The 57671-nt window shown below is 58.5% G+C and carries 50 protein-coding genes and 2 tRNA genes (1 of these 52 running past the window's edge); 33 read left to right on the top strand and 19 right to left on the bottom strand.

Annotation, left to right across the window (positions count from 1 at the left end; all coding sequences use genetic code 11):
- The 3 genes in view from carB to ACLBW8_RS19155 are tightly spaced (at most 28 nt apart) and all read left to right on the top strand, a layout consistent with a single transcriptional unit that may run on beyond the window.
- A protein-coding gene (gene carB / locus ACLBW8_RS19165) for a carbamoyl-phosphate synthase large subunit (protein WP_064454179.1) crosses the window boundary here: on the top strand, window positions 1-1823 show its 3' portion. The gene continues 1399 nt to the left of window position 1, outside the view; only the last 1823 of its 3222 coding nucleotides appear in the window; the start codon falls outside the window, past its left edge; the stop codon is at window positions 1821-1823.
- Window positions 1820-2296, top strand: coding sequence for a transcription elongation factor GreA (gene greA / locus ACLBW8_RS19160; RefSeq protein WP_064454178.1), 477 nt, complete (start codon window positions 1820-1822; stop codon window positions 2294-2296). Before carB ends, greA begins: the two co-directional genes overlap by 4 nt.
- 28 nt (window positions 2297-2324) lie before the next feature.
- Window positions 2325-2729: a hypothetical protein gene (locus ACLBW8_RS19155; RefSeq protein ID WP_064454177.1), complete on the top strand. Its 405-nt coding sequence runs from the start codon at window positions 2325-2327 to the stop codon at window positions 2727-2729.
- A gap of 20 nt (window positions 2730-2749) precedes the next feature.
- Here the strand turns inward: ACLBW8_RS19155 and ACLBW8_RS19150 are convergent, their stop codons facing one another.
- On the bottom strand, window positions 2750-3058 hold the full coding sequence (locus ACLBW8_RS19150) for a YhbY family RNA-binding protein (RefSeq protein WP_017139256.1): 309 nt from the start codon (window positions 3056-3058) through the stop codon (window positions 2750-2752).
- 105 nt (window positions 3059-3163) lie between these two features.
- Here ACLBW8_RS19150 and rlmE point away from each other — a divergent pair, with 105 nt between their 5' ends.
- The 16 genes from rlmE (at window position 3164) to ACLBW8_RS19070 (ending at window position 19366) form a co-directional block, all read left to right on the top strand.
- Window positions 3164-3814 carry a 23S rRNA (uridine(2552)-2'-O)-methyltransferase RlmE gene (gene rlmE, locus ACLBW8_RS19145; protein WP_015885924.1) on the top strand — a complete coding sequence of 217 codons (651 nt, stop codon included), beginning with the start codon at window positions 3164-3166 and terminating at the stop codon, window positions 3812-3814.
- A 200-nt stretch (window positions 3815-4014) separates the two neighbouring features.
- Window positions 4015-5925 carry an ATP-dependent zinc metalloprotease FtsH gene (ftsH, locus tag ACLBW8_RS19140; protein WP_017478564.1) on the top strand — a complete coding sequence of 637 codons (1911 nt, stop codon included), beginning with the start codon at window positions 4015-4017 and terminating at the stop codon, window positions 5923-5925.
- An 8-nt stretch (window positions 5926-5933) separates the two neighbouring features.
- Window positions 5934-6785 (top strand): dihydropteroate synthase, encoded by an 852-nt coding sequence (gene folP, locus ACLBW8_RS19135; protein WP_447806081.1) that lies wholly within the window; start codon window positions 5934-5936, stop codon window positions 6783-6785.
- Between the two features lie 16 nt (window positions 6786-6801).
- Window positions 6802-8139, top strand: a complete 1338-nt coding sequence (gene glmM / locus ACLBW8_RS19130) for a phosphoglucosamine mutase (protein WP_064454175.1) — start codon at window positions 6802-6804, stop codon at window positions 8137-8139.
- 66 nt (window positions 8140-8205) lie between these two features.
- Entirely contained in the window at window positions 8206-8961 is a 756-nt protein-coding gene (gene tpiA / locus ACLBW8_RS19125) for a triose-phosphate isomerase (protein WP_064454174.1), read from the top strand.
- A gap of 4 nt (window positions 8962-8965) precedes the next feature.
- The gene (gene secG, locus ACLBW8_RS19120; RefSeq protein ID WP_010206600.1) at window positions 8966-9349 is read left to right on the top strand and encodes a preprotein translocase subunit SecG; all 384 of its coding nucleotides are present in this window, start codon (window positions 8966-8968) and stop codon (window positions 9347-9349) included.
- Window positions 9350-9371: 22 nt separating this feature from the next.
- A tRNA-Leu gene (locus ACLBW8_RS19115) sits at window positions 9372-9457 on the top strand.
- A gap of 96 nt (window positions 9458-9553) precedes the next feature.
- A tRNA-Met gene (locus ACLBW8_RS19110) sits at window positions 9554-9630 on the top strand.
- Between the two features lie 140 nt (window positions 9631-9770).
- Window positions 9771-10229, top strand: coding sequence for a ribosome maturation factor RimP (gene rimP / locus ACLBW8_RS19105; RefSeq protein ID WP_034117933.1), 459 nt, complete (start codon window positions 9771-9773; stop codon window positions 10227-10229).
- Window positions 10230-10276: 47 nt separating this feature from the next.
- Window positions 10277-11758: a transcription termination factor NusA gene (gene nusA, locus ACLBW8_RS19100; RefSeq protein ID WP_003212187.1), complete on the top strand. Its 1482-nt coding sequence runs from the start codon at window positions 10277-10279 to the stop codon at window positions 11756-11758.
- A gap of 27 nt (window positions 11759-11785) precedes the next feature.
- Window positions 11786-14311, top strand: coding sequence for a translation initiation factor IF-2 (infB, locus tag ACLBW8_RS19095; RefSeq protein WP_064454173.1), 2526 nt, complete (start codon window positions 11786-11788; stop codon window positions 14309-14311).
- Window positions 14312-14470: 159 nt separating this feature from the next.
- Window positions 14471-14866, top strand: coding sequence for a 30S ribosome-binding factor RbfA (gene rbfA, locus ACLBW8_RS19090; protein ID WP_016973761.1), 396 nt, complete (start codon window positions 14471-14473; stop codon window positions 14864-14866).
- A 3-nt stretch (window positions 14867-14869) separates the two neighbouring features.
- Window positions 14870-15787 carry a tRNA pseudouridine(55) synthase TruB gene (truB, locus tag ACLBW8_RS19085; RefSeq protein ID WP_025857114.1) on the top strand — a complete coding sequence of 306 codons (918 nt, stop codon included), beginning with the start codon at window positions 14870-14872 and terminating at the stop codon, window positions 15785-15787.
- 115 nt (window positions 15788-15902) lie between these two features.
- On the top strand, window positions 15903-16172 hold the full coding sequence (gene rpsO, locus ACLBW8_RS19080; RefSeq protein ID WP_003176135.1) for a 30S ribosomal protein S15: 270 nt from the start codon (window positions 15903-15905) through the stop codon (window positions 16170-16172).
- A 194-nt stretch (window positions 16173-16366) separates the two neighbouring features.
- Window positions 16367-18472, top strand: coding sequence for a polyribonucleotide nucleotidyltransferase (gene pnp / locus ACLBW8_RS19075; RefSeq protein ID WP_053258071.1), 2106 nt, complete (start codon window positions 16367-16369; stop codon window positions 18470-18472).
- A 294-nt stretch (window positions 18473-18766) separates the two neighbouring features.
- The gene (locus ACLBW8_RS19070) at window positions 18767-19366 is read left to right on the top strand and encodes a BON domain-containing protein (protein ID WP_128587646.1); all 600 of its coding nucleotides are present in this window, start codon (window positions 18767-18769) and stop codon (window positions 19364-19366) included.
- Window positions 19367-19693: 327 nt separating this feature from the next.
- On the opposite strand, the gene ACLBW8_RS19065 is transcribed toward ACLBW8_RS19070, so the two are convergent.
- The 14 genes from ACLBW8_RS19065 to dksA all read right to left on the bottom strand — a co-directional run bounded on the left by ACLBW8_RS19065 (window position 19694) and on the right by dksA (window position 39277).
- Window positions 19694-22627 (bottom strand): DUF748 domain-containing protein, encoded by a 2934-nt coding sequence (locus ACLBW8_RS19065; protein ID WP_447806080.1) that lies wholly within the window; start codon window positions 22625-22627, stop codon window positions 19694-19696.
- 87 nt (window positions 22628-22714) lie between these two features.
- Entirely contained in the window at window positions 22715-23731 is a 1017-nt protein-coding gene (locus ACLBW8_RS19060) for a class I SAM-dependent rRNA methyltransferase (RefSeq protein WP_447806079.1), read from the bottom strand.
- 55 nt (window positions 23732-23786) lie between these two features.
- Window positions 23787-24656, bottom strand: a complete 870-nt coding sequence (locus ACLBW8_RS19055; protein WP_447806078.1) for an oxygenase MpaB family protein — start codon at window positions 24654-24656, stop codon at window positions 23787-23789.
- A 16-nt stretch (window positions 24657-24672) separates the two neighbouring features.
- The gene (gene acs / locus ACLBW8_RS19050) at window positions 24673-26610 is read right to left on the bottom strand and encodes an acetate--CoA ligase (protein WP_447806077.1); all 1938 of its coding nucleotides are present in this window, start codon (window positions 26608-26610) and stop codon (window positions 24673-24675) included.
- Window positions 26611-26715: 105 nt separating this feature from the next.
- Window positions 26716-28380 carry a glucose-6-phosphate isomerase gene (gene pgi / locus ACLBW8_RS19045; RefSeq protein WP_064454167.1) on the bottom strand — a complete coding sequence of 555 codons (1665 nt, stop codon included), beginning with the start codon at window positions 28378-28380 and terminating at the stop codon, window positions 26716-26718.
- Window positions 28381-28621: 241 nt separating this feature from the next.
- Complete coding sequence (gene panC / locus ACLBW8_RS19040; RefSeq protein WP_447806076.1) at window positions 28622-29473, bottom strand: pantoate--beta-alanine ligase; 852 nt, start codon at window positions 29471-29473, stop codon at window positions 28622-28624.
- A complete protein-coding gene (gene panB, locus ACLBW8_RS19035) occupies window positions 29470-30270 on the bottom strand; it encodes a 3-methyl-2-oxobutanoate hydroxymethyltransferase (protein ID WP_447806075.1) in 801 nt (266 codons plus the stop codon). The genes panC and panB overlap by 4 nt, the downstream gene beginning before the upstream one ends.
- 365 nt (window positions 30271-30635) lie before the next feature.
- Entirely contained in the window at window positions 30636-31121 is a 486-nt protein-coding gene (gene folK / locus ACLBW8_RS19030; protein WP_447806074.1) for a 2-amino-4-hydroxy-6-hydroxymethyldihydropteridine diphosphokinase, read from the bottom strand.
- Window positions 31122-31123: 2 nt separating this feature from the next.
- Window positions 31124-32527 (bottom strand): polynucleotide adenylyltransferase PcnB, encoded by a 1404-nt coding sequence (locus ACLBW8_RS19025; protein WP_407017106.1) that lies wholly within the window; start codon window positions 32525-32527, stop codon window positions 31124-31126.
- 696 nt (window positions 32528-33223) lie between these two features.
- Window positions 33224-34663, bottom strand: a complete 1440-nt coding sequence (locus ACLBW8_RS19020; protein ID WP_447806073.1) for a sigma-54-dependent transcriptional regulator — start codon at window positions 34661-34663, stop codon at window positions 33224-33226.
- Window positions 34664-34685: 22 nt separating this feature from the next.
- The gene (locus tag ACLBW8_RS19015) at window positions 34686-37640 is read right to left on the bottom strand and encodes a sensor histidine kinase (protein WP_167353711.1); all 2955 of its coding nucleotides are present in this window, start codon (window positions 37638-37640) and stop codon (window positions 34686-34688) included.
- Entirely contained in the window at window positions 37624-37800 is a 177-nt protein-coding gene (locus ACLBW8_RS19010) for a hypothetical protein (protein ID WP_003176118.1), read from the bottom strand. Before ACLBW8_RS19010 ends, ACLBW8_RS19015 begins: the two co-directional genes overlap by 17 nt.
- A gap of 62 nt (window positions 37801-37862) precedes the next feature.
- Window positions 37863-38750: a tRNA glutamyl-Q(34) synthetase GluQRS gene (gene gluQRS / locus ACLBW8_RS19005; protein WP_447806072.1), complete on the bottom strand. Its 888-nt coding sequence runs from the start codon at window positions 38748-38750 to the stop codon at window positions 37863-37865.
- Between the two features lie 83 nt (window positions 38751-38833).
- Window positions 38834-39277 carry an RNA polymerase-binding protein DksA gene (gene dksA / locus ACLBW8_RS19000; protein WP_025857127.1) on the bottom strand — a complete coding sequence of 148 codons (444 nt, stop codon included), beginning with the start codon at window positions 39275-39277 and terminating at the stop codon, window positions 38834-38836.
- 319 nt (window positions 39278-39596) lie between these two features.
- Here dksA and ACLBW8_RS18995 point away from each other — a divergent pair, with 319 nt between their 5' ends.
- Window positions 39597-40769 (top strand): pyridoxal phosphate-dependent aminotransferase, encoded by a 1173-nt coding sequence (locus ACLBW8_RS18995; protein WP_262666279.1) that lies wholly within the window; start codon window positions 39597-39599, stop codon window positions 40767-40769.
- On the top strand, window positions 40769-41482 hold the full coding sequence (sfsA, locus tag ACLBW8_RS18990) for a DNA/RNA nuclease SfsA (RefSeq protein WP_447806071.1): 714 nt from the start codon (window positions 40769-40771) through the stop codon (window positions 41480-41482). The genes ACLBW8_RS18995 and sfsA overlap by 1 nt, the downstream gene beginning before the upstream one ends.
- Here sfsA and ACLBW8_RS18985 read toward each other — a convergent pair.
- Window positions 41479-41796, bottom strand: a complete 318-nt coding sequence (locus ACLBW8_RS18985; protein ID WP_064454159.1) for a Rieske (2Fe-2S) protein — start codon at window positions 41794-41796, stop codon at window positions 41479-41481. The genes sfsA and ACLBW8_RS18985 overlap by 4 nt on opposite strands.
- A 156-nt stretch (window positions 41797-41952) precedes the next feature.
- Between ACLBW8_RS18985 and ACLBW8_RS18980 the strand changes: the two genes are divergently transcribed.
- From ACLBW8_RS18980 to ACLBW8_RS18970, 3 genes are read left to right on the top strand one after another with little or no spacing between them, the layout of a single operon-like run.
- Window positions 41953-42831 (top strand): heme/hemin ABC transporter substrate-binding protein, encoded by an 879-nt coding sequence (locus ACLBW8_RS18980; protein ID WP_447806070.1) that lies wholly within the window; start codon window positions 41953-41955, stop codon window positions 42829-42831.
- Window positions 42828-43865: a FecCD family ABC transporter permease gene (locus tag ACLBW8_RS18975; protein ID WP_259763430.1), complete on the top strand. Its 1038-nt coding sequence runs from the start codon at window positions 42828-42830 to the stop codon at window positions 43863-43865. Before ACLBW8_RS18980 ends, ACLBW8_RS18975 begins: the two co-directional genes overlap by 4 nt.
- A 23-nt stretch (window positions 43866-43888) precedes the next feature.
- Window positions 43889-44632: a heme ABC transporter ATP-binding protein gene (locus ACLBW8_RS18970; protein ID WP_410524806.1), complete on the top strand. Its 744-nt coding sequence runs from the start codon at window positions 43889-43891 to the stop codon at window positions 44630-44632.
- Window positions 44633-44875: 243 nt separating this feature from the next.
- Here the strand turns inward: ACLBW8_RS18970 and ACLBW8_RS18965 are convergent, their stop codons facing one another.
- The 3 genes from ACLBW8_RS18965 to ACLBW8_RS18955 form a co-directional block, all read right to left on the bottom strand.
- Window positions 44876-45148, bottom strand: coding sequence for a TfoX/Sxy family protein (locus tag ACLBW8_RS18965; RefSeq protein ID WP_010562703.1), 273 nt, complete (start codon window positions 45146-45148; stop codon window positions 44876-44878).
- Window positions 45149-45351: 203 nt separating this feature from the next.
- The gene (locus tag ACLBW8_RS18960; protein ID WP_262666277.1) at window positions 45352-45696 is read right to left on the bottom strand and encodes a pentapeptide repeat-containing protein; all 345 of its coding nucleotides are present in this window, start codon (window positions 45694-45696) and stop codon (window positions 45352-45354) included.
- 93 nt (window positions 45697-45789) lie between these two features.
- A complete protein-coding gene (locus ACLBW8_RS18955; RefSeq protein WP_447806069.1) occupies window positions 45790-47346 on the bottom strand; it encodes a bifunctional aminoglycoside phosphotransferase/ATP-binding protein in 1557 nt (518 codons plus the stop codon).
- Window positions 47347-47464: 118 nt separating this feature from the next.
- Here ACLBW8_RS18955 and mrcB point away from each other — a divergent pair, with 118 nt between their 5' ends.
- The 9 genes from mrcB to msrQ all read left to right on the top strand — a co-directional run bounded on the left by mrcB (window position 47465) and on the right by msrQ (window position 57283).
- Window positions 47465-49789 (top strand): penicillin-binding protein 1B, encoded by a 2325-nt coding sequence (gene mrcB / locus ACLBW8_RS18950; RefSeq protein WP_447806068.1) that lies wholly within the window; start codon window positions 47465-47467, stop codon window positions 49787-49789.
- Window positions 49790-49806: 17 nt separating this feature from the next.
- Entirely contained in the window at window positions 49807-50541 is a 735-nt protein-coding gene (locus tag ACLBW8_RS18945; RefSeq protein ID WP_221295651.1) for a hypothetical protein, read from the top strand.
- Window positions 50541-50870, top strand: a complete 330-nt coding sequence (locus ACLBW8_RS18940; protein ID WP_064454151.1) for a YqcC family protein — start codon at window positions 50541-50543, stop codon at window positions 50868-50870. Before ACLBW8_RS18945 ends, ACLBW8_RS18940 begins: the two co-directional genes overlap by 1 nt.
- A 431-nt stretch (window positions 50871-51301) precedes the next feature.
- A complete protein-coding gene (locus ACLBW8_RS18935; protein WP_053258279.1) occupies window positions 51302-53026 on the top strand; it encodes an acetolactate synthase 3 large subunit in 1725 nt (574 codons plus the stop codon).
- A 2-nt stretch (window positions 53027-53028) separates the two neighbouring features.
- Window positions 53029-53520 (top strand): acetolactate synthase small subunit, encoded by a 492-nt coding sequence (gene ilvN / locus ACLBW8_RS18930; RefSeq protein ID WP_003176102.1) that lies wholly within the window; start codon window positions 53029-53031, stop codon window positions 53518-53520.
- Window positions 53521-53566: 46 nt separating this feature from the next.
- Window positions 53567-54583, top strand: coding sequence for a ketol-acid reductoisomerase (gene ilvC, locus ACLBW8_RS18925; RefSeq protein ID WP_007948647.1), 1017 nt, complete (start codon window positions 53567-53569; stop codon window positions 54581-54583).
- 145 nt (window positions 54584-54728) lie between these two features.
- The gene (pssA, locus tag ACLBW8_RS18920; RefSeq protein ID WP_064454149.1) at window positions 54729-55586 is read left to right on the top strand and encodes a CDP-diacylglycerol--serine O-phosphatidyltransferase; all 858 of its coding nucleotides are present in this window, start codon (window positions 54729-54731) and stop codon (window positions 55584-55586) included.
- Between the two features lie 63 nt (window positions 55587-55649).
- Complete coding sequence (gene msrP, locus ACLBW8_RS18915) at window positions 55650-56663, top strand: protein-methionine-sulfoxide reductase catalytic subunit MsrP (RefSeq protein WP_064454148.1); 1014 nt, start codon at window positions 55650-55652, stop codon at window positions 56661-56663.
- Window positions 56663-57283 carry a protein-methionine-sulfoxide reductase heme-binding subunit MsrQ gene (gene msrQ / locus ACLBW8_RS18910; protein ID WP_447806067.1) on the top strand — a complete coding sequence of 207 codons (621 nt, stop codon included), beginning with the start codon at window positions 56663-56665 and terminating at the stop codon, window positions 57281-57283. The genes msrP and msrQ overlap by 1 nt, the downstream gene beginning before the upstream one ends.
- Window positions 57284-57671 lie beyond the last annotated feature (388 nt).

Below are 57671 nucleotides of genomic sequence, written 5' to 3'. Positions count from 1 at the left end.
AAGATCTGATCAAGGAAGAAGAGAAGGTCAAGACCCTCGGTCTGTCCTCTATCGACCGCGACCTGATGTTCCGCCTCAAGCGCAAAGGTTTCTCCGACCAGCGTTTGGCCAAGCTGCTGGGTGTGACCGAGAAGAACCTGCGCACGCATCGCCACAAGCTGGACATCTTCCCGGTCTACAAGCGCGTTGACACCTGCGCGGCCGAGTTCGCAACCGACACCGCCTACCTGTACTCCACCTATGAGGAAGAGTGCGAGGCTGCGCCGTCGGGGCGTGACAAGATCATTATCCTGGGTGGCGGTCCAAACCGTATCGGTCAGGGCATCGAGTTCGACTATTGCTGCGTACACGCCGCCCTCGCCCTGCGCGAAGACGGGTACGAGACCATCATGGTCAACTGCAATCCGGAAACTGTTTCCACTGACTACGACACCTCCGACCGTCTGTACTTCGAGCCGGTAACGCTGGAAGACGTGCTGGAAATCTGCCGCGTCGAGAAGCCAAAAGGCGTGATCGTCCAGTACGGCGGCCAAACCCCGCTGAAACTGGCTCGCGCTCTGGAAGCTGCCGGTGTGCCGATCATCGGCACCAGCCCTGACGCCATCGACCGTGCCGAAGACCGTGAGCGCTTCCAGCAAATGGTTGAGCGCCTGAACCTGCGTCAGCCGCCTAACGCTACCGTGCGCAGCGAAGACGAAGCCATCCGTGCAGCCAGCAAGATCGGTTACCCGCTGGTGGTGCGTCCGTCCTACGTATTGGGCGGCCGTGCGATGGAAATCGTTTACGAAGAAGAAGAACTCAAGCGTTACCTGCGTGATGCGGTGAAAGTGTCCAACGACAGCCCGGTGCTGCTGGACCACTTCCTCAACTGCGCCATCGAAATGGACGTGGATGCGGTTTGCGATGGCACCGACGTAGTGATCGGCGCAATCATGCAGCACATCGAGCAGGCGGGCGTTCACTCCGGTGACTCCGCATGCTCGCTGCCGCCGTACTCGCTGCCGGCGCACATCCAGGACGAGATGCGTGAACAGGTCAAGAAAATGGCCCTGGAACTGGGCGTTGTCGGCCTGATGAACGTTCAGTTGGCGCTGCAAGGCGAAGACATCTACGTCATCGAAGTTAACCCGCGTGCTTCGCGTACCGTGCCATTTGTATCCAAGTGCATCGGTGTGTCCCTCGCCATGATCGCTGCCCGCGTGATGGCGGGTAAGACCCTGAAGGAAATCGGCTTCACCAAGGAAATCATTCCTAACTTCTACAGCGTGAAAGAGGCGGTGTTCCCATTCGCCAAATTCCCTGGTGTGGACCCGATCCTGGGCCCAGAGATGAAGTCCACCGGTGAAGTGATGGGTGTGGGTGACACTTTCGGTGAAGCATTCGCCAAGGCCCAGATGGGTGCCAGTGAAGTGCTGCCGACCGGTGGTACTGCATTCATCAGTGTGCGTGACGACGACAAGCCGCTGGTTGCAGGCGTGGCCCGTGATCTGATCAACTTGGGCTTTGAAGTCGTGGCCACCGCCGGGACCGCCAAGCTGATCGAAGCTGCCGGCCTGAAAGTGCGTCGCGTGAACAAGGTGACGGAAGGCCGTCCGCATGTGGTCGACATGATCAAGAATGACGAAGTCACGCTGATCATCAACACCACCGAAGGTCGCCAGTCGATCGCGGATTCCTACTCCATTCGTCGTAATGCCTTGCAGCACAAGATCTACTGCACCACCACCATTGCTGCAGGCGAAGCTATCTGCGAAGCGCTCAAGTTCGGTCCTGAAAAGACCGTGCGTCGCTTGCAGGATCTACACGCAGGATTGAAGGCATGATCAAATACCCTATGACCGTCCAGGGCGCCAAGGCCCTGGAAGAGGAACACGCCCACCTGACCAAGGTCGTACGTCCAAAGCTGAGCCAGGACATCGGTACGGCCCGCGAGCTGGGCGACTTGAAGGAAAACGCTGAATACCATGCCGCTCGTGAGCAGCAAGGTATGGTCGAGGCGCGGATCCGTGACATCGAAGGTCGTATGCAGAATGCGGTGATCATCGACGTCACGACCATTCCGCACACCGGCAAAGTGATTTTCGGCACCACCGTCGAAATCGCCAACGTCGAGACGGATGAGCGCGTCGTTTACCACATCGTGGGTGAGGACGAGGCTGACTTTAAACTCGGCAAGATTTCCGTCGGGTCACCACTCGCGCGTGCCTTGATTGCCAAGGAAGAGGGTGACGTGGTGTCCGTCAAGACGCCTGGTGGCGTGATCGAGTACGAGATTGTCGAAGTTCGTCACGTCTGAAAGGCGGCGCCCGCTTCGTGCGGGCGCCATGCTTTGGCAGCTCGCCCAGATGCTTTGGGTGGGTGGCCTGTGGCTATTGCACATTGGTGTACTGCCGGTGTTGGGCCTGATTGGCCTGGCGCCGTTGCTGATCGATGAGCTCGATGGATTGCTCAGTGCGTTGCTGGTAGGTTTTGCGGCGGCGTGCGTGACGCTCCAGGTGCTGGTGCTGATCAAGGCCGAAGGCTTGGGGAGTTTGTGGCGGGATATTCGCGGCCAACTGCTGTTGATGGCGCTGTATGCATGTGCAATGTTTTGCGTGGTGCATGTGTGGCTGCCGGAAGCGTTGCGCTGGCAGCTATTCAGCTATCTTGTGCTAGGGTTCTCCGGCCTGGTGCTGGTTATACAGCCTGCGCCGGGATGGAGTGGCAGGGCGCGCGAAGCACGCCCGTGACCCTTGTTGTCATTTGAAAGCTATTTGAAGCGGTGTACGTTTGACAGTTGCTTGTTGACGCTGAAGTTCTTGCGATACAGCAGCGCCATCTTGCCGATGACCTGAACCAGATCCGCTTTGCCGACCTTGCATAGTTCTGCAATGGCGGCCAAACGCGCTTCGCGGTCAAGGATGTTGACCTTGATCTTGATCAGTTCGTGATCGCCCAATGCGCGTTCAAGTTCGGCTAACACACCTTCAGTCAAACCGTTGTCTGCCACAATCAGAACTGGTTTCAGATGGTGGCCAATGGATTTGTACTGTTTCTTCTGCTCTTGAGTGAGCGGCATAATCTGACCCCTGCGTCTGATCTTGTAAAAAGCGGCGGCCAGTTTACCCGAGCGAGTCCGGGACCGCCCAGTTAATCACGACCCGTTTTATTTTCGAGGTGGCCCGTGGCCCGTTCCAAAACTAGTCTTAAGTGGCTGCAAGAGCATTTCAACGACCCTTACGTCAAAAAGGCGCAAAAGGACGGCTACCGTTCCCGGGCCAGCTACAAGCTGCTGGAGATCCAGGACAAGGACAAATTGATTCGTCCAGGCATGAGCGTTATTGATCTTGGCGCAGCCCCTGGTGGCTGGTCCCAGGTGACCAGTCGTCTGATTGGTGGGCAAGGCCGCTTGATCGCTTCCGATATCCTGGAAATGGACAGCATCCCGGATGTGACCTTTGTTCATGGTGATTTCACCCAGGACACGGTGCTCGCACAGATCCTTGAAGCTGTGGGAAATTCGCAGGTAGACCTTGTGATTTCCGACATGGCCCCCAATATGAGTGGATTACCGGCTGTTGATATGCCGCGCGCGATGTTCCTTTGTGAGCTGGCGCTGGATTTGGCAGGTCGGGTTTTGCGTCCTGGTGGTGATTTTCTGGTGAAGGTCTTCCAGGGCGAAGGTTTTGACGAGTACCACAAGAACATCCGCAAATTGTTCGACAAGGTGCAAACGCGCAAGCCTGACTCTTCCCGGGACAGGTCTCGTGAGCAATACCTGCTGTGTCGCGGCTTCCGCGGTGTTGAAGGTGCGGCGAGTGAAGAGCGTTTTTGAGGAATTCGAGGAAGGCGATAGGTTTTTTTATATCGCTTTCGTCATGAAGCTTTACGAATATTGTGTAGTCAAAGTTTCACAAAGGGTTACAGACGGCGCCTGCCAGAGTTGTAGGTAATGTAGTAAGTTAGGCCGGTGAATATCATGCGAAGCGCGCGCCAGTAGCGGAGCTTGCTTCAGAGGGTAGTTAATTGAACGATATGGCAAAGAATCTGATCCTGTGGTTGATCATCGCGGCTGTCCTGGTGACGGTGATGAACAACTTCTCCAGCCCTAACGAGCCGCAGACCCTCAACTATTCCGACTTCATCCAGCAAGTTAAGGATGGCAAGGTCGAGCGCGTAGCGGTTGATGGCTACGTGATTACCGGCAAACGCAACGATGGCGACAGCTTCAAGACCATTCGTCCGGCAATTCAGGACAACGGTCTGATCGGCGACCTGGTGGATAACCATGTAGTCGTTGAAGGCAAGCAGCCTGAGCAGCAGAGCATCTGGACCCAGCTCCTGGTGGCCAGCTTCCCGATCCTGGTGATTATCGCCGTGTTCATGTTCTTCATGCGCCAGATGCAGGGTGGTGCGGGAGGCAAGGGCGGGCCGATGAGCTTCGGCAAGAGCAAGGCACGCCTGCTCTCCGAGGATCAGGTGAAGACCACCCTCGCGGATGTCGCGGGTTGTGATGAAGCGAAGGAAGAAGTTGGCGAGCTGGTCGAGTTCCTGCGTGACCCGGGCAAGTTCCAGCGTCTGGGCGGCCGCATTCCTCGCGGCGTGCTGATGGTGGGTCCTCCGGGTACCGGTAAAACCTTGCTGGCCAAGGCGATTGCCGGCGAAGCCAAGGTGCCGTTCTTCACTATTTCTGGTTCTGACTTCGTCGAGATGTTTGTCGGTGTCGGTGCCAGCCGTGTTCGCGATATGTTCGAACAGGCCAAGAAACACGCCCCATGCATCATTTTCATCGACGAAATCGACGCTGTTGGTCGCCATCGTGGTGCAGGCATGGGCGGTGGTCACGATGAGCGTGAGCAGACTCTCAACCAATTGCTGGTGGAGATGGACGGCTTTGAAATGAATGACGGCATTATCGTCATCGCCGCAACCAACCGTCCGGACGTACTGGACCCTGCGCTGCTGCGTCCAGGCCGTTTCGACCGCCAGGTGGTAGTGGGTCTGCCGGACATCCGTGGTCGCGAACAGATTTTGAAAGTGCACATGCGCAAAGTGCCGATGGGCGACGACGTGGCTCCGGCCGTCATTGCCCGTGGTACTCCAGGCTTCTCCGGTGCTGACTTGGCCAACCTGGTGAACGAGGCTTCGCTGTTCGCTGCCCGTACCGGCAAGCGCATCGTAGAAATGAAAGAGTTCGAACTGGCAAAAGACAAGATTATGATGGGCGCTGAGCGCAAATCCATGGTCATGTCCGAGAAAGAGAAGCAGAACACCGCTTATCACGAAGCCGGTCACGCCATTGTTGGTCGTGTCGTGCCTGAGCATGACCCGGTTTACAAGGTGTCGATCATTCCTCGTGGTCGGGCGTTGGGTGTCACCATGTTCCTGCCTGAAGAGGATCGTTACAGCCTCTCCAAGCGTGCGCTGATCAGTCAGATCTGCTCACTGTATGGTGGCCGAATTGCTGAAGAGATGACCCTTGGCTTCGATGGCGTAACCACCGGTGCCTCCAACGACATCATGCGTGCCAGCCAGATTGCACGGAACATGGTGACCAAGTGGGGCTTGTCTGAAAAACTCGGGCCTTTGATGTATGCCGAAGAAGAAGGCGAAGTGTTCCTGGGTCGTGGCGGTGGCGGTCAAGCTGCCAGCTTCTCGGGTGAAACGGCCAAGCTGATCGACTCCGAAGTGCGCAGCATCATTGACCAGTGCTACGGCACGGCCAAACAGATCCTGACCGACAATCGCGACAAGCTGGATGCAATGGCTGATGCGTTGATGAAGTACGAGACCATTGATGCCGACCAGATCGACGACATCATGGCGGGTCGCACGCCTCGTGAGCCTCGCGATTGGGAAGGTGGTTCGGGCACTTCTGGCACTCCGCCAGTAGTTCAGAACGAGCGCCCTGAAGCCCCAATCGGCGGTCCGGCAGCTGACCACTAAGGTTTGAAATGACTTCTGCGTTGTCCTCAACCCGGTTGCCTTGCGGCAACCGGGTTCTTGATTTGGCCCGTACACATGTCATGGGCATTCTTAATGTAACCCCCGACTCCTTTTCCGACGGCGGCCGCTTCAGTCAACTCGATGCCGCATTGCGTCACGCCGAGGCGATGGTGGCGGCGGGCGCGACCTTGATTGATGTCGGTGGTGAGTCGACTCGCCCTGGCGCTCGCGTTGTTTCTCCTCTCGAGGAGTTGGAGCGAGTGGCGCCGATCGTCGAGCGCATTGCTCGTGAGTTGGACGTGATCATCTCGGTGGATACATCGACTCCGGCCGTGATGCGCGAGACGGCGCGCCTGGGTGCGGGGCTCATCAACGATGTGCGCTCCCTCCAGCGAGACGGTGCCCTGGATGCGGCAGCGGCAACCGGTCTGCCCGTATGCCTGATGCATATGCTGGGAGAGCCCGGCAATATGCAAGACAGTCCACACTACGACGATCTCGTTGGTGAAGTGAGTGGGTTTCTTGCTGAAAGGATCGCTCAGTGCGCCAAGGTTGGGATTGCTGCCGAAAAAATCATCCTTGATCCTGGGTTTGGCTTTGCCAAAACCCTTCAGCACAATTTAAGTCTGTTCAAACATATGCAGGCCTTGCATGCGCTTGGTCGGCCCCTGTTGGTCGGTGTTTCGCGCAAGAGCATGATAGGGCTCGCATTGAGTCGACCGGTGGGTGAGCGGTTGTACGGTGGCCTTGCTCTGGCAGCGCTCGCGGTTACCAAGGGCGCGCGTATCTTGCGTGTGCATGACGTCGCCGAGACGGTCGATGTGGTGCGTATGCTTGCCGCTGTAGAATCAGCCGAATAAGAACGATGGAGCACTTATGACTAAAAAATATTTTGGCACCGACGGTATCCGTGGTCGGGTCGGCGAATTTCCGATTACGCCTGATTTCATGCTCAAGCTGGGTTGGGCGGCAGGTATGGCGTTCCGCAGCATGGGTGCTTGCCGCATTCTGGTGGGCAAGGACACCCGTATTTCCGGTTACATGTTTGAGTCCGCGCTGGAGGCTGGCTTGTCCGCCGCCGGTGCTGACGTAATGCTGCTGGGGCCAATGCCGACGCCGGCGATCGCTTACCTGACGCGTACCTTCCACGCTGAAGCCGGTATCGTGATCAGTGCCTCGCACAACCCTCATGATGACAATGGCATCAAGTTTTTCTCTGGCCAGGGCACCAAGTTGCCGGACGCGATCGAGCTGATGATCGAAGAGCTGCTGGATGCACCGATGACGGTGGTCGAGTCCAGCAAGCTGGGCAAGGTCTCACGCATCAACGACGCGTCTGGCCGCTACATCGAATTCTGCAAGAGCAGCGTGCCGACCAGTACCAATTTTGCCGGGCTGAAGATTGTTGTCGATTGCGCTCATGGTGCGACCTACAAAGTGGCTCCGAGTGTATTCAAGGAGCTGGGCGCCGATGTGACAGTGCTGTCGGCTCAACCGAATGGTTTGAATATCAACGAAAACTGCGGCTCCACCCATATGGAGCAACTGCAGGCGGCCGTCCTGGCTGAGCATGCTGATCTCGGTATTGCTTTTGACGGGGATGGTGATCGTGTCCTGATGGTGGATCACACTGGGGCTGTCGTGGATGGTGATGATTTGTTGTTCATCATTGCTCGCGACCTGCATGAGCGTGACAAGTTGCAGGGCGGCGTCGTTGGCACTCTGATGAGTAACCTGGGCCTGGAACTGGCCTTGGCAGATCTTGGAATTCCCTTCGTTCGGGCCAATGTCGGTGACCGCTATGTAATCGCCGAACTGCTGGAGCGTAACTGGCAGGTGGGCGGCGAGAACTCGGGGCATGTGGTTTGCTTCCAGCACACGACGACTGGCGATGCAATTATTGCCGCGTTGCAGGTGTTGCTGTCCTTGCGTCGTCGTGAGGAGAGCCTCGCTCAGGCGCGACAGGCTCTGCGTAAGTGCCCGCAGGTTTTGCTCAATGTGCGTTTCGCCGGTGGCGAAAACCCGATCGAACACCCTGCGGTCAAAGACGCCTGCGAGCGCGTGACCCTGGCAATGGCGGGGCGTGGGCGGGTGTTGCTGCGCAAGTCCGGCACGGAGCCTCTGGTGCGCGTCATGGTCGAAGGTGAGGACGAAACACAGGTTCGCGGCCATGCCGAAGACCTGGCAAAACTGGTAACTGAAATTTGCGCCTGAATTCGGCTTGCCAGTGATGATGTGGTTGGGTAACATCTGCGCCCACTTTGACCGACGGGGTACAGCATGCGTCGCACTATGGTAGCTGGTAACTGGAAGATGCACGGTACCCGCGCCAGTGTCGCTGAGCTGATCAATGGCCTTCGTCACTTGGCCTTGCCTAGCGGTGTTGATATTGCGGTTTTCCCGCCTTGCTTGCATATCAACCAGGTGGTTGATGGCTTGAAAGGTAAGTCGATCCAGGTCGGCGCGCAGAATTCTGCGGTGGAGCCCATGCAAGGTGCTTTGACCGGTGAGATTTCGCCGAGTCAGTTGGTAGATGCGGGTTGTTCCTATGTGCTTGTCGGGCACTCCGAGCGCCGTCAGATGATGGGCGAGCGTGATGGGACACTCAATCGCAAGTTTGCAGCGGCACAGGCTTGTGGCTTGATTCCGGTGTTGTGCATAGGGGAGACCCTTGAGCAACGCGAATCGGGCAAGACTCTTGAAGTTGTCTCGCGTCAGCTGGGCAGCATCATCGAGGAGCTGGGTGTTGGTGCGTTTGCAAAGGCGGTAATTGCTTACGAGCCGGTCTGGGCCATTGGCACCGGGCTGACTGCTACACCGCAACAGGCGCAGGATGTGCACGCAGCCATTCGCGCACAGTTGGCGGCAGAGAATTCTGAGGTCGCACAAGGTGTGCGGCTTCTATACGGCGGCAGCGTGAAGGCGGCCAATGCGGTCGAACTGTTCGGCATGCCGGATATCGATGGGGGGCTCATTGGTGGAGCTTCCCTGAATGCAGATGAGTTCGGTGCGATTTGTCGCGCCGCGGGAAACTGAAAAAATGCTGGAAACAGTCGTAGTCGTTTTTCATCTGTTGGCTGCCCTGGGCGTAGTTGCCCTGGTTTTGTTGCAACAGGGTAAAGGTGCGGATGCTGGTGCGTCTTTCGGTGCAGGTGCTTCAAATACTGTGTTCGGAAGCCAAGGTTCCTCTACCTTTCTTAGTAAGTTTACTGCTATACTTGCCGCCGGTTTCTTCATAACCAGCTTAGGGTTAGGTTACTTTGCTAAAGAGAAAGCTCATGTGCTGACTCAAGTAGGTTTGCCAAACCCAGCAGTGTTGGAGGTACCAAAAGCAAAACCGGCTTCTGATGATGTCCCGGTGCTTCAAGAGCAAAAGTCGGCTACTCCAGCGACTGACGTACCTCCAGCTCAAGAGCAAAAGTAAGAAGGGTTGTAAACGCTGTATTGCCGAGGTGGTGGAATTGGTAGACACGCAACCTTGAGGTGGTTGTGCCCATAGGGTGTAGGGGTTCGAGTCCCCTTCTCGGTACCAATTATCAGGAGAGCCCGCTGTTGCGGGCTTTCTTGTAGGTGGAAGGTTACATTGACCCTGTAAGGGATCGGTCGTATACTTCCGCCCCAGCTTTGTCGCGGGGTGGAGCAGTCTGGTAGCTCGTCGGGCTCATAACCCGAAGGTCGTCGGTTCAAATCCGGCCCCCGCAACCAGTTTTAGCGGAGCCCCTTTTAAGGGGCTTTTTGTTAGCTGGACACTTTCAACGCCGCTATTCGACGGCGTTTCAAGGATGGGCGTTTCGCCCATTTTTTTATTTTGCACAGCATGCACATACATGCACGAGGGGGTTCAGGTGTCGAGCAAGCTAGAAGAGTTGCAGGCCTTGTTGGCCCCGGTGATCGTGGCCCTAGGCTATGAATGCTGGGGTATTGAGTTTTCGGCTCAAGGTCGCCACTCAATGTTGCGCGTTTATATCGATAAAGAGGGCGGTGTGCTGGTGGACGATTGTGCCATTGTCAGCCGTCAGATCAGCGGTGTCCTGGATGTTGAAGATCCAATCGCCGTTGAATATACCCTCGAAGTTTCCTCGCCAGGCATGGAACGCCCACTGTTCACTATTGATCAGTTTGCAAAATTTGCCGGTGAACAAGTGAAGATCAAGCTGCGCTCCCCGTTCGAAGGGCGACGCAACTTTCAGGGCCTTCTGCGCGGTGTAGAAGAACAGGATGTCGTGGTGCAGGTAGAAGACCATGAATTCCTGTTGCCGATCGATATGATCGACAAGGCCAACATTATTCCCAGTTTTGACTGAGACGCGGATCCCGCGGATCCAATGGCTTGCGAAAGGCGAGGCGTACGATGAGCAAAGAAGTACTGCTGGTTGTTGAGTCGGTATCCAATGAAAAGGGCGTACCGGCAAACGTGATTTTTGAAGCGCTGGAGCTGGCCCTGGCCACTGCTACCAAAAAGCGTTTTGAAGACGAAGTGGATCTGCGTGTGGAAATCAACCGCCACACCGGTGCCTATGAGACTTTCCGTCGCTGGACGGTCGTCGAAGAAGCCGACCTTGATGATCCGGCCATCGAAACCTGGCCAAGCAAGGTTGCCGAAACGCACCCTGGCGCTCAGGTCGGTGATGTCGTCGAAGAAAAGATCGAATCGATCGAATTCGGCCGTATTGCTGCACAGACCGCCAAGCAGGTCATCGTGCAGAAGGTTCGCGAAGCCGAGCGCGCTCAAGTCGTTGACGCTTATCGCGAGCGCCTGGGTGAAATCATCTCCGGCACCGTGAAAAAAGTCACCCGCGACAACGTGATCGTCGACCTGGGCAACAACGCAGAAGCGTTGCTGGCCCGCGAAGACATCATCTCTCGCGAAACCTTCCGTGTTGGCGTGCGTTTGCGTGCGCTGCTCAAGGAAATCCGCACCGAGAACCGCGGCCCTCAGCTGATCCTGTCGCGTACCGCGCCGGAAATGCTGATCGAGCTGTTCCGTATCGAAGTGCCGGAGATCGCCGAAGGCCTGATCGAAGTCATGGCTGCGTCCCGCGACCCGGGTTCGCGCGCCAAGATCGCGGTCCGTTCCAAGGACAAACGCATCGACCCGCAGGGCGCTTGCATTGGTATGCGTGGTTCACGCGTCCAGGCAGTGTCGGGCGAATTGGGTGGTGAGCGTGTGGATATTGTGCTGTGGGACGATAACCCGGCGCAGTTTGTGATCAACGCCATGTCGCCAGCTGAAGTGGCGGCAATTATCGTTGACGAAGATGCCCATGCAATGGACATCGCCGTTGGCGCAGACAATCTGGCTCAGGCCATTGGTCGTGGTGGTCAGAACGTGCGTCTGGCCAGCCAACTGACCGGTTGGACCCTGAACGTGATGACCGAATCGGACATCCAGGCTAAGCAGCAAGCTGAAACCGGCGACATCCTGCGCAACTTCATCGACGAGCTGGAAGTCGACGAAGACCTGGCACAGGTGCTGGTAGATGAAGGCTTCACCAGCCTGGAAGAGATTGCCTACGTACCGTTGGAAGAAATGCTCAACATCGACGGCTTTGACGAAGACACCGTCAACGAGCTTCGCGCTCGGGCCAAGGATCGTTTGTTGACTAAAGCCATCGCTACTGAGGAAAAGCTGGCAGACGCCCATCCGGCCGAAGACCTGCTCTCGCTTGAGGGTATGGACAAGGATTTGGCGATGGAACTGGCGGTGCGCGGCGTAATTACCCGCGAAGACCTGGCCGAGCAGTCTATTGACGATCTGCTCGACATCGACGGCATTGACGATGATCGTGCCGGCAAGTTGATCATGGCCGCCCGAGCCCATTGGTTCGAGTAACTAGGCGCGGCCTGAGGAGAGAAGTGCATGACGCAAGTCACGGTGAAACAACTGGCCGATGAGGTCAAAACACCGGTAGAGCGCCTGTTGCAGCAGATGCGTGAGGCAGGTCTGCCGCACACCGCCGCCGATGAAGGTGTGAGCGACAGTGAGAAGCAGTCTTTGCTGACTCACTTGAAGAGCAGCCACAAGGCGAAAGTGGAAGAACCGCGCAAGATTACATTGCAGCGCAAAACCACCAGCACACTGCGTGTTGCTGGTAGCAAGAGCATCAGCGTTGAAGTACGCAAGAAGAAAGTCTTCGTACAGCGCAGCCCGGAAGAAATCGAAGCCGAGCGCAAACGCGAACTGGAAGAACGTCGCGCAGTAGAAAATGCTGCTCGTCAGAAGGCTGAAGAAGAGTCCAAGCGTCGCGCCGAAGAAGAAGCGCGTCGCCAGCCTGCTGCTGCGCAACCTGCTGGTACTGAAGCGGTCGCCGCGCCTAGCGCACCTGTTGAAGCTGTGCGTGAGGCCGCTCCGGTTGCCGCCGCACCTGCTCCAGCAGCAGACGCTCGCAAGCGCGACGAACCTCGTCGTCCGGACAAGCCACGTGCCGACGATAACAATCGTCGCGGTGGTGGTGGCGATGGCGAGCGTAAAAACGCTCCACATCGTGCCTCGGTCAAAGAGAAAGCGCCCGCTCCACGCGTTGCCCCACGTACTACCGACGAAGAAAGCGATAGCTTCCGTCGCGGTGGTCGCGGCAAGGCCAAGCTGAAAAAACGCAACGCCCACGGTTTCCAGAGCCCAACAGGCCCTGTCGTGCGTGATGTGCAGATCGGCGAGACCATTTCTGTTGGCGATCTCGCCAATCAGATGTCGGTCAAGGCTGCTGAAATCATCAAGTTCATGTTCAAACTGGGTACCCCAGCGACCATCAACCAGGTGCTTGATCAGGAAACTGCTCAACTGGTAGCCGAAGAACTGGGCCACAAAGTGACCCTGGTCAGCGATACCGCTCTGGAAGACTCCCTGGCCGAGTCCTTGAAGTTTGAAGGTGAGACGTTCTCCCGTGCGCCAGTCGTGACCGTAATGGGCCACGTTGACCATGGTAAGACTTCGCTGCTCGACTACATTCGTCGTGCCAAGGTAGCTGCTGGCGAAGCCGGCGGTATCACCCAGCACATCGGCGCGTACCACGTTGAAACCGAACGCGGCATGGTCACTTTCCTCGACACCCCAGGTCACGCCGCGTTTACCGCAATGCGTGCCCGTGGTGCCAAGGCAACTGACATCGTGATCCTGGTCGTTGCAGCAGACGATGGCGTGATGCCGCAGACCATTGAAGCTGTCCAGCACGCCAAGGCTGCTGGTGTTCCACTGGTTGTTGCAGTGAACAAAATCGACAAGCCGGGCGCCGATCTTGATCGCATCCGTAGCGAACTGTCGGTTCACGGCGTGACTTCCGAAGAGTGGGGCGGTGATACGCCATTCGTCTCGGTCTCGGCGAAAGTCGGTACCGGTGTAGACGAACTGCTCGAAGCGGTCCTGCTGCAAGCTGAAGTACTCGAACTGAAAGCAACGCCATCGGCCCCGGGTCGCGGTGTTGTGGTTGAATCGCGTCTCGACAAAGGTCGTGGCCCGGTTGCAACCGTACTGGTTCAAGACGGTACCCTGCGCCAAGGCGACATGGTGCTGGTCGGTTCGAACTATGGCCGTGTACGTGCCATGCTCGACGAGAACGGCAAGCCAATCAAAGAAGCCGGTCCTTCCATCCCTGTCGAGATCCTCGGCCTGGACGGTACTCCGGACGCTGGCGACGAGATGAGCGTAGTTGCCGACGAGAAGAAAGCCCGTGAAGTGGCTCTGTTCCGTCAAGGCAAGTTCCGCGAAGTCAAACTGGCCCGTGCTCACGCCGGTAAGCTGGAGAACATCTTCGAGAACATGGGCCAGGCAGAGAAGAAGACGCTTAACATCGTCCTCAAATCTGACGTCCGTGGTTCCCTCGAGGCGTTGAACGGCGCCTTGAACGGCCTGGGTAACGACGAAGTGCAAGTGCGTGTTGTCGGTGGCGGTGTCGGTGGTATCACCGAGTCCGACGCCAACCTGGCACTGGCTTCCAACGCTGTACTGTTCGGCTTCAACGTGCGTGCCGATGCTGGCGCTCGCAAGATCGTCGAGCAGGAAGGCCTGGACATGCGTTACTACAACGTCATCTACGACATCATCGAAGACGTCAAGAAAGCCCTTACCGGCATGCTTGGCAGTGACGTCCGGGAGAACATCCTGGGTGTTGCCGAGGTGCGTGACGTGTTCCGTTCGCCGAAATTCGGTGCGATTGCCGGCTGTATGGTTATCGAAGGCACTGTGCACCGTAACCGTCCAATCCGTGTACTGCGTGAAGACATCGTTATCTTCGAAGGCGAGCTGGAATCCCTGCGCCGCTTCAAGGATGACGCTTCTGAAGTACGTGCCGGCATGGAATGCGGTATCGGCGTCAAGAGCTACAACGACGTCAAAGCTGGTGACAAGATCGAAGTCTACGAGAAGGTTCAGGTTGCTCGCAGCCTCTAACTCGCGCACTTCAGGAGCCACACAGCGTGTGGGCATGCAAATGCCCCGCGCCGTGTCCGGACTCTAAACGCAACGCCCGGTCTGGCTTTTGTCAGGCCGGGCGTTTGCCGCTTTCAGACCCCACGGGTTTCACCGTGTGGCAGTAACAGGTAACAAGACATGGCAAAAGAATACAGCCGTACCCAGCGAATCGGCGATCAGATGCAGCGCGAGCTGGCCCAACTGATCCGTCGCGAAGTCAAAGACCCACGCGTTGGCCTGGTCACCATCACCGCCGTTGAAGTGAGCCGTGACGTAGGTCACGCCAAGATTTTCATCACCGTGATGGGCCAGGACAGCAGCGAAGAAATCGCGCAAAGCATCAAGGTGCTCAACTCCGCCGCAGGCTTCCTGCGCATGCAGTTGGCCCGTGAAATGAAGCTGCGCAGCGTGCCCCAGTTGCACTTCCACTACGACGAAAGCGTCGTGCGTGGTGCGCACCTGTCGGCACTGATCGAGCGCGCCGTGGCGGAAGACAGCCAGCACCCGTCCACACCTGAAGACGCCAAGGAGTAAGCGGTGGCTCAGGTCAAACGTATCCGTCGCAACGTCAGCGGCATCATTCTGCTCGACAAGCCCATTGGTTTTACCTCCAATGCCGCATTGCAGAAGGTTCGCTGGTTGCTGAACGCCGAGAAGGCCGGGCATACCGGCAGCCTCGATCCCTTGGCCACCGGCGTATTGCCGTTGTGCTTTGGTGAGGCCACCAAGTTCTCGCAATACCTGCTCGATTCCGACAAGGGTTACGAAACCCTGATGCAACTGGGCAAGACCACCACCACGGCCGATGCCGAGGGTGATGTTTTGCAGGTTCGCGACGTGACCGTTGGTCGTGCTGATATTGAAGCTGCTTTACCCGGTTTTCGTGGGGAAATCAGTCAGATACCACCGATGTACTCGGCGCTCAAGCGTGATGGGCAGCCTCTTTACAAGCTGGCACGTGCGGGCGAAGTAGTGGAGCGCGAACCGCGTTCTGTTACTATTGCGCGCTTGGAATTGCTCGCCTGTGAGGGCGACACTGCCCGCTTGGCCGTGGACTGCAGCAAAGGCACCTATATCCGTACCCTGGTGGAAGATATTGGTGAAAAGCTCGGTTGCGGTGCTTACGTTGCAGAGCTGCGACGCACGCAGGCAGGGCCTTTCAGCCTTGCCCAGACGGTCACGCTGGAAGAGTTGGAAGCAGTACATGCCGAAGGCGGCAATGAAGCAGTTGATCGCTTCCTGATGCCATCGGACAGCGGTTTGCTGGACTGGCCATTGCTGCACTTCTCGGAGCACAGCGCGTTCTATTGGCTAAACGGCCAGCCGGTACGCGCTCCGGACGCTCCGAAGTTCGGTATGGTGCGGGTACAGGATCATAACGGTCGCTTTATCGGTATCGGTGAAGTGAGCGAAGACGGGCGCATCGCGCCGCGTCGACTGATTCGGTCAGAATGACCGGACGAGTGTGGCTGTTAACAGGCACGGTCAACACTCATTTTTAGATACAGGGATTTGTCCCTGGCCTGTTGAAATTGCCCTTTGGGTGGTTTCCTGAAAAAAGGATTGCCTCATGGCTCTCGACGTTCAAGAAAAAGCACAAATCGTTGCTGACTATCAGCAAGCTGTTGGTGACACTGGTTCGCCAGAAGTGCAAGTTGCACTGCTGACCCACAACATCAACAAGCTGCAAGGTCACTTCAAGGCCAACGGTAAAGATCACCACTCCCGTCGTGGTCTGATCCGCATGGTAAACCAGCGCCGTAAGCTGCTGGACTACCTGAAAGGCAAGGATCTGGGTCGTTATCAGGCTCTGATCGGTCGCCTGGGTCTGCGTCGCTAATAAGCGATTGCGCTAGAGGTTGGTTGTCTGCCGTGTGTCAGTGGGATTCCCTCTGGCCCATGGCAGGCTCCCAGCCTCAAGTTTTATCTGGATACACGTTTTACCCTGGACCAGGCTCGGGCCGATTCCCGACATTGCCCAAGAATTTCGCAAGAAGACAAGTTCCCCAAGAGCCACAAAGAAGGTAGGACACCGTGAACCCGGTTATCAAAAAATTCCAGTTCGGTCAGTCGACCGTTACCCTCGAGACAGGCCGTATCGCCCGTCAAGCTTCCGGCGCAGTGCTGGTCACCGTTGACGACGACGTCACCGTATTGGTGACTGTTGTTGGCGCCAAGCACGCGGACCCAAGCAAGGGCTTCTTCCCTCTGTCCGTTCACTACCAGGAAAAGACTTACGCTGCCGGTAAGATCCCTGGCGGTTTCTTCAAGCGCGAAGGCCGTCCTTCCGAGAAAGAAACCCTGACTTCCCGACTGATCGACCGTCCGATCCGTCCGCTGTTCCCAGAAGGCTTCATGAACGAAGTGCAGGTTGTCTGCACCGTCGTTTCCACCAGCAAGAAGACCGATCCGGACATCGCTGCGATGATCGGTACCTCGGCTGCCCTGGCCATCTCCGGTATTCCTTTCGATGGTCCAATCGGCGCTGCCCGTGTTGCGTTCCACGAAAGCACCGGCTACCTGCTGAACCCGACTTACGAACAACAGAAAGCTTCGAGCCTGGACATGGTCGTTGCCGGTACTTCGGAAGCCGTGTTGATGGTTGAATCGGAAGCCAAAGAGCTGACCGAAGACCAGATGCTGGGCGCGGTACTGTTTGCTCACGACGAGTTCCAGGTTGTGATCAACGCTGTTAAAGAACTGGCTGCCGAAGCTGCCAAGCCAACGTGGACCTGGGCTCCACAAGCTGAAGCGACAGAACTGCTGGGCGCTATCCGCTCCGAGTTCGGCGCAGCGATCTCCGATGCCTACACCATCACCGTCAAGGCCGACCGTTACGCTCGCCTGGGCGAGTTGAAGGATCAGGTTGTGGCCAAGCTGTCCGGTGAAGAAGGCCAGCCTTCTTCCAGCGACGTCAAAGCTGCATTCGGTGAAATCGAATACCGCACCGTTCGCGAAAACATCGTTAACGGCAAGCCACGTATCGACGGCCGCGACACTCGCACCGTACGTCCGCTGAACATCGAAGTGGGTGTTCTGCCGAAGACTCACGGTTCGGCGCTCTTCACCCGCGGTGAAACTCAGGCTCTGGTAGTTGCGACCCTGGGTACTGCGCGTGACGCACAGTTGCTGGACACCCTGGAAGGCGAGAAAAAAGACCCGTTCATGCTGCACTACAACTTCCCTCCGTTCTCGGTAGGTGAGTGTGGTCGCATGGGTGGCGCTGGCCGTCGCGAAATCGGTCACGGCCGTCTGGCTCGTCGTTCGATTGCAGCCATGCTGCCGGCTGCTGACGTGTTCCCGTACACCATCCGTGTTGTGTCGGAAATCACCGAGTCCAACGGTTCCAGCTCCATGGCTTCGGTCTGCGGTGCTTCCCTGGCGCTGATGGATGCTGGTGTACCGATGAAGGCACCGGTTGCCGGTATCGCCATGGGCCTGGTTAAAGAAGGCGAGAAGTTCGCCATCCTGACCGACATCCTGGGCGACGAAGACCACCTGGGCGACATGGACTTCAAAGTAGCCGGTACCGCTAAAGGTGTTACCGCGCTGCAGATGGACATCAAGATCAAGGGCATCACCGAAGAGATCATGGAAATCGCTCTGGGCCAAGCCCTGGAAGCGCGCCTGAACATCCTCGGTCAGATGAACCAGATCATTGGTCAGTCCCGTACCGAACTGTCGGAAAATGCTCCGACCATGATTGCGATGAAAATCGACACCGACAAAATCCGTGATGTTATCGGTAAAGGCGGCGCGACCATTCGCGCAATCTGTGAAGAGACCAAGGCTTCGATCGACATCGAAGACGACGGCTCGATCAAGATCTTCGGCGAAACCAAGGAAGCTGCAGAAGCTGCACGTCAGCGCGTTCTGGGTATCACCGCTGAGGCCGAGATCGGCAAGATCTACGTCGGTAAAGTTGAGCGCATCGTCGACTTCGGCGCGTTCGTCAACATCCTGCCAGGCAAAGACGGTCTGGTTCACATCTCTATGCTGAGCGACGCTCGTGTTGAGAAAGTGACCGACATTCTGAAAGAAGGCCAGGAAGTGGAAGTGCTGGTACTGGACGTGGATAACCGCGGCCGTATCAAGCTGTCCATCAAGGACGTAGCAGCAGCCAAGGCTTCGGGCGTTTAATTACCCCTTCGCTTTAAGCTGAAAAAGGACTCTTCGGAGTCCTTTTTTTATGCGCGGAGGAAAATGTCGGGAAATCAGTCGCTTAGTTAATTCAAAAAGCCGCAACTTGCACGCAGGCACGATCAGTTTCATGCAACTTGCACGATTCCGAGATTTGGATGTTTTTGTAAGTTGCTGTTTTATAAGGGGAATATTCGAATTCAGAACTTGGCACAGTGCCTGCAATAACCCTGTTAACGCTGCAGCATCAAGGTTCACACACTGCAGACTTTCAATAAAACAGGAGTTACTCGTATGAAGAAGTTCGCTCTCGCTACTGCTACCGCTCTGACCCTGGCCATGGGTGCTAACGTGGCCTTTGCTCAGACTTCCCAAGCGCCAATGACCCTGGCCGCTGGCGAAATGACCAAAGCCAAAGAGTCCACTTCCGACACTTGGATCACCACCAAAGTCAAAGCTGACCTGCTGACTGAAAAAGGTATTCCTGGCTCGGACATCAAGGTTGAAACCAACAAAGGCGTGGTTTCCCTGTCGTCGACTGTAGCTATCTCGGACTCGCAGAAAGCGACTGCTGTAGCGATCACCAAGAAAATCAAAGGTGTTACCGCTGTATCCGCTGATGGCCTGCTGGCTGGCGGTGCGATGAAAGCTGACAACATCGACAAATCCAAAGATGCCACTTCGGACACTTGGATCACTACCAAGGTGAAAGCTGACCTGGTTACCGAGAAAGGTATTCCTGGCACCGACATCAAAGTTGAAACCAACAAAGGTGTTGTTTCCCTGTCCTCTTCTGTCGCAGTGACCGAAGCTCAGAAAACCACTGCTGTTGCGATTGCCAAGAAAATCAAAGGCGTTAAAGCTGTTTCGGCCGATGGCCTGAAGGCAGAGTAACGCTCAACTATTCGTCTGAACTGGACGGCGGCGGCTTAGGGTGAGTTAGATTTCCACCCGATGCACCTCTTGAGTTCATGCGACCGACCACACGGATGTGGTCATTACAGGCCCCGGCACTTGTGTCAGGGCCTGTTCTATTGTGGGCTGGAACAAAATCTCAAGGCCGACATACATCAAAGTGGGAGCTGGCTTGCCTGCGATGCAGGCACCTCGGTCGTTCAGTTGAACCGAGGTGATGCCATCGCAGCGGTTCGGCGGTCCGATAAGCCAGCTCCCACATTTGTATCAGGCCAGCTCCCACATTTGGATGATGTCGTTCAGGCGTTACTCGGCATCCAGATGCATCGGCGTCACTACTCGACCATCCTTTTCAGCCTGCCCCAGGTTGGCGTCAATGAAGTAAACCCGGTCATCTTCCAGTTTTCCCTTGTCCACCAAGTAGTCCTTGATGGTGCTGGCGCGGTCTTGGCCCAACTGGCGCAGCAGCACGTCACTGGCGCTCCAGAACTTGATCAAACCATCCTTCAGCTTCGCGGTGCGATCATCGCTGCTCAGGTCTTTCCATTCAGCCGGTGGTTGTTGTTTCAGGCGAGTGCGGTAGATGCCTTCGAGCAACGGCGCCTTTTCCTTCTCCGGTACAACCAGCAGCGATGCCTGGGCTGGAACCTTGTCACCACGACGCTGGAGGATCTTGTAGTAGTTGTATTGGTATTCGCGCTCCAGACGCTCTGCGGCCAGGAATGGTCCGTCACTGCTGGCAGCCGCCGTGCCTTCGATTTCCAGGCGCAGGGTAGGGCGCTCTTTCAGCGCCTTGGCCAGGGTGTTCAGGGCGCCTTCGGCGTCTTTGTTCAACTCACTGGAGCCTGCGGCGAAAGACACATTACCGAGGTCTTCCGAGCCCCCACCGCTTACCAGCCCGCCGATAAACTTGAACGGCGCCGTTGCCGCGCGTACGACCAGGTTGCGCAGGGTCTGCCACACAATCGGCATCACGCTGAATTGCGGGTTATTCAGGTCGCCGGTCACCGGCAGTTCGATGGAGATCTTGCCGTCAGAGTCCTTGAGCAGGGCAATTGCCAGGCGAATCGGCAAGTCCACGGCGTCGGCACTGTCGACCTTCTCACCCAATTGCAGCTGTTCGACCACCACTTTGTTTTCGGCCTTCAACTGGCCTTTGGTGATGACATAGTGCAGGTCGAGGTTGAGACGGCCCTTGCGGATACGAAAGCCCGCGAACTTGCCGGAGTACGGCGTCAATGTAGTGAGTTCGACGCGTTTGAAGCTGGTGGCGATATCCAGCGCCGCCATCGGATCAAATGGGTTCACGCTGCCCTTGATGGTTACGGGGGCGTAGCGATCCACCTTACCGTTGATGTCGACGCTCGCCGGTTTGGCCTGGCGGCTGTCAATGGTGCCAATCTGCCCGTTGAGTTGTTGGATGGCGGTGGCGAAGTTAGGCGTGAGGCTGAAGTCGGCGAAGTTGGCCGAACCGTCATTGATCGCAATCTGCCCGATATGAATGCCCAACGGCTTCTCTTTACTGGTCGCAGGCTTCGCCGCCGTCTTGTTGCCACTGTCGGCTGGTTGCGGGATCAGCAAGTCATCGATGTTGGTGGTGCGATCATCGTTGATCATGAAACGTGCATAAGGCTGCAGCAGGTTGACCTTGTCGATCGACAGGCTATTGCCGTGCTGATAGTTCACGCCTTCCAGCATCAGGCGTTGCCATTTGAGGAAGTCGCGGTTCTTGAGGGTGTCCAGGGTGTGTAATTGATCGACCTGAGCGCTGCCGGTGACCTGAAGGGCCAGTGGGTCCGTGCTTTTCAGGTTCACATCCAGATTGCTGCCCAGCATGCCGCTGCGCAATTCCAGGCGAATAAAGGGGCTGATATAAGATTGAGCGACCCGCAGGTCGATATCCTGGGTATTCACTTTCAGTCTGGCGCTGACCGGGTTGAGGTTGACCTCACCGGCCGCCTGGATCTTGCCTTGCTTGCCCAACCCGGAGTCGACTTTCAGGCTAAAGGGCTTCTGGTTGAGGCTGTCGAAGTTCTGCACATCGACATTCAACGGGCCCAGTTCCAGTGCGACGGCGGGTTTGGCCTGACGGTCAGCCAGGTGTACCTGGTAATTACGCAGTTGCACGTCCTTGAGCAGCACTTGCCAGGGTTTGCTGGGCGCTGCCGGTTCAGCTTTTGGCGAGTCGGCGGTGGCTGGCGCAGTGGCGGGTTCCGGCGCCTTGGCCGGTTTGCTCGGTTGGCCGGCAAACAGTTTTTGCCAATCCAGTTGCCCATCGGCCTCGCGGGCGGCCCAGGTTTCCAGCTTGTTACTGCGAATCTTGCCGACAACAACTTGCTGCTTGGCCAGGTCTACAGTGGTTTCGCTGACATCCAGGCGTTCCAGCCGCACCAATGGCCGGCCATCCGGTGCCTTGATGGCAAAGGGCGCGATGCTCGCAGCCGTGTTGGTCAGGTTCAGCTCGGTTTCTTTGGCCAGGCTGAACTTGTAGTCGGTGCTGAAATTCAGCACACCGTCCTCAAGAACCAACGGCACGGCGTCTCGTACGTACGGCCACCAGGCTTTCATCTTGCCGTCGGTGACTTTCAGCGTGCCTTCGGAAGTGATCGGCACCAGGCTGAAATTGCCTTTCCAGTCGATCTGCCCACCTTCAGGACCGGCAGCCACCAGCGTCATGTCGGCGTTGTCTTCCGGCAAGGTGCTGAGGTTTTTCAACTCAAAGTCGAGTTTGTTGTAGAAGAATTCGATCGGCTCGCTCGGGCGCAGATCCTTGAAGTGCACATAACCGCCGGCCAGCTTGATGCTGTCGATACGCAGCGGGAAGGGTTTGGCATTCGGGTCGGCCGGCGTCGGCTCGCTCGGCGGCAGCTTGAACAGTTGCGCCAGATTCAGTTGGCCGGATTTATCGAACAGCAATTCGGTCTTGGGCTGGTCCAGTTGCACATCCGCCAGGTGCAGGGCGCGCGTCCAGAGACTGTCGATCTGCAGGTTGGCGTAAAGACGCTCGAAACCGACCTGTTCCTTGCCAGGCTCACCGATCTTCAGGCCCCACAGTGTCAGCTCCAGGCTGAACGGGTTGAGCTCGATCCGTTCGATTCGCGCCGGCACCGTGGCGTAATTGGCCAGTTGCTGGTTGGCTATACGAAGGGCGATGCCCGGCAGAATCAAAAAGCCCAGCAAGCTGTACAAAGCAAGGGCAGTCAACAAGGCGCCTATGGCGCGAATCAATCCTTTGGGCATGGGTGACGCCATCTATGTCGAACGAGAGTGCCTTGGAGTATGGCACGGGATTTCGGTTCCGAAGAAGCGGGTCTGTTGAGACAAGTCTTACAGTTGCAGCATCAGTGTTTTCAGGGGGGGCTGCTGGTCCTGGGAAGGAAAGTCCGCCCCCGGCGTGATGATTTGCCAGTCGCGTACCGGGCGACCGGCTTTTTCGGCGCAACGCAGCACCTGTTCACGCCAGTCATCCATGCTGACTTTTGCGAGGTTGTTGCAGCAGATCAGCACGCCATTGTCGGCCGTCGCCAGCAACGCGGGTTTGAGCAGGCTCTGGTAGTCGCGCAACAGGTCAACGGTGCCGAAAGCGCTCTTGGCCCAGGCCGGGGGGTCGAGCAACACCAAGTCATATTGACGTTGCTCAAGGCGTGGATAGCTCGGCAGCTTTTGGCCGCGCCGCTGGGTGATCGGCAAGCCCGCCAGTTGGCGAATCGCCGGGAAGTAGTCGGACTGCACAAAATCCATGGTCGGCAAGTGCGGGTTGAGCAGGCCGTTTTCGCGACCGACCGCCAGGTTGCCCTCGGCGAAGTCCAGGTTGCACACCTCACTTGCGCCACCGGCTGCCGCGCTCAAGCCTACGCCACAGGTGTAGGCGAACAGGTTCAGTACGCTTTTGCCGGCGCTGTGGTCCTTGACCCAGCCGCGGGTGTTGCGCAGATCCAGGAACAGCAGCGGGTCCTGCCCGGCATGGCGCCCACGTACACGGTAATTGAGTCCCCATTCGTGGCCGACCTTGTCTTCCAGGGCCACGGGTTCGGCGCGGTACACCGTGTCTTCACGGTCGATTCGCGAGTTGCCACGGGAACGGTCGTTGTACACCAGCAGCAATTCCAGGCCCATGAACTGATTGACCTGTTGGTGCAGGTCCAGCAGTTCCTCGGTGTGCAGGGACTGATGGAAGCTTTGCACCAGCAGTTGCGGGCCATAACGGTCGATGGTCAGGCCACCGGCGCCTTCCTGGCTGCCATGGAACAGCCGGTAGCAGTCGGTGCCTTGGGCATGCAGCTCGTTGATCAGGTCTTGGCGGTAGTCGAGGGCGGCGCGCAGCGCCTGATTCAAGGGAGTCATGGAGCGCGCCTTGCTGTAAATGGGGGCGCGGAGTTTAACAGCTATAGGTGCTGGTCTACATCAACCCCATCCGCCGATGGGCGCGCTGTACCGACCCATTGCGCATCGCCCAACGCAGTAACGGCGCGCTGCGCTTGACCCCGGCGCGGATCATCTGGCGTTGCAGCGGGCTCTGGCGTTGTTCGAGCATCGCGCTGGCCCAGTCCGGCAGCAGGTCGATCCCTGCTTGCATCATCAAGCTGCCAAAGGGTTTGGCCAGTGTGCTGGGGGCGGGCGCATTGACCAATAGGCGCAGCACTTCGCGGCTGCGCTCGTCGCACAGCAATTGCGGACGAATGCGCGCCAGATAATCCGAAATTTCCTGCCGTGAGCGCGGAACATGTCGCGCGCCAAGCCTTTCGGCTACCAGCGCGATTTCGCTGTAGTAACGATCCTGGTCCCGCCCGCTGAGGTGCGGGTTTCGATAACGCAGGTGCGCTGCGAGAAAGTTGCTGACTTCCGCCACATGCACCCAGGTCAGCAGCTCCGGGTCGCTGGCCGCGTAGGCTCGCCCGTCCGGGGCGTGTCCGACCACTTGCAGGTGGATGGTGCGGACTTTTTCAATCAGCCATTCGGCGTCCTTGCGCGAACCGAACGTGGTGCCGGAAATAAACTGCGAGGTCCGCCGTAAGCGTCCGAGCATGTCCTGGCGAAAGTTGGAGTGGTCCCACACACCGGCCAGGGCCAGCGGATGCAAGGCTTGCAGCATCAACGCGCTGATGCCCCCGATGAGCATGCTGCTGAAGTCGCCATGGACTTGCCAACTGACCGAGTCCGGTCCGAACAGGCCTGGGTCGCCCTTGGGGTTTTCCAGGTCCAACTGGCCCAGTGACAGACCGGTGAGGCTTATCAGCTGGGTTTCGATACGGCTGCGGATAAATTCCATGGCGACTCGGGGGTTCCTATCGATTCAGGCGTTTGTCGATCAGGCCGTCGACGACACTGGGGTCAGCCAGGGTTGAGGTGTCGCCGAGGCTGTCCAGTTCGTTGCAGGCAATCTTGCGCAAGATCCGTCGCATGATCTTGCCGGAACGGGTTTTCGGCAAGGCGGGTGCCCATTGGATCAGTTCCGGCTTGGCAAAGCTGCCGATTTCCTTACTGACCAGGTCAAGCAGGTGCTTTTTCAGCTCGTCATTGGGCTCGACCCCATTCATTGGTGTGACAAAGGCATAAATCCCCTGGCCTTTAACGTCGTGGGGATAGCCGACCACGGCCGCTTCGGCCACTTGGTCATGCAGCACCAGCGCGCTTTCCACTTCGGCGGTGCCGATACGGTGGCCGGACACGTTAATAACGTCATCGATGCGCCCGGTGATCCAGTAGTCGCCGTCGTCATCGCGCCGCGCGCCGTCGCCGGTGAAGTAGTAGCCGGGGTAGGGTTTGAAATAGGTGTCGAGCATGCGCTGCGGGTCGCCGTAGATACTGCGGATTTGCCCAGGCCAGCTGGCTTTGATGGCGAGTACGCCACTGCCGGCGCCGCTCAACTCCTTGCCTTGTTCGTCGAGCAATACAGGCTGTATGCCAAACATGGGCTGGGTTGCGCAACCCGGTTTGATCCTTTGGGCGCTGACCAGCGGGCTGAGCATGATGCCGCCGGTTTCGGTCTGCCACCAGGTGTCGACGATCGGGCAACGCTGCTCGCCCACGGCGTTGAAATACCAGTCCCAGGCTTCCGGGTTTATCGGCTCGCCGACGCTGCCCAACAGGCGCAGGCTGGCGCGGGAGGTGCTCTCCAGTGGGCCGTGGCCCTCACGCATCAAGGCGCGTAGTGCGGTGGGCGCGGTGTAGAAGATATTCACGTTGTGTTTGTCGATTACCTGCCAGAAACGCGAGCTGTTCGGGTAGCTCGGCACACCTTCGAATATTAGCGAAGTGGCGCCATTGGCCAGCGGGCCGTACACGATGTAGCTGTGGCCGGTAACCCAGCCCACATCGGCGGTGCACCAGAACACTTCGCCGTCACGGTAATCGAGCACGTACTTGAAGGTCATCGCCGCTTGCAGCAGGTAGCCACCCGTGGTGTGCAATACGCCCTTGGGTTTGCCGGTGCTGCCGGAGGTGTAGAGGATAAACAGCGGGTCTTCGGCGTCCATCGGCTCGGGCGGGCAGTTGTCGCTGGCGGCCTCCAGGGCCTGTTGATACTTGAGGTCGCGGCCTTCTACCCAGGCAAGGTCCGCACCGGTGCGTGCCACCACCACTACCGTGCTGACGTTCGGGCAACTGGCCAGGGCCTTGTCGACATTTTTTTTCAAGGCCACCGGCTTGCCACCGCGTACGCCTTCGTCAGCGGTGATGACCGTGCGGCAGTCGGCATCGAGAATGCGATCGCGCAAGGCGTCCGGCGAAAACCCGCCAAACACCACCGAATGCACTGCGCCAATGCGCGTGCAGGCCAGCATCGCGTAGGCGGCTTCCGGGATCATCGGCATGTAGATGCACACCCGGTCGCCTTTCTTCACGCCACGACTTTTCAGCACATTGGCCAAGCGGCTGACGTTTTGGTGGAGTTGGCGGTAGGTGATTTTGGAAGACGTTGCAGGGTCGTCGCCTTCCCAGATGAAAGCGGGCTGGTCAGCGCGTTGCGCCAGATGACGGTCGATGCAGTTGTAGCTGACGTTCAGTTGGCCGCCGGCAAACCATTGGGCCGCGCCGGTGTTGATGTCCGAGTGTTGAACGGTATGCCACGGAGTAATCCAGTGGAGAAAGCGCTTGGCCTGTTCGGCCCAGAAGATGTCGGGTTGCTCAATCGATTGGCGATAGAGGCGCTGGTAGTCTTCTTGACTAAGCTGCGCCGCCCGGCGCACGGCATCGGCGGTGGGAAATGTGCTGATATCGAACATGAGCGGTCCTTATTCTTGTTTTCGGAACAAGCCATAAAGATGCGCGCACTGGGGGGAGGGTTCAAGGCCAACGTCCAAACGGACGTTGGCCTTGCGATACCTGGATCAGCCGCGGTGACGACCGCGGAAGTAGTTGATCAGGCCCTGGGTCGAAGCATCCTCGGCCGAGGTTTCTTCGGCGCCGGTCAGACGGTTGTACACGCCTTTGCCCAGCTCTTTACCCAGCTCCACGCCCCATTGGTCGAAGGCGTTGATGCCCCAGATCACGCTCTGCACGAACACTTTGTGTTCATACATGGCCACCAGTGCGCCGAGGCGACGCGGGCTGATGCGCTCGACCACGAGGGTGTTGCTCGGGCGGTTGCCCGGGATCACCTTGTGCGGGGCCAGCTTCTGCACGTCGGCTTCCGGCATGCCCTTCTCGCGCAGTTCGGCTTCGGCTTCGCTGCGTGTCTTGCCGAGCATCAGTGCCTGGCTTTGCGACAGGCAGTTGGCGAACAGCCACTGATGGTGGTCGGACACGGGGTTGAAGCTGACGATCGGCACGATAAAGTCGGCCGGAATCAGTTGGGTCCCTTGGTGCAGCAACTGGTGGTAAGCGTGCTGACCGTTGCAACCTACGCCGCCCCAGATAACCGGGCCGGTATCGGTGGACACTGGCGAACCATCCTGGCGCACGCTCTTGCCGTTGGATTCCATGTCCAGCTGTTGCAAGTGCTTGGTGATGTTACGCAGGTAGTGATCGTACGGCAGGATCGCGTGGCTGCGCGCACCCCAGAAGTTGCCGTACCACACGCCCAACAGACCCAGCAGCACCGGCATGTTGGCTTCGAACGGAGCATTCTGGAAATGCTGGTCCATGGTGTAGGCACCGGACAGCAGCTCCTTGAAGTTGGACATGCCGATGGCCAGGGCAATTGGCAAACCAATGGCGGACCACAACGAGTAACGGCCACCGACCCAGTCCCACATCGGGAAAATGTTTTCTTCGCGGATACCGAAAGCTACCGCCGCCGCGTTGTTACTCGATACGGCGATGAAGTGGCGGTACAGCTCGGCTTCCGAACCACCCTGGGCCAGGTACCAGGCGCGTGCAGCCTGGGCATTTTTCAGGGTTTCCAGGGTGTTGAAGGACTTCGACGAGACGATAAACAGCGTGGTCTCGGCGCGTAGCTTCTGGGTCAGCTCGTGGAATTCGCTGCCGTCGATGTTCGCCAGGTAATGGCAACGCACGCCTTTGTGGGCGTACGACAACAGCGCCTCGGAGACCAACTCCGGGCCAAGGAACGAACCACCGATGCCGATGTTGACCACGTCAGTGATCGGCTTTTCGGTGTAGCCACGCCACAGGCCATCGTGGATACGGCCCACGAGGTCGGTGATCTGGTTCAGCACCTTGTGCACATCCGGCATGATGTTGACGCCGTTGACCGACAGTTTGTCGCCCACTGGGCGGCGCAGGGCGGTGTGCAGGGCCGGGCGGCCTTCGGAGGAGTTCACCGGTTCGCCGGCATACAGCGCTTCGATCGCGCCTTTAAGGTCGACTTCCTTGGCCAGCGCCACCAGCAGGTCACGGGTTTCGCTGGTGATCAGGTTTTTCGAGTAATCGAGGAACAGCCCGCAGCTGCTCAGGGTGAATTGGGAGAAGCGCTGGGGATCGGCATCAAACGCTTCGCGCATGCTGAAATCCTGCATGGCGTGGCGGTGTTGATTGAGCGCTTGCCAAGCGGGCAGAGCGGTAACGTCATGAGGGGTGCGGTAGTACGCCATCGCTGCGGGTTTCCTTTTTATTACGGGGACTTGCCTTTAGGACACTTCTAAATCCGGAACGTCCAGTCTTTCATCAGGCGTTGGGTTCCGGTCAGCGCCAATAATGGCGCAGGGCGATTACATTAAACCTAGCGTGTCGATATGTCTTGGCTTTGTCTGCGCTGTAGCCGGTACTTTTTTATACCGGCGCAGCAGGGAGGGCAACTGTTTAGCGGTTTTTAAGGGGTAAAGGCCGGGTGGGTCAGGCCAGATTCAAGTGCAAGTTATCGATCAGGCGCGTAGCGCCCAAATACGCGGCCACCAGGATAACGACATCACGGTCTTCAGTCGTGGCCGGACGCAGGTGCACGCCTTGGCGCACTTCCAGGTAATCCATGCGCAAGCCGGCCGCTTCGATGTGCTGGATCTGTTCGGCGCGCAGCTTGGCGAAATCGTGGTCACCCGCTTTGATGGCGGCAGCGATCTGGCTGAGGCTGCGGTATAGCACGGGGGCGATGGCGCGTTGTTCTTCGGTGAGGTAACCGTTGCGCGATGACAGCGCGAGGCCGTCGGCGGCACGTACGGTCGGTTCGCCGATGATCTGGATCGGCATGTTCAGGTCATGGACCATGGCGCGAATAACCGCCAGTTGCTGGTAGTCCTTCTGGCCAAACACGGCCATGTCCGGCTGGACCATATTGAACAGCTTGCTGACTACCGTGGCCACACCTTCGAAATGCCCTGGGCGACTGGCGCCGCACAGGCCTTCGGACAGCTGCGGGACACTCACGCGGGTCTGGCCGGTCATGCCGCCGGGATACATTTCTTCGACGGTCGGCGCGAACAGCAGGTTGCAACCGGCTTGCAGCAGCTTTTCCTGGTCGGCAGCCAGTGTGCGGGGATATTTGTCCAGGTCTTCGCCTGCACCGAACTGCAGCGGGTTGACGAAAATGCTCGCCACCACGAAGTCCGATTGCTGCGCGGCCTTGGTCACCAGGGTGGCGTGGCCGCTGTGCAGATTGCCCATGGTGGGCACAAAGCCGATGCGCTTGCCTGCACTGCGCGCGTGAGCGACGGCGGCTCGCAGTTCTCGTACGGTTTTAACGATGTTCATGCAGAGAATCCGTGTTCGACACCTGGGAAAGTAACGGCTTTGACTTCGTCCACGTAAGCGCTCAACGCCGCCTGGATGCTGTCCTGGCCGGCCATGAAGTTCTTCACGAACTTTGGCGCACGGCCGGTCAGCGACAGGCCGAGCATGTCGTGCATCACCAGGACCTGGCCGTCGGTGGCGGAACCTGCGCCAATGCCGATCACCGGCACTTTGACAGCCTGCGTGATTTCCGCCGCCAGTTCGCTCGGCACGCATTCCAGCAGAATCATCGCCGCACCTGCTTGTTCCAGGGCGATGGCGTCCGCACGCATCTGGCGCGCCTGGGCTTCATTGCGACCTTGAACTTTGTAGCCGCCGAGGAGGTTGACCGACTGCGGTGTCAGGCCCATGTGCACACACACAGGTACGCCGCGCTCAGCCAGCAGTCGGATCGACTCGGCGAGCCATACGGCGCCTTCCACTTTGATCATGTGCGCACCGGCTTGCATCAGTTTGCCGGCGTTTTGAAAGGTCTGTTCGACCGTGGCGTAACCCATGAACGGCAGGTCGGCGATGATGAAGGCGCCGTCGTTACCGCGTTTAACGCTGGCGGTGTGGTAGGCGAGTTCATCGGTGGTGACGGGCAGGGTGCTGTCATTCCCTTGAAGAACCATGCCCAGGGAGTCACCCACCAGTAGCACCTCGACTCCGGCCTGGCAGCAGGCCTGGGCGAAGGTGGCGTCATAGCAGGTCAGCATGGTGATTTTTTCACCTTTGAGCTTCAGGCTCTGCAAGGTGGTCAGGGTAATGTCTGGCATGAAAAGGGTCCTCGTTCAGGCGCTTGGAAACAGCGAGTAACGCGCGCGAGTCTTCGTTTATACAGGCGCACTGTCTTGAGAGCAGTGCTTATAAGGCCTGGATTGCGCCCTTTAGCGCCGGGTCGGCGGCAGCGGGACGCCTATAGTCGTGATGAGGACACGGGAAGTCAATTGGATGTGTTACCGCATTGTTACGAGTGGGGTGTTACCGCTGTTACTGACGCGATTCAGCAGCTTGACCGCCGCTTTGAGTCACGCCAGAGATCAAGTGTGGGCGCAGGCTTGCCGGCGATGCAGGCGACTCGGTACATCCGTCACACCGAGTTGACGCTATCGCAGGCAAGCCAGCTTCCAACGGGATCGCATCAAGCTGTCGGGAGGCGTTCCAGGCCGACAAACGGGCAAGCTGCCAGCAGTTCGCTGAGCGTTTGGCCGTTTGGCAGTTGCTGGTTGGCGGGTGCCAGCTCGGCCAGCGGGTACAACACGAACGCGCGCAGGTGCATCTGGTAATGGGGCACCTTGAGGCGCGGTTCATCGATCAGGCGATCGCCGAACAGCAGGATATCCAGGTCCAGGGTGCGTGGGCCCCAGCGCTCAAGGCGCTCGCGGCCCTGTTCGTTCTCGATGGCTTGCAACGCATCGAGCAACGCCAGTGGCGCGAGACTACTGTCCAGGGCGGCGACCGCATTGGTATAGCGCGGTTGGCCCGGGAGCAGGGAGTCACTTTGATAAAACGCCGACACGCCGGCGACGGTGGTGCCTGGCAATAACGCTAACGCCTCGACGGCGCTGCGCAATTGTTGGTCCGGGGCAGCGAGATTGCTGCCCATGCCGATGTAGATACGGTCCACGTTTATTCGCCTGTGGCGCCCGAGGCATCGGTGGAGCTGCGTTTGCGCTTGCCGCCACTGCGGCGACGCTTCTTCGGCCCTTCGCCGGCGCCATCGCCTTTGCTGCCGAGGTCACGAATCATGTCGCGACGCTGGCTGTCATTGGCGTCCTGGTAGTCAGTCCACCATTCGCCCAGGCCGTCGGTCTGCTCACCCGCGCTTTCGCGCAGCAACAGGAAGTCATAGCCGGCGCGGAAACGCGGATTGTCCAGCAGCAGGTCGGCGCGTTTGCCGCTGCGGCGCGGCAGGCGCTCCTGCATATCCCAGATCTCGCGGATCGGCATGGTAAAGCGTTTCGGGATAGCAATACGCTGGCACTGCTCGGCGATCAGCTCGTGCGCGGCTTCCTGCATGGCCGGGATCGGCGGCATGCCACGGTCTTGCAGACGCAGGACGCGTTTGGGCAGGGCTGGCCACAACAAGGCGGCAAACAGGAACGCCGGGGTCACCGGTTTGTTCTGCTTGATGCGCAGGTCGGTGTTGATCAACGCTTCGCTGATCAAGGTGTGGGTGTACGTCGGGTTGTATTCCAGAGCCTCGGCGCTCGCCGGGAACAACGGATCGAACAACTGCAGGTCGACGAGCATTTCGAACGTGTCGGCGGCATAGCCCGACAGGAACAACTTGAGCACTTCTTCGAACAGGCGCGCGGAAGGAATCTCACGCAACATCGGCGCCAGCTCACGAATGGGCGCGGCGGTGTGTTTTTCGATGCCGAAGTTCAGCTTGGCGGCAAACCGCACGGCGCGCAGCATGCGCACCGGGTCTTCCTGGTAGCGCTGAGTCGGGTCGCCGATCAAGCGGATCAGGTTGTTGCGAATGTCGTGTACGCCATTGGCGTAATCGAGAATGCGCTCGCTGACTGGGTCGTAATACAGCGCGTTGATGGTGAAGTCGCGGCGTTGCGCATCTTCTTCCAGGGTGCCGTAAACGTTGTCGCGCAGGATGCGTCCGCTCTCGTTGCGGGAAGACTGGTTAGTGTCTTCCTCTTCATCGTTTTGCGGATGGCCTGCACGGAAGGTTGCGACCTCGATGATTTCGCGACCAAAGTGGATGTGCACCAATTTGAAGCGGCGGCCGATGATTCGCGCATTGCGGAATTCGGCACGCACTTGCTCGGGCGTGGCGCTGGTGGCGACGTCGAAATCTTTGGGTGTGATGTTGAGCAACATGTCGCGCACGCACCCGCCCACCAGGTAAGCCTGGTAGCCGGCGTTCTGCAAACGTTCGACGATGTTCACCGCATAACGGCTGAATTGGGCGCGCTGCAATGAATGCTGATTGCTGTTAAGCACTTCAGGCGTGCTGCGAATGTGTTGCGTACGACGCAAGGGGGAACGGAATGACTGGAACAACTTCTTCAGCATGGGATGCACTGTTTGAAGGAATGTTCGGCCATAACGAAGAATGACCGCATGATGGGCCGGGATTCTAGCATTTAGTCGGGGGATGGTGTAGGAACAAGCTGCAAGGCTTGAGCCAGAAGCCTAAAATTGTCAAATCCCGGAAACTACAAGGGGAGCCGAAGCTCCCCCAGAAGTAGTTGCGTGCTCTATTTTTATTATTGATTGCGGGCTTCTTGTTTTTGTTGATCGCCCTCGCCATGAAGCTTCACCTTCATGACACTCCCAATCGGGAGTCAAGAGCAAACGGATTGCTTTGGTCGCTGTGTTGCTGATCTAAGATCCAACCAGTTCAGGCTCTGCCTTAGGGCAGTTTTTGTTGTTCTCGGCCTGGTTGCGGGGCAAGCCCCAAATGCAACGCCTCTCCAAAAGAATCAGTTAGCTGCGCCTCCGCCGTGTTGTTTTTGTTATGCGTGAGTCGATTCGTCTTATTTTTATTGTCTTGTACAAAGCTTGTTATTGTTTTTGTACTAAGCATATAGCAGGGTGCGTGCCAACTTTTGTGCCGCCCAGCAAAAACGGGGGGTTGAGGTGGTTTTGGCTTTTTGATGGACCAAAAAAGCCGGGGCTTCGTTACCGTAAGCCCCGGCTTTTGTTACGTGAAAATTCAGAGGTAACAGTTTTTTCACATCTGAGGGTGTTACCTGTGAGGGCGCACCCTCAACTTTCGCTGGCAACCCCGGTCTTGCGCCGTGGAATGCCCAGGCGCTGGCGTCGCTCCCACAGGCACTTGCGGCTTACGCCCAGCTTGCGGGCCAGCTCGGTCTCGGTCATGTGGTCCTGATGCTCAAGGACGAAATGCTGGAAGTAGTCTTCCAGTGACAAATCTTCAGTCGGCTCATGGCTGGTATTGCTGGCGCCGCCCTGTTGCGGGGCCAGGCCGATGAAATCGTCGTCCTCCAGGTTACTGAGCTCGATATCGATACCCAGCAGCTCGGCGGAAATCTCCGGGCTTTCCGACAGAATCACTGCGCGCTCGACCGCATTCTCCAGCTCTCGCACGTTACCCGGCCACGAGTAGTGCCGAATTGCCTGCTCAGCGTCCGGGGCAAACTTGAGGTCGGTACGGTTGATACGCGCGCTCTGGCGCAGCAGGAAGGCGCTGGCGATCTCGTTGACGTCGGCGCCACGCTCGCGCAGGGCCGGAAGCTTAAGGGCGATCACGTGCAGGCGGTAATACAAGTCTTCACGGAACTGGCCGATCTTGGCCAGGCTCTTCAGGTCCCGGTGGGTCGCAGCGATCAGGCGAACATCGACCTTCTGCGATTGCACCGAACCTACGCGGCGAATTTCGCCTTCCTGTAGCACGCGCAGCAAACGTGCCTGGGCTTCCAGAGGCAGTTCGCCGATTTCGTCGAGGAACAAGGTGCCGCCGTCCGCCGCCTCCACCAAACCCGCGCGCCCGGCGCTGGCGCCGGTAAACGCGCCTTTCTCGTGGCCGAACAGTTCGGACTCGATCAGGGATTCAGGGATCGCCGCGCAGTTCACCGAGATCATCGGCGCCTTGGCGCGCTTGGACAGGTTGTGCAGCGCGCGGGCGACGAGTTCTTTACCAGTGCCCGATTCGCCCTGAATCAATACATTGGAGTCGGTCGGCGCGACTTTGCGGATCTTGCTGTACAGGTCCTGCATCGGAGGGCAGGAACCGATGATGCCGATTTCGCCGTTGCTGTTGTCGACGCCTGGCTTGTCCGCACCGTTGGCGCCTTTGCCGGCGGGGCGCTGTTCGGCCGGGGCACTGCTGGCCGACTGGCGGTCGCGCAGGATGCGGGCCACGGCCTGGAGCATTTCGTCGTGGTCGAACGGCTTGGCGATGTAGTCCACCGCGCCCATCTTCATCGAGTCCACTGCCGAACGCAGGCTGGCATAGCTGGTCATGATCAGCACGGGAGTGCCCTGGCCAAGCTTGATCAGCTCGGTACCCGGCGCGCCCGGCAGGCGCAGGTCGCTGACAATCAGGTCGAACGTGGGAATGCTGAATCGCTCTTGGGCTTCCTGCACCGAGCCGGCTTCGCTGACCTGGTATTGATTACGTTCAAGCAGGCGACGCAAGGCAGAGCGGATAATTGTTTCGTCTTCGACGATCAAAATGTGCGGCATTGATTCAATTCTCTCGACGGTCTCAGTTCACAGCGGACGTCGCTTCGACATGACGCGGCAAGGTCACCCGAATACGGGTGCCGCGTTGGCTTTCAGTGTCAGCCGGGCTGTCGATGGTGATTTGTCCATAATGCTCTTCAACGATGGAATAGACCAGTGCAAGGCCCAGACCGGTACCTTCACCTGGGTCCTTGGTGGTGAAGAAGGGTTCGAACAATCGGTCCATGATGTTCTGTGGAATACCGCTGCCTTCGTCCTCCACGATCAGATCGACCGTGTGCTCGAAAGCCTCGCTCTTGACGCGTACCGCGCTGTGCGGCGGGGAGGCGTCACGGGCGTTGGAAAGCAGGTTGATCAGCACCTGCGCCAAGCGTTGGGAGTCGCCGTCAACCCAGTGGTCCGGATCACACAGGTTGAAGAACTGTACTTCGAAATTGCGCCGGTTCAAGGCCAGCAGCCCAATGGCATCCTGCGCCACTTCGGCGAGGCACACCGCCTCGTCCTGATTCTGATGAGCGCCCGCGTGGGCAAAGCTCATCAGCGACTGCACGATGCGGGAAACGCGCTTGGTCTGCTCAAGGATCTGCCCGCTGATTTCGGTGATTTCACCGTCCTCTTCGCGCTCCTCGCGCAGGTTCTGCGCCAGGCAGGCAATGCCGGTGATGGGGTTGCCGATTTCATGGGCAACACCCGCTGCCAGGCGGCCAATGCTCGCCAGGCGTTCGGAATGCACCAGCTTGTCTTCCAGCATCTGGGTTTCGGTCAGGTCCTCTACCAGCAGCACCAGGCCACTGTTGCCAGGCGCCAGTGGCTCATCGATGGCGGCCTTGTGCAGGTTGAGCCAGCGGGTCTGGCCGTCCAGCGCCAGATGCTGCTTGTGCAAATGCTCGTCGGGCAGGTTGATAAAGCCTTGCAGCAGTTCTTTCCACGGGTCGGCCAGCGTATTCAGGCGCGAACCCACTACGCGCTGAGCAGCGATGCCGGTCAGCTCTTCCATGGCCTTGTTCCACATCAGGATCTCTTGATCCTTGGCCAGGGAACACACGCCCATCGGCAGTTCCTGAAGGGTTTGACGGTGATAGCGGCGCAGGGCATCGAGTTCGGCGGCGAGACCGGTGAGGCGTGAGTGGTAATCCTCCAGCCGGCTCTCGATGAAATGGATGTCTTCGGTGACGTAGTTTTCGCCGCCGGCCTTGTAGGGCAAGAACGTTTCTACCATGTCCTGAGACACGCTCGGCCCCATCAGGCCGGACAGGTTGGCTTCGATACGGTCACGCAGGCGGCGCAAGGCATACGGGCGACGCTCGTCGAACGGCAGGTACAGATCGCGCAGCGCCTGTTCGACTTCTTTCTGTGCGGCCTTGGCGCCCAGTGGTTTGGCCAATTGGGTGGCGAACTCCTGGGGTGAGGCGGCATGCAGTTCGCGCCGTTGCGGGCGCCGCACGTTGTCCACCGCGCACGCTTCGGCGGCGCTGGTTTCTTCCGGGCTGGCGTTGGTGAACAGCGAGATCAGGGTGAACATCAGCACGTTGGCAGCGAGGGAGGCAATGGCCGCCATGTGCCAGCTGGTGTCGTCCAGCACGTAGATCATGTTCAACAGGGGAATGTAAAAGCCCTGCAGGTTGCCGACCAGCGGCAGCAGCATGGTGACAATCCACACCAGGATCCCGGCCAGCAGCCCGGCGATGAATCCACGTCGATTAGCGGTTGGCCAGTACAGCACCGACAGCACGCCGGGCAGGAACTGCAACGTGGCGACAAACGCGACGATGCCGAGGTTGGCCAGGTCTTGTCCGGGGCCCAGCAACAGGTAGAAACCAAAGCCGGCCATGATGATTGCGACGATCAGCGCGCGCCGTGTCCACTTCAGCCAACGGTAGATATTGCCTTCAGCTGGCGGCTGGTAAAGCGGTAGCACCAGGTGATTGAGCGCCATGCCCGAGAGCGCGAGCGTGGTGACGATGATCAAGCCACTGGCCGCCGATAAACCGCCGACGTATGCCAGCAATGCCAGGGATTTGCTGTTGGCGGCAATCCCGACGCCGAGGGTGAAGTATTCGGGGTTGGTGGTCGCCCCCAGCTTGAGGCCAGCCCAGAGAATCAGTGGCACCGCCAGGCTCATCAGCAGCAGGAACAACGGCAAGCCCCAGCTGGCGCTGACCAGTGAGCGCGGGTTGAGGTTCTCGGTGAACGTCATGTGGTACATGTGCGGCATCACAATTGCCGAGGCGAAGAACACCAGCAACAGCGTGCGCCACGGGCCTTCCTGCAGTGGGGTGTGCAAGGCGGCGAGGGCGGTCTGGTTTTGCAGCAGCCACAGTTCCAACTGTTGCGGGCCGTCGAATACGCCGTACAGCGCATAGAGGCCGACACCGCCGATGGCGATCAGCTTGATGACCGACTCAAAGGCAATCGCAAACACCAGGCCTTCGTGTTTCTCACGGGTGGCGATATGGCGTGAGCCAAAGAAAATCGTGAACAGCGTAATCAGCGCGCAGAAGGCCAGGGCAACGCGATGCTGTACCGGCTCGCGGGTGAGGATGCTGATGGAGTCCGCCACAGCCTGGATCTGCAGGGCCAGCAGCGGCAGCACGCCGATCAGCATGAAGATCGTGGTCAGTGCGCCCGCCCAGGTGCTGCGAAAGCGGAAGGCAAACAAGTCCGCAAGGGAGGACAGCTGATATGTACGGGTGATTTTCAGGATCGGGTATAGCAGCACCGGCGCCAGCAGGAATGCGCCGGACACCCCGAGATAACTGGAAAGAAAGCCGTAGCCGTACTGATAGGCCAGGCCCACCGTGCCATAAAACGCCCAGGCGCTGGCGTATACGCCCAGGGACAAGGTGTAGGTCAACGGATGGCGAATGATCGCCCGCGGAATCATTCCGCGCTCACTGATCCAGGCGACGCCGAACAATGCTGCCAGGTAGGCGGCGCTGATCAGCAGCATCTGGGTGAGGCTAAAGCTCATCGGCATCTTTTTGGCTCTGCAGGATGAAGGTCACGACGATCAGGATCAGCCACAGCAGATAAGGGCGGTACCAGGCGCCCGTGGCGTCGATCCACCAATCCATGATGGCGGGGGAAAACAGGTAGATCCCGACGACCAGCAGCAGGACCAATCGATAGATGTACATGTTGGCCTCTGAGTAAAAAACTGCGGCGATGGTAACGGATGGCTGGGAAGCTGCAAGCGCCTTCAGCTCAATTGCGCTTCGGCCAGTGTGAGTGTGCGCGGGATCATTGTGGGATCCCAGTGCGCAATGCCCCAATCCAGCAGCTCCCGTGGGCTGGCGTGGAGAAGTTCGCTGCCGGGTTGTTGGCCGAGCGCGCGCAGGGCCCTCACTAGCAAAGGCGTGGCCTGGTCGGGTGTCAACGGTGGGGAGCGGTAGGATTTGCCCAGCTTGTGACCGTCCGGCTGGATGATCAGCGGCACGTGCAGGTAGCGCGGTTGGCGCAGCCCCAGGAGTTCTTGCAGGTAAAGCTGGCGCGGTGTGGAATCCAGCAGGTCAGCACCGCGCACGATGTCGGTAACACCTTGCCAGGCGTCGTCGAGTACCACGGCCAACTGGTAGGCATACAGGCCGTCGCGGCGACGGATGACAAAATCGCCTACATCACGCCCCAAGTGCTGTCGGAATTCGCCCTGTACGCGGTCGGTAAAGTGGTATTCCAGCTCAGGGACACGTAAGCGGATAGCCGCATCTTGCTGATCATGCCCGGCATTTCGGCACAGCCCCGGGTAGATCCCGTTGTACGGCTCCAGCTGTTTGCGCGAGCAGGTGCAGGCGTAGGCCAGGCCATGGTTGAACAGATCGTTCAGTACCTTGGCATAGGCCTCATGCCGCTCGCTTTGTCGGACCAGTTCACCCTCCCACTCGAAGCCATAGCTTTCCAGGGCATGGAGAATCGCTGCCTGGGCGCCGGGCTCTTCACGGGGTGGGTCGAGGTCTTCCATGCGCATCAGCCAGCGGCCGTGATTGGCGCGGGCATCGAGGTAGGAGGCGAGGGCGGCAACCAGCGAGCCGAAATGCAAATGGCCGCTGGGCGTGGGGGCGAAACGCCCGATATAGGTAGAGGCTGTCATGGGCCGGATACTACTGGAAAAACGGTAAATCCCAGAAACAAAAATGGGGCGTTCGCACGCCCCATTCGTTCAGCCCGGCAGGGTTACTTGCCGACCTGTTTTTCCTTGATTTCAGCCAAGGTCTTGCAGTCTACGCACAGGTCCGCAGTTGGGCGGGCTTCCAGACGACGAATACCAATCTCGACGCCGCAGGATTCACACCAGCCGTATTCTTCGTCCTTGATCAGTTGCAGCGTCTTGTCGATTTTCTTGATCAGCTTGCGCTCGCGATCACGGGCGCGCAGTTCGAGGGCGAACTCTTCTTCCTGGCTGGCACGGTCGGCCGGGTCAGGAAAGTTGGCTGCTTCGTCCTTCATATGGTCAACGGTGCGGTCAACCTCCTGCATCAAGTCCTGTTTCCACTTGTTGAGGATTTTGGTGAAGTGCTCGCGCATGGGCTCGCCCATGTACTCCTCACCTTTCTTTTCGACGTAAGGTTCGAAGCCATTGAGGCCTTGAGTCTGCTGTTGCTTTGCTTGGGTGGACATGAATAGACCGCCTCTCACTCTTCTAATCCATTGCGCAGGATTGCAACGTCACCGACACCTGCCGGCCCTGCGGCTGCAAGCGGGCGAACTTACCAGATAGATTCGGGGTGCGCCACTCCCGGTTGTCGTGGCCCATCGCCAGGGGTTGCAAACTGCTGCAGCCCGCCATGGCTGGGTATGCATGGGCCCGAATATTGATTTTAGTCGTTTTGCGCGCGCTTGCCCGGGCCGCACAAGTGGCCGAGCAGGCAATAGAACATGTTTTACGTCGCGGGTTCGGTAGAATCCAAACTTTGTCCTCACCGTCTAAGGAAGGCTAATGGCTCAGCCCTACAGTGCGCGCAGTCGCGCCATCGAACCTTTTCATGTCATGGCGTTGCTGGCGCGAGCCAATGAGCTGCAGGCAGCCGGTCATGATGTCATCCACCTGGAAATCGGCGAGCCGGATTTCACCACGGCCGAACCTATCATCCAGGCCGGCCAGGCTGCGCTGGCCAGCGGCAAGACTCGCTACACCGCGGCACGTGGGGTGCCGGAGTTGCGCGAGGCTATCAGCGGTTTTTACCAGCAACGCTATGGGCTGAGCGTCGATCCCGAGCGCATTCTGATCACCCCCGGTGGCTCCGGCGCCTTATTGCTGGCCAGCAGCTTGCTGGTTGACCCAGGCAAGCACTGGCTGCTGGCGGACCCAGGTTACCCGTGCAACCGGCACTTTTTGCGGCTGGTGGAAGGTGCGGCGCAACTGGTGCCGGTAGGCCCGGAAGTGCGCTACCAATTGACCGCCGATCTGGTTGCCAGGCATTGGGACCAGGACAGCGTTGGCGCATTGGTCGCGTCCCCTGCAAACCCCACCGGCACCGTCCTCACCCGCGACGAATTGGCCGGGTTGTCGAGTGCAATCAAGGCGCGCAATGGGCATCTGGTGGTGGACGAGATTTATCACGGCCTCACTTACGGCACTGACGCCGCCAGCGTGCTGGAAGTCGACGACGAGGCCTTCGTCCTGAATAGTTTTTCGAAGTATTTCGGCATGACCGGCTGGCGCCTGGGCTGGCTGGTAGCGCCGCCGGATGCGGTGAGTGAATTGGAGAAGCTGGCGCAAAACCTCTACATCAGCGCGCCGAGCATGGCCCAGTACGCGGCTTTGGCCTGTTTTGCCCCGCAAACCCTGAGCATTCTGGAAGAGCGCCGCGCCGAATTTGGTCGCCGTCGTGACTTCCTGTTACCCGCCTTGCGCGAGCTGGGGTTCGGTATCGCCGTGGAGCCGGAAGGGGCGTTCTACTTGTATGCCGATATCAGCGCGTTCGGCGGCGATGCCTTCGCGTTTTGCCGCCATTTTCTCGAAACTGAACATGTGGCTTTTACGCCGGGGCTGGACTTCGGCCGCTATCAAGCCAGCCACCATGTGCGTTTCGCCTACACGCAAAACCTCGATCGACTACAAGAGGCGGTGGACCGGATCGCCCGTGGCCTGCGGAGTTGGCAAGGCTGATGCGCTTTCATCCTCCCCTCGAAGAAGGGCGGCTGATTCGCCGCTACAAGCGCTTTCTCGCGGATATCGAAACCGTTACCGGCGAGTTGTTGACTATTCACTGCCCGAACACAGGCTCGATGCTCAATTGCATGGTGGAGGGCGGCCAGGTCTGGTTCAGTCGTTCCGACGACCCCAAGCGCAAGTTGCCAGGCACCTGGGAAATTGCCGAAACGCCGCAGGGCCGACTTGCGTGCGTCAATACGGCACGCGCGAATCAGTTGGTTGAGGAGGCACTGCGCGCCGGGGTTATTACTGAGCTCAATGGCTTTACTGCGCTGAAGCGGGAAGTGCATTACGGCCAGGAAAAAAGTCGCATCGACTTTCGCCTGGAATACCCGCAGGGCGCGGCATACGTGGAAGTTAAAAGTGTAACCCTGGGTTTCGATGGCTCGGCGGTGGCGGCCTTCCCCGATGCGGTGACGCAACGTGGCGCCAAGCATCTGCGCGAGTTGGCGCACCTGGCCCGCGACGGCGTGCGGGCGGTGCAGCTGTATTGCGTCAACCTGTCGGGTATCGAGGCCGTGCGCCCGGCCGTGGAAATCGACGCTGGTTACGCTGCCGCGTTGCGTGAGGCCAAGGCGGCCGGTGTGGAGGTGCTGGCTTATAGTGTACAGGTCACGCCTGAGGAAATTTACGTCGACCGCCGCTTGGAAGTGCTGATCGGCGACTAGAGTTCCACCCACAGGCCCTTTGCGTCTTCGCGGCCGTGCAGGGCTTTGAGGCTTTGGCCTGCACACGGCCCGGCGATGCATTCGCCGTTTTCGATCAGGAACAGCGCGCCATGGGTCGCGCACTGGATCAGGCTGGCGCTGGCGTCGAGGAAGTGGTCAGGCTGCCATTCCAGCGGGATGCCGCGATGTGGGCAACGGTTGATATAGAAGTAGGCAACGCCGTCCCGGCGCACGGCCAACAGCTTGCAGCCGTCGATCTCGAAACCGAGGCTGCTGTTGGGTGCGAGCCTGTCGGAGGAGCAGAGAAACTTCATTTCAATCCTTAAGTGCCTTGACGTTCAAATGCAAACAATTATCAAATGCCGGCTTCGCCCGTTAGCTGATTGGGCGCTCAGTACGATGCCAGACGGGTTTAATCTGTCACATCTGTGAGTGCTTGAGTGGCCTTGCCCTTGGAAGGAAACCCTGATATGCGCCTGAGTACCAGCGCTATTGCGCTCGTTGCCTCACTGCTGGTCAATCACGGGGCGCAAGCCTCTGAACTGCCACAACGCTGGGTCAGTGCCGGTGGGGCGCTATCGGAATGGGTGACGGCCCTGGGCGGTGAGTCGAAGTTGGTGGGCGTCGATACCACCAGTCAGCATCCTGATGCTCTCAAGAAGTTGCCCAGTATTGGCTACCAACGGCAGTTGTCGGCTGAAGGTATTTTGAGCCTGCGCCCGCAGGTTCTGGTCGGCACTGAAGAGATGGGCCCACCACCGGTGCTGGCGCAGATTCGGGGGGCTGGTGTGCAGGTGGAGATGTTTTCGGCGCAGCCCGATTTACCGACGTTGAAGGGGAATCTTCAACATCTGGGCAAGTTGTTGGGCAGTGAGGCCAAGGCCAACGAATTGTTTGCCGGATATGAGCAGGCGCTTGAGCAGCAAAAAGTCTGGGTTGCCAAGGCCCAATCCACCCAAAAGACACCGGGCGTGTTGTTGTTGCTCGGTCACGCGGGTGGCAAACCGCTGATCGCCGGTAAAGACACGGCTGCTGACTGGATGTTGCAGCTGGCGGGCGGCAAAAACTTGGCGACCCATACGGGTTACAAGCCATTTTCGGTGGAGTCGTTGGCGGGGTTGAGCCCCGATGTGCTGGTGTTAGCTGACCGCGCCTTAACCGGTGACGCCGCGAGGGCCGCCTTGTTCAAGGAGAACCCGATTTTGGCTTCAACGCCGGCGGCCAAGAATAGTCGGGTGTTTGAGTTGGACCCGACCCTGCTGGTCGGTGGGCTCGGGCCACGCCTGCCGCAAAGTCTGGTGAAACTGTCTGCCGGGTTTTATCCGTCCCAGGCTAAACCTGCCCCATGACGACTTTGGTTAAACCGAAAACGCTATTTATTGGGCTGGCGCTGTTATGTCTTTTGGCAACCTGGCTTTCCTTGGCCTTGGGACCTGTCAGCTTGCCTTTGCTGGATACGCTGAAGGCCGCCTTGCGCATGATGGGGGCGCCGATTGAAGCCCAGGGCCTGGAGCAGGCAGAGCTGATTTTAGGGCAGATTCGTTTGCCGCGTACCTTATTGGGGCTGGCCGTTGGCGGTGTTCTGGCATTGTCGGGCGTGGCGATGCAGGGGCTGTTTCGCAACCCGTTGGCCGACCCGGGGTTGGTCGGTGTCTCCAGTGGTGCGGCGCTGGGCGCGGCGATCGCTATCGTCGGCGGCTCGTTTTTTGGCGGCCTGCCGGATGCGTTCGGTCCTTACCTGCTGTCGTTGTGCGCGTTTCTCGGCGGTTTGGGCGTCACTGCACTGGTTTACCGGCTGGGCCGCCGCAACGGCCAGACCAACGTCGCGACGATGCTGCTCGCCGGTATCGCCCTCACGGCCCTCGCCAGTTCGGCGGTGGGGTTGTTTACCTATTTGGCGGATGACGCCACGTTGCGCACTCTGACCTTCTGGAACCTGGGCAGCCTCAATGGCGCAAGCTATTCGCGGTTGTGGCCGCTGTTGCTGGTAAGTGCCGGTGTTGCGTTGTGGTTGCCGCGCCGGGCGAAAGCGTTGAATGCGTTGTTACTGGGTGAGTCGGAGGCCAATCACCTTGGGATTGATGTGGAGCGGCTCAAGCGTGAACTGGTGTTCTGTACGGCTTTGGGGGTGGGCGCGGCGGTAGCGGCGGCGGGAATGATCGGGTTTGTCGGGCTGGTAGTGCCGCATCTTGTGCGGCTGTTGGCGGGGCCTGATCATCGGGTGCTGTTGCCGGCCTCGGTGCTGGCCGGGGCGAGCTTGTTGTTGTTTGCCGATCTGGTGGCCCGCTTGGCCCTGGCGCCAGCTGAATTGCCGATCGGCATCGTGACTGCGTTTATTGGTGCGCCATTTTTTCTGTATTTGTTGCTGCGAGGGCGCGCCTGATGCTGCGAGTCGAAGCGTTGCAGGTGAGGCGTGGTCGCAAAACCGTGCTGTCGGACGTGACCCTGGACGTGTTACCGGGCGAGGTGCTCGGTGTGCTGGGCCCGAATGGTGCTGGCAAAAGCACGTTGCTCGGTGCGCTGTGCGGAGAGCTTCAGCCGGATCAGGGCAATGTGTGGCTGGATCAGCAAGCCTTGCAGGACTGGAGCGGGCCGCAGCGCGCCCAGCGTCTGGCAGTGTTACCGCAGACTTCCACCCTGGACTTCGCTTTTCGTGTCGAAGAGGTTGTAGGCATGGGCCGCTTGCCCTATCAGACCGGGCGGGTGCGTGATGACGAGATTATTAATGCGGCGCTGCAGGCGGCGGATATCGGGCACTTGAGCGGTCGCAGTTACCTTGCCCTTTCGGGCGGTGAGCGCCAACGTGTGCACCTGGCGCGGGTTCTGGCGCAATTGTGGCCGGGGGAAGCGGGGCAGACGTTGCTGTTGGATGAGCCGACATCGATGCTCGATCCCTTGCACCAACACACGACCTTGCAGGCAATACGTACATTTGCCGACCGGGGAGCGGCAGTGTTGGTGATCCTCCATGACCTGAATCTGGCGGCGCGTTACTGTGATCGCATTCTGCTGCTGGAAGGCGGGCGTCCACATGCCCTGGACACGCCGGCACAGGTGATGCGGCCTGGGCCACTCAAGGCGGTGTTTGGCCTGGACGTATTAGTGCAGCCACACCCCGAGCGCGGGCATCCACTGATTATTGCGCGCTGAAATCAGTTCTTCGTAGGCAAAAAAAGACCCGGCAAGAGCCGGGTCAAATAACCGTGATTAGCCTGATGAGGAGATAATCTGAGAGTCCGAACCAATGGTCTTTCAGTTATCGGCTGATCTCGCGACCAGTTGTGATAATCATAACGATTCTCATTTGAGAGTCAACATTTGTTTTTAAGCGTCCTTTCGTTTTTCTCAAACGAGCGTTAGAACCGCCTGTAAATAGTGGGTTTGCTAACTCACCTAATTCTTCTGGCGCGCTGAAATCGCATCCAATTGACGGTTCAGAGCTTCCTTGCGCTCTGCCGGGATATCGTTCCAGTGCACATCCATCAGCGCCCCTTCAATCGCATACAGCAGGACTTTCGACGCTCGGAACCCGCGAGTCCTTACGGCCCGATAGGCATCGACCGCGCCCAGCCGGCGCAAGTCGGACGCGCTGTGGATGCCCACCGCGTGCAGCCACTGCGCTGACGTCTTTCCCAGGTTTTTCAAGTGTTGCAGCTCATCGTTCATCAAGCCTCCTTGCGACGGCCGAATGGTGCGGTGGGTATCGTGACCAGGCAGGCCTGAAAGGGAGTGTAGCGCTCAGTAGGAAAAGCGTGATTCTTTGGTCAGGCGCGGCTGAAACGCTATAAGAGTGGCAAAGGAATTTTGACGATAAGCAGGCAGGAGGCACCCGGTACGCACGATACGTACCCGGGGCCCAGAGTGTGATGTTACTTGGTGCGGTAACGCAGACGAGTGCCGAAATTAACCGACATCAAGATCTCGTCAGCCGTCAATTCGGCAGGGAAGTAGGTGCCGGAGATCTGCGCATGGGCCAGGCTGGCGCCTTCCAGTGAGCAATCGCGCAAATCCAGCCCGCGCAGGTCGGCAGAGCGGAAGTACGCGTCGGTGAAGTCCACGCCTATGGCATTCAAATCGCGCAGGTCCAGCCCTCGGAAGTCGCCACCGCGCATGTCGATAATCCCGTCTATTGGGCGTTCCTGGTTGAAGCCTCGAATGTCGTCCTTGTGCAGGAGCGCGTAGAGCGGGGTATCAAGAAGCTTGGGCTGACTCATGACGGCGACTCCCGTTGGAATTATGACGCCATTATAGTGCCACTATTGCTGGGTCGTGCACCCAAGATCGGTGACACGACCAAGAAATATTTCTTACAGGCCGGGCAGGTGCTGACGAATGTGCGCGACTAACGCGTCCAGCGTTCCGCTTTCATTCGTCTCGACACGCTTGCTGAGGAGCTGCTCCTTGGCCGTCAGCGGGTCGCGACTGGCTTGCTGCTCTTCGATGATGCTCAGCGTTGCGTCGGAAGGATCGTTTTTATCGGCCTGACGCTGTGCCAGCCAGCTGGCGATAACGGCTTGCGGCGCATTGCAATCCAGGATCAGGAAGGGCGCGCCGGTGGCTTCAGCAATCTTCGCTGCGGCGTCGCGTTGCTCGCGCTTCAGGAAGGTGGCATCCAGTACCACCGGATACCCGGCACGCAGCAGGGTGTCGGCGATTTCGTTCAAGCGAGCGTAGGTCGCTGCGCTGGCATCGGCAGCATAGATACCGGCTTGCGGCGTGTTCTCTACCTTCTGCTCGCCGAACAGGCGCTTGCGCTCCACATCCGAGCGCAGGCGCACAGCGCCCAGTGCTTCCACCAGGCGCATGGCAACGTGGCTTTTGCCGACTGCCGATACGCCGTGGGTAATGGCGAGGAAACGCGAAGGAATGGTGCTGTAGCTTTCCGCCAGGTTGGCGTAGTTGCGGTACTGGCGCAGGGTGGTGGCGCGCTGCACCGGGCTTGCCTCGCTCGGCATGCTGAACAGCGCCACCTTGGCGCGGACCAACGCACGGTAGGCTTTATAGAAGTTCAGCAGTTCAAGGCCTTGGTAGTCGCCGGTCAACTCCAGGTATTGGCTGATAAATCGGCGTGCCAGGGATTTGAGGCCGCGGTCTTCCAGGTCCATGGCCAGGAAGCCGGTATCGGCGTAGACGTCGGTGAAGCGAAAGGGTTCGTTGAACTCGATGCAGTCAAAGATCACGACCTCGCCATCGATCAGCGTGGCGTTGCCCAGGTGAATATCACCGTGGCATTCGCGAGTGAAACCCTCCAGCTTGCGCTGTGCCAGCAGCGGCTTGAGGCGTTCGAAGCTGCTTTCAGACCAGGCTTGCAGGGCTTCCAGTTGAGCCAGGTCGGCCTTGTCGCTGAGAAATGGGCGGATCTGCTCGAAGTTCTGGCGTACCGGCGCCATCACTTCGTCCGGGGTGCCGGCTGGGTGTTCTTGCGGCACTTTCGGTGCGGTCAGGTGGAAATGCGCAATCTGCTTGGCCATCTCATCAATGTGCGCGCTGGTCAGTTCGCCGTTGGCTTGCAAGGTACTCAGCATTTGGCTTTGCGGGAACTGGCGCATTTTCAGCGCGTACTCGATTACCGGGCCTTCGCCGTTCAGTTGCGGGGCTTCGGCAGTGCCGGTGATCGGCAACACTTCGAGATACAAGTCTTTGGTCAGGCGCTGGTTGAGTCGCAACTCTTCGTTGCAAAAATGACCACGATCGGCCAGCTCAGTGAAATTCAGAAAGCCGAAATTCATCGGTTTCTTCAGTTTATAAGCGAAGGGGCCCGTCAGTATGACCCAGGAAATATGGGTCTCGATGACTTGAAACGCTTCAACCGGATGCGGATACAAAGCCGGGTTTTGCAGTGCAGCGATCAGGGACTGGCTCACAGGCGATCCTTCAAAGTCTGGGGGAAATCATGGCCGGCATTATGGCGGTTACAGCCGGTCGTGCAAACCGCTGTCCGGCTCATGTTGATCATCGATAAAGTGCGTATAATCCGCCGCCATGACTCGAACCCGATCTCCCCGTTCCCGTAAAAAACCTCCTTCCCGCGGCCTGCGCCCGTGGCTGGGCTGGGCGCTCAAGCTAAGCCTGGTTGGCCTTGTCGTGCTCGCCGGCTTCGCGGTTTACCTCGACGCCGTGGTCCAGGAGAAGTTCTCCGGCAAGCGCTGGACCATCCCGGCCAAGGTGTACGCCCGCCCGCTGGAACTGTTCACCGGCCAGAAGCTGAGCAAGGATGACTTCCTCACTGAACTCGATGCCCTGGGTTACCGCCGCGAACCCGTGAGCAACGGCCCGGGTGCCGCCGCCGTCAGTGGCAACACCGTCGATTTGAACACTCGCGGCTTCCAGTTCTATGAAGGCCTGGAAAAAGCCCAGCCGGTGCGCGTGCGCTTCTCTGGCGATTACGTTGCAGAGCTGTCGTCGCTCAATGGCTCGAAGTTGCCCGTGGTGCGTCTGGAACCCTTGATGATCGGCGGGATTTACCCGAAGAACCTTGAAGATCGCATCCTGATCAAGCTTGACCAAGTGCCGCCATACCTGCTGGAAACCTTGGTTGCAGTAGAAGATCGCGACTTTTATAGCCACTGGGGTGTGTCACCGAAGTCGATTGCTCGCGCCATCTGGGTCAACACCTCCGGCGGGAAGATGACTCAGGGTGGCAGTACGCTGACGCAACAATTGGTCAAGAACTTCTACCTGACCAACGAGCGCAGCCTGACCCGTAAGCTCACCGAAGCCATGATGGCAATGCTGCTGGAACTGCATTACAGCAAGCAGGAAATCCTTGAGGCGTACCTCAACGAGGTCTTCGTCGGTCAGGATGGCCAGCGCGCCGTGCACGGTTTTGGCTTGGCCAGTCAGTTCTTCTTTGGCCAGCCTTTGTCCGAGCTGAAGTTGCATCAAGTCGCGTTGTTGGTGGGGATGGTCAAAGGGCCGTCCTATTACAACCCGCGCCGCAACCCGGAGCGTGCGCTCGAGCGTCGTAACCTGGTGTTGGATGTGCTGGAACAGCAGGGTGTTGCCACTGCCGAACAAGTCGCTGCCGCAAAGAAAATGCCACTGGGTGTAACCACTCGCGGCAAGCTGGCGGACAGCTCCTTCCCAGGCTTTATCGACCTGGTCAAACGCCAGTTGCGTGAAGATTACCGCGACGAAGACTTGACCGAAGAAGGCCTGCGGATCTTCACCAGTTTCGACCCGATTCTGCAGATGAAAGCCGAAGCATCGGTGAACGACACATTCAAGCGCCTGACCGGCCGTAAAGGCTCGGATGAAGTCGAGGCGGCGATGGTCGTGACCAACCCGGAAACCGGCGAAGTCCAGGCCATGATCGGCAGTCGACAAGCCAGTTTTGCCGGTTTCAACCGCGCACTGGATGCCGTGCGGCCGATTGGCTCGCTGGCTAAGCCGGCGGTCTACCTGACGGCTTTGGAAAAACCGAGCAAATACACCCTGACCAGTTGGTTGTCGGATGATCCGCTCTCGGTCAAAGGTGCTGATGGCCAAGTGTGGACGCCGCAGAACTTCGATCGACGCTCCCACGGCACCGTGTTCCTGTACCAGGGCCTGGCGCATTCCTACAACATCTCCACCTCGCGCCTTGGGCTTGAAGTGGGTGTACCGAATGTGCTGAAAACCTTGGGGCGCCTGGGCATTACCCGTGAGTTCCCGGCGTTCCCGTCCATGCTCCTGGGGGCTGGCGCCATGACCCCGATGGAAGTGGCCACGATGTACCAGACTCTCGCCAACGGTGGTTTCAATACTCCGATGCGCGGCATTCGCAGTGTGCTGACCGCCGAGGGCGAGCCGCTCAAACGCTACCCGTTCCAGATTCAGCAGCGTTTTGATGCGGGTTCCATCTACCTGATCCAGAACGCCATGCAGCGCGTAATGCGTGAAGGCACCGGGCGCTCGGTCTACAGCGTGCTGCCGTCGAACCTGACGCTGGCGGGTAAGACCGGTACCAGTAACGATTCGCGTGACAGCTGGTTCGCCGGCTTCGGCCAGGATGTGCTGGCAGTGGTGTGGCTTGGGCGTGACGACAATGGCAAGACGCCGTTCACCGGCGCGACCGGTGCCCTGCAGGTCTGGACCAGTTTCATGCGCAAGGCCGACCCGCTGCCGCTGAACATGCCGCAGCCGGATAACATCGTGCAGGCTTGGATTGATCCACACACAGGCCAAGGTTCTGATGCCAACTGTCCGGGCGCGGTACAGATGCCGTATATTCGCGGCAGCGAGCCACCACCCGGCGCCGCGTGCGGTGGCAGTGCCCCTGCTGACGCGGAATCGGTGATGGATTGGGTCAAGGGCTGGATGAATTAAGCTAAAGAGGGTTTCAAGTGAACAAGTGGTTGATTCCAGCTATTACAGCTCTGGCGGTGCTCAGCGGTTGCTCCAGCGTGCAGCGTGGTTCGATTCCAGTGGTGGATTCGAGCACGACCGTTTCCAACAGCGACCGCATTTCGGCCACTGGCGGCTTCCGTCAGACCGTAGTCAAGCGTCCTGCCCAAGCCACACCGCAAGCCATACCGCAGGATTCGGGCGTGGTTGTGATGGTGCCGGGCGCGGGTGCCGCTACGTCGGCACCGATCAGTGCGGAGCCTTGGACCCCGGGGCCAAGCACGTCGGGGCCAATCGACGCCACGCCGATCCAAACGGCGCCGGTCAACCAGGGCAACTACAACATGCCGTCCACGCCGAGCGGTATTCCGTCGCGTTCGAGCGCTGGTGGTCTGTCGGCTGACGAGCAGCTGGATGGTCCGGTGTTGGCTTTGCTGACCACTGCCCAGCAGCAGCAGGCCGGCGGCGACTTGAACGGTGCGTCGTCGAGCCTTGAGCGTGCCCAGCGTGTGGCACCGCGCGAACCGCAAGTGTTGTATCGCCTCGCCCAAGTGCGTATGGCTCAGGGTGATGCGCCGCAGGCCGAACAGTTCGCCCGTCGCGGCCTGACCATGGCCAATGGTCGTCCAGACCTGCAAGCCAACCTGTGGGCCTTGATTGGTGACGCGCGTGCCGCACAAGGCGATGCTGCCGGGGCCGCTCAAGCTCGGCAAAAAGCCAAGGTCAGCCTCTGATGGATGCACGTTTTCCAGCGATTGCTGAACAGTTATTGCTGATTGAGCGCGAGTTGCGCGTGCAGGGTTGGTGGGACGAAGTGTCCCCCAGCGCCGAGGCGCTCAGCAGCGTCGAGCCTTTCTCGGTTGATACCCTGGACTTTCACCAGTGGCTGCAGTGGATCTTCCTGGTGCGCATGAAGCAGATTCTGCAGCAGGACCTGCCCTTGCCCAATGCGTCAGGGATCATGGAAATGGCCGAGATGGTCTATGCCGATCGGCCGGTCGAGAGCCTGGGTTTGCGAAATGCGCTGAAAAAGTTCGACCAACTGATCGTCGACGCTCGTTAATTGCCTGACTGCCGGTTTTTCCGGCAGTCTTGCGCACATTTCTACCGCTTGACGACATTCAGGCGAGTTTTATCCCTCATCAAACCCCTTTCTTCTACGTTCTCATGCGCTTAGTTGGAAAAAAGCGCAATTATTGCTTGACTTGAAGGGGCTGAAACAGAAGAATCCAAAGTCCGCTGTATCGGGACTGCCAGAAGCAGGCCCGCTCAGCAGATCATGAGGCGCACACCCGCGCCGACCTGTAACACCCGCAACGCGTTACCTCGCGCTGGGTGGGAAAAGCCCGCAACACTTGGGACGATCCCAATACTTGCTCAGTCAGTGCTGACGTAGTCGGCGACCACCGTCGCTCATGCTCTGTTGAGAAGTAAACCTATTAAGACCCGTCGGTTTTTAACGGACGGTATTCTGGCGTTTTAGAGGTGAACAACGTGGAGCTTTTATCTGGTGGTGAGATGCTCGTCCGCTTTTTGCGTGACGAAGGCGTCGACTATATCTACGGGTACCCAGGTGGTGCTCTGCTGCATGTCTACGACGCACTGTTCAAGGAACCGGCTGTTACCCACATCCTGGTGCGCCACGAACAGGCTGCGACCCATATGGCTGACGGTTACGCCCGTGCCACCGGTAAAGCCGGCGTGGTACTGGTAACGTCCGGCCCAGGCGCAACCAATGCCATTACCGGCATCGCGACTGCTTATATGGACTCCATCCCGATGGTGATCATTTCCGGCCAGGTCGCAAGCACCATGGTCGGTACCGATGCATTCCAGGAAACCGACATGATCGGTATCTCTCGGCCGATCGTGAAACACAGCTTCATGATCAAGCATGCCTCGGAAATCCCGGAAGTCATGAAAAAGGCGTTCTACCTTGCACAGTCCGGTCGCCCGGGCCCTGTAGTGGTCGATATCCCGAAAGACATGACCAACCCGGCTGAGAAATTCGAATACGTTTTCCCGAAGAAAGCCAAGCTGCGTTCCTACAGCCCGGCCGTTCGTGGGCACTCGGGGCAAATTCGCAAGGCGGCAGAAATGCTCCTGGCGGCCAAGCGTCCTGTGCTGTACTCGGGTGGTGGCGTGATTCTGGGTGGCGGTTCGGCGCCTTTGACCGAGCTGGCCAAACTGCTCAACCTGCCGGTGACCAACACCTTGATGGGCCTCGGCGCATTTCCGGGCACGGACCGCCAGTTCGTCGGCATGCTCGGTATGCACGGTAGCTACACCGCCAACCTCGCGATGCACCATGCCGATGTGATCCTGGCTGTAGGCGCGCGTTTTGATGACCGAGTGATCAATGGCGCGAGCAAATTCTGCCCGAATGCCAAGATCATCCACATCGACATCGACCCGGCGTCCATCTCCAAGACGATCAAGGCCGACGTGCCAATCGTGGGCCCAGTGGAAAGCGTGTTGACTGAAATGGTTGCCGCCCTCAAGGACATCGGCGAAACGCCGAACAAGGAATCCGTTGCCAGCTGGTGGAAGCAGATTGACGAATGGCGCGGTGATCGCGGCCTGTTCCCTTACGACAAGGGCGACGGCAGCATCATCAAGCCGCAAACCGTGATCGAAACCCTCTGCGAAGTGACCAAGGGCGACGCCTTTGTGACCTCCGACGTGGGCCAGCACCAGATGTTCGCCGCGCAGTACTACAAGTTCGACAAGCCTAACCGCTGGATCAACTCCGGTGGCCTGGGCACGATGGGCTTTGGTTTTCCTGCGGCCATGGGTGTAAAGCTGAGCTTCCCCGACACTGACGTCGCGTGCGTCACCGGTGAGGGCAGTATCCAGATGAACATCCAGGAACTGTCGACGTGCTTGCAGTACGGCCTCCCGGTGAAGATCGTCTGCCTGAACAACGGCGTGCTGGGCATGGTTCGTCAGTGGCAGGACATGAGCTACGGCAGCCGTCACTCCCACTCCTACATGGAATCGCTGCCAGATTTCGTCAAATTGGTTGAAGCCTATGGCCACGTCGGCATGCGCATCACTGATTTGAAGGATTTGAAACCGATGATGGAAGAGGCGTTCGCCATGAAGGACCGCCTGGTGTTCCTTGATATTCAGGTTGACACCAGCGAGCACGTCTACCCGATGCAGATCAAAGACGGCTCTATGCGCGATATGTGGCTGAACAAGACGGAGCGTACTTAATCATGCGGCACATTATCTCCCTGCTTCTGGAGAACGAACCCGGCGCTCTGTCTCGTGTTGTCGGCCTGTTTTCGCAACGCAACTACAACATCGAAAGCCTGACCGTGGCCCCGACCGAAGACCCGACCCTGTCGCGCCTGACGTTGACCACCGTGGGCCACGATGAGGTGATCGAGCAGATCACCAAGAACCTCAACAAACTGATCGAAGTGGTCAAGCTGGTCGATCTGTCGGAAAGTGCCCACATCGAGCGTGAGCTGATGTTGGTGAAGGTTAAGGCCACGGGTGCCCAGCGTGCCGAAATCAAACGGACTACCGACATTTATCGCGGGCAGATCGTCGATGTGAGCGCCAGCGTTTATACCGTGCAACTGACCGGTACAAGCGACAAGCTGGACAGCTTCATCCAGTCGATCGGGACGGCCTCGATTCTGGAAACTGTACGCAGTGGCGTCACCGGGATTGCTCGTGGCGACAAAGTACTCAGCATCTAACCCAATTAGTGAATGGCCTAACGGCCTGGATATATAGAGGAACCTCATGAAAGTTTATTACGAAAAAGATTGTGACCTGTCGATCATCCAGGGCAAAAAAGTCGCCATCATCGGCTACGGTTCCCAGGGCCACGCTCAAGCGTGCAACCTGAAAGATTCCGGCGTTGACGTGACTGTTGGCCTGCGTAAAGGCTCGGCCACTGTTGCCAAGGCTGAAGCTCATGGCCTGAAAGTAACTGACGTTGCTTCCGCTGTTGCTGCTGCCGACCTGGTCATGATCCTGACCCCGGACGAGTTCCAGTCCGCGTTGTACAAGAACGAAATCGAGCCGAACATCAAGAAGGGCGCTACCCTGGCCTTCTCCCACGGCTTCGCGATTCACTACAACCAGGTTGTGCCGCGTGCCGACCTCGACGTGATCATGATCGCGCCGAAAGCCCCGGGCCACACCGTGCGCTCCGAGTTCGTCAAAGGCGGCGGTATTCCTGACCTGATCGCGATCTACCAGGACGCTTCGGGCAACGCCAAAAACGTTGCACTGTCCTACGCAGCGGGTGTTGGTGGCGGTCGTACCGGCATCATCGAAACCACCTTCAAGGACGAGACCGAAACCGACCTGTTCGGCGAGCAAGCTGTTCTGTGCGGCGGTACCGTTGAACTGGTTAAAGCCGGTTTCGAAACCCTGGTTGAAGCTGGCTACGCGCCGGAAATGGCCTACTTCGAATGCCTGCACGAACTGAAGCTGATCGTTGACCTCATGTACGAAGGCGGTATCGCCAACATGAACTACTCGATCTCCAACAACGCCGAATACGGCGAGTACGTGACTGGCCCGGAAGTCATCAACGCCGAGTCCCGTCAGGCTATGCGCAACGCCCTGAAACGTATTCAGGACGGCGAATACGCCAAAATGTTCATCAGCGAAGGCGCAACCGGCTACCCTTCGATGACCGCCAAGCGTCGTAACAACGCCGCTCACGGTATCGAAATCATCGGCGAGCAACTGCGCTCCATGATGCCGTGGATCGGTGCCAACAAGATCGTCGACAAAGCCAAAAACTAAGTCGTACGCATCAAGAGAAAACGCGGCTTAGGCCGCGTTTTTTCGTTTGGGAGGCAGGTTCTGGTATAAAGCTGCATCGTTTGCGGGCGAACACTCGCCGCAAGTATTTGTCGAATTTTTTTCACACCGTTGCAAGGTAAAGTCCATGAGCGAACGTCCCGACGAGCCAAGCCAGGCTTCTGGCGCCGATAGCCTGCTACCGATCGATGAACATGTCGAAGAAGGGCATGACGCGGAAGGCCGCAAGGTCCGGCATCGTGGCATCTATCTCCTGCCCAATCTGTTCACCACCGCGAACCTGTTTGCCGGGTTCTATTCCATCATCAACTCCATGAGCGCTCAGAGCGCATTGGCGGCGGGTGATGCGGCGAGTGCCAGCAAGTATTTCGGTTTTGCTGCCATCGCAATCTTTGTGGCCATGGTGCTCGACGGCCTTGATGGTCGTGTCGCGCGCATGACCAATACCCAAAGCGCCTTCGGTGCCGAGTACGACTCGTTGTCGGACATGGTCGCCTTTGGTGTGGCGCCTGCACTGCTGGCGTTCGCTTGGGCGCTGGGTGATATGGGTAAGGTCGGCTGGATGGTTGCCTTTATCTACGTCGCGGGCGCAGCTTTGCGGCTGGCGCGCTTCAATACCCAGGTGGGCACCGCCGACAAGCGTTACTTCATTGGTCTCGCGAGCCCCGCTGCTGCGGGAGTGGTGGCGGGTATCGTCTGGGCGTTCAGTGACTACGGGATACAGGGATCGAAGATGTCTTTCCTGGTGGCCTTGATGGTTGCCGCGGCCGGGATGTTGATGGTCAGTAACATCAAGTACAACAGCTTCAAGGAGTTTGACCTCAAGGGGCGCGTGCCTTTCGTGGCTATCCTGGTGGTGGTACTGGTGTTTGCCGTCGTGTTCAGTGACCCGCCGCGCATATTGCTGCTGGCATTTTTGGTCTATGCCGCTTCGGGGCCGATTCAGTACCTGCTGCATCTTCGTCGGGACAAAACATTGCCTTAATGTAATATTCCCCATACTCCGCAGTCTATTGGTGCATCAGTTCTCCAATGCTGCGGAGTTGCCATGTTAATCAAGATCCCCAAAGCGTCCGATTGCCACGAATCGGATGTCACCCCTGAATCCTTCTATCTCTCTCGCCGTAGCTTGCTCGGCGGTGCGCTTGCCGGTGTGGCTGCGAGTACGTTGCCGCGTTGGGCGAGTGCGGACGATGCTGCGCGTTACGCTGATGTCGAGCCGGGTAACGCTCCGAGCTGGTTTGCCGAGAAACTGCCGAGTACCCAGTGGCAGGCTGTCACGGTCAAGGGCGAAGCCATCACTCCGTTCAAGGATGCAACCCACTACAACAACTTCTATGAGTTCGGCACGGATAAGGGCGACCCAGCGAAGAACGCGGGTTCACTCAAGACTGAGCCCTGGAGTGTGGTCATTGATGGGGAGGTCGCGAAGCCTGGGCGTTATGCGCTGGAAGACTTCATGAAGCCTTATCAGTTGGAAGAACGCATTTACCGGCTGCGCTGTGTCGAGGCGTGGTCGATGGTGATTCCGTGGATGGGCTTTCCAATATCAGCCTTGCTCAAACAGGTTGAGCCAACCTCCAAGGCCAAGTACATACGCTTTGAAACGCTCCAGGACCCCAAAAGCATGCCGGGGCAGCGCTCCAGCTTCGGCTTGATCGACTGGCCTTATGTAGAAGGGCTGCGTCTGGATGAGGCGATGAATCCGTTGGCGATCCTTGCGGTTGGCATGTATGGGCGTGAGTTGCCTAACCAGAACGGTGCGCCATTGCGTTTGGTGGTGCCGTGGAAGTATGGCTTCAAGAGTGTGAAGTCCATTGTGCGTATCAGTCTGGTGAGCGAGCAGCCTAAGACCACGTGGCAGAGTATTGCGGCCAATGAGTATGGGTTCTACGCGAACGTGAATCCTACAGTCGACCATCCTCGCTGGACCCAGGCGCGGGAGCGTCGTCTGCCGAGCGGCTTGTTCAGTCCGAATGTGCGCGAGACGCAGATGTTCAATGGCTACTCGGATGAGGTCGCTTCTCTTTATACAGGCCTCGATTTGCGGAAGAACTACTGATGCGTTATCCGATCTGGCGCGTTGGCGTCTTTATAGCCGCGGCGATATGGCCATTTTTCTGGCTGTATGAGGCGTGGAGCTCTGTGCTCGGGCCGGATCCTGGGAAAGTGCTGATGGATCGACTGGGGCTTGGAACGTTGATTCTGTTGCTGATCACGCTGTGCATGACGCCACTGCAGAAACTCAGCGGGTGGGCGGGGTGGATTGCCGTCCGCCGACAGTTGGGGCTCTGGTGTTTTGCGTATGTGGCTCTGCACCTGGCGGCTTATTGTGTGTTCATCCTTGGGCTTGATTGGTCGCAATTTGGTGTAGAGCTGCGCAAGCGGCCTTACATTATTGTGGGCGCGCTGGGTTTTCTCTGTTTATTGGTACTGGCGGTGACGTCAAATCGTTATAGCCAGCGTCGGCTCGGCAGCCGTTGGAAGAAGCTGCATCGTCTGGTGTATGTGATTCTTGGGCTTGGTTTGCTGCATATGCTTTGGATCGTGCGCGCCGACCTGAAGGAGTGGGCTATCTATGCATCTATAGGCGCGGTGCTTTTGCTCTTGCGGATTCCACCAGTGATGCGTCGAATTCCCCGCCTTATTGCGAAAAAACCACTTTCTACGACAAAAGCGTAATTAGCGCTTGACGGCAAATTCTGGAAGTCTATAATTCGCCCCACTTCCGGCGCAGTCGAAACGGAAAACTCCTTGGTAAACAAAGAGTTATGCAGAGTTCGACAGCGAGTTGCTTCAGTTCATTGAAGTCCAGAAGGAGTTGGTAGGGCAGTGTTGTTTGGCTCTATTAACGTTTCGATCCTCTCGGTCGAAAGCGGAGAAAAAGAGGTGTTGACAGCAGCGTGTAACGCTGTAGAATTCGCCTCCCGCTAACGAGAGATCGGAAGCGCAAGTGGTTGAAGTTGTTGAAGAATTCTTCGAAAACTTCTGAAAATAATCACTTGACAGCAAATGAGGCTGCTGTAGAATGCGCGCCTCGGTTGAGACGAAAGATCTTAACCAACCGCTC

Source organism: Pseudomonas sp. M5A4_2d (genome assembly GCF_053345295.1).
The sequence above is the reverse complement of the archived record's forward strand: the minus strand, read 5'-3'. Positions and strand labels throughout refer to the sequence as shown.

What these genes read in the sequence shown, in the direction of transcription:
- rbfA (WP_016973761.1), top strand. Translation starts at nt 14,471, where the DNA reads ATGGCAAAAGAATACAGCCGTACCCAGCGAATCGGCGATCAGATGCAG.
- ACLBW8_RS18965 (WP_010562703.1), bottom strand. Translation starts at nt 45,148, where the DNA reads ATGAACGATGAGCTGCAACACTTGAAAAACCTGGGAAAGACGTCAGCG.
- ACLBW8_RS18940 (WP_064454151.1), top strand. Translation starts at nt 50,541, where the DNA reads ATGGATGCACGTTTTCCAGCGATTGCTGAACAGTTATTGCTGATTGAG.
- acs (WP_447806077.1), bottom strand. Translation starts at nt 26,610, where the DNA reads ATGTTCGATATCAGCACATTTCCCACCGCCGATGCCGTGCGCCGGGCG.
- ACLBW8_RS18980 (WP_447806070.1), top strand. Translation starts at nt 41,953, where the DNA reads ATGCGCCTGAGTACCAGCGCTATTGCGCTCGTTGCCTCACTGCTGGTC.
- ACLBW8_RS18975 (WP_259763430.1), top strand. Translation starts at nt 42,828, where the DNA reads ATGACGACTTTGGTTAAACCGAAAACGCTATTTATTGGGCTGGCGCTG.
- infB (WP_064454173.1), top strand. Translation starts at nt 11,786, where the DNA reads ATGACGCAAGTCACGGTGAAACAACTGGCCGATGAGGTCAAAACACCG.
- ACLBW8_RS19070 (WP_128587646.1), top strand. Translation starts at nt 18,767, where the DNA reads ATGAAGAAGTTCGCTCTCGCTACTGCTACCGCTCTGACCCTGGCCATG.
- folP (WP_447806081.1), top strand. Translation starts at nt 5,934, where the DNA reads ATGACTTCTGCGTTGTCCTCAACCCGGTTGCCTTGCGGCAACCGGGTT.
- ACLBW8_RS19055 (WP_447806078.1), bottom strand. Translation starts at nt 24,656, where the DNA reads ATGGAATTTATCCGCAGCCGTATCGAAACCCAGCTGATAAGCCTCACC.
- ACLBW8_RS19150 (WP_017139256.1), bottom strand. Translation starts at nt 3,058, where the DNA reads ATGCCGCTCACTCAAGAGCAGAAGAAACAGTACAAATCCATTGGCCAC.
- msrP (WP_064454148.1), top strand. Translation starts at nt 55,650, where the DNA reads ATGTTAATCAAGATCCCCAAAGCGTCCGATTGCCACGAATCGGATGTC.
- ACLBW8_RS18985 (WP_064454159.1), bottom strand. Translation starts at nt 41,796, where the DNA reads ATGAAGTTTCTCTGCTCCTCCGACAGGCTCGCACCCAACAGCAGCCTC.
- sfsA (WP_447806071.1), top strand. Translation starts at nt 40,769, where the DNA reads ATGCGCTTTCATCCTCCCCTCGAAGAAGGGCGGCTGATTCGCCGCTAC.
- mrcB (WP_447806068.1), top strand. Translation starts at nt 47,465, where the DNA reads ATGACTCGAACCCGATCTCCCCGTTCCCGTAAAAAACCTCCTTCCCGC.
- tpiA (WP_064454174.1), top strand. Translation starts at nt 8,206, where the DNA reads ATGCGTCGCACTATGGTAGCTGGTAACTGGAAGATGCACGGTACCCGC.
- glmM (WP_064454175.1), top strand. Translation starts at nt 6,802, where the DNA reads ATGACTAAAAAATATTTTGGCACCGACGGTATCCGTGGTCGGGTCGGC.
- ACLBW8_RS19010 (WP_003176118.1), bottom strand. Translation starts at nt 37,800, where the DNA reads ATGTACATCTATCGATTGGTCCTGCTGCTGGTCGTCGGGATCTACCTG.
- ftsH (WP_017478564.1), top strand. Translation starts at nt 4,015, where the DNA reads ATGGCAAAGAATCTGATCCTGTGGTTGATCATCGCGGCTGTCCTGGTG.
- ilvC (WP_007948647.1), top strand. Translation starts at nt 53,567, where the DNA reads ATGAAAGTTTATTACGAAAAAGATTGTGACCTGTCGATCATCCAGGGC.
- rpsO (WP_003176135.1), top strand. Translation starts at nt 15,903, where the DNA reads ATGGCTCTCGACGTTCAAGAAAAAGCACAAATCGTTGCTGACTATCAG.
- ACLBW8_RS18960 (WP_262666277.1), bottom strand. Translation starts at nt 45,696, where the DNA reads ATGAGTCAGCCCAAGCTTCTTGATACCCCGCTCTACGCGCTCCTGCAC.
- dksA (WP_025857127.1), bottom strand. Translation starts at nt 39,277, where the DNA reads ATGTCCACCCAAGCAAAGCAACAGCAGACTCAAGGCCTCAATGGCTTC.
- ACLBW8_RS19065 (WP_447806080.1), bottom strand. Translation starts at nt 22,627, where the DNA reads ATGCCCAAAGGATTGATTCGCGCCATAGGCGCCTTGTTGACTGCCCTT.
- greA (WP_064454178.1), top strand. Translation starts at nt 1,820, where the DNA reads ATGATCAAATACCCTATGACCGTCCAGGGCGCCAAGGCCCTGGAAGAG.
- ACLBW8_RS19060 (WP_447806079.1), bottom strand. Translation starts at nt 23,731, where the DNA reads ATGACTCCCTTGAATCAGGCGCTGCGCGCCGCCCTCGACTACCGCCAA.
- ACLBW8_RS19025 (WP_407017106.1), bottom strand. Translation starts at nt 32,527, where the DNA reads ATGCTGAAGAAGTTGTTCCAGTCATTCCGTTCCCCCTTGCGTCGTACG.
- nusA (WP_003212187.1), top strand. Translation starts at nt 10,277, where the DNA reads ATGAGCAAAGAAGTACTGCTGGTTGTTGAGTCGGTATCCAATGAAAAG.
- pssA (WP_064454149.1), top strand. Translation starts at nt 54,729, where the DNA reads ATGAGCGAACGTCCCGACGAGCCAAGCCAGGCTTCTGGCGCCGATAGC.
- panC (WP_447806076.1), bottom strand. Translation starts at nt 29,473, where the DNA reads ATGAACATCGTTAAAACCGTACGAGAACTGCGAGCCGCCGTCGCTCAC.
- gluQRS (WP_447806072.1), bottom strand. Translation starts at nt 38,750, where the DNA reads ATGACAGCCTCTACCTATATCGGGCGTTTCGCCCCCACGCCCAGCGGC.
- ACLBW8_RS19015 (WP_167353711.1), bottom strand. Translation starts at nt 37,640, where the DNA reads ATGCCGATGAGCTTTAGCCTCACCCAGATGCTGCTGATCAGCGCCGCC.
- ACLBW8_RS19020 (WP_447806073.1), bottom strand. Translation starts at nt 34,663, where the DNA reads ATGCCGCACATTTTGATCGTCGAAGACGAAACAATTATCCGCTCTGCC.
- pgi (WP_064454167.1), bottom strand. Translation starts at nt 28,380, where the DNA reads ATGGCGTACTACCGCACCCCTCATGACGTTACCGCTCTGCCCGCTTGG.
- msrQ (WP_447806067.1), top strand. Translation starts at nt 56,663, where the DNA reads ATGCGTTATCCGATCTGGCGCGTTGGCGTCTTTATAGCCGCGGCGATA.
- ilvN (WP_003176102.1), top strand. Translation starts at nt 53,029, where the DNA reads ATGCGGCACATTATCTCCCTGCTTCTGGAGAACGAACCCGGCGCTCTG.
- secG (WP_010206600.1), top strand. Translation starts at nt 8,966, where the DNA reads ATGCTGGAAACAGTCGTAGTCGTTTTTCATCTGTTGGCTGCCCTGGGC.
- ACLBW8_RS18995 (WP_262666279.1), top strand. Translation starts at nt 39,597, where the DNA reads ATGGCTCAGCCCTACAGTGCGCGCAGTCGCGCCATCGAACCTTTTCAT.
- panB (WP_447806075.1), bottom strand. Translation starts at nt 30,270, where the DNA reads ATGCCAGACATTACCCTGACCACCTTGCAGAGCCTGAAGCTCAAAGGT.
- ACLBW8_RS19155 (WP_064454177.1), top strand. Translation starts at nt 2,325, where the DNA reads ATGCTTTGGCAGCTCGCCCAGATGCTTTGGGTGGGTGGCCTGTGGCTA.